At 67.1% G+C, this 55705-nt stretch carries 54 protein-coding genes (1 of these 54 cut by a window edge); 38 read left to right on the top strand and 16 right to left on the bottom strand.

The genetic code is table 11. The features are described 5' to 3' along the window. The 3 genes from DES47_RS22140 to DES47_RS29630 all read right to left on the bottom strand — a co-directional run. On the bottom strand, nt 1–719 hold the 5' portion of the coding sequence (locus DES47_RS22140) for a hypothetical protein (RefSeq protein WP_133702948.1). It extends 406 nt beyond the left edge of the window; the window shows 719 of its 1125 coding nt (coding positions 1–719); the start codon lies at nt 717–719; its stop codon lies beyond the left edge, outside the window. Beyond that, a complete protein-coding gene (locus tag DES47_RS22135; protein ID WP_133702947.1) occupies nt 682–1602 on the bottom strand; it encodes a hypothetical protein in 921 nt (306 codons plus the stop codon). The genes DES47_RS22140 and DES47_RS22135 overlap by 38 nt, the downstream gene beginning before the upstream one ends. Before the next feature lie 240 nt (nt 1603–1842). Further along, a complete protein-coding gene (locus DES47_RS29630; RefSeq protein WP_279537345.1) occupies nt 1843–1965 on the bottom strand; it encodes a hypothetical protein in 123 nt (40 codons plus the stop codon). A 402-nt stretch (nt 1966–2367) separates the two neighbouring features. On the opposite strand from DES47_RS29630, the gene DES47_RS22130 reads away from it, so the two are divergent. Then, nucleotides 2368–3261 carry an EamA family transporter gene (locus DES47_RS22130; RefSeq protein ID WP_208115090.1) on the top strand — a complete coding sequence of 298 codons (894 nt, stop codon included), beginning with the start codon at nt 2368–2370 and terminating at the stop codon, nt 3259–3261. On the opposite strand, the gene DES47_RS22125 is transcribed toward DES47_RS22130, so the two are convergent. Next, on the bottom strand, nt 3239–3847 hold the full coding sequence (locus DES47_RS22125) for a flavin reductase family protein (protein ID WP_133702945.1): 609 nt from the start codon (nt 3845–3847) through the stop codon (nt 3239–3241). The two genes, DES47_RS22130 and DES47_RS22125, sit on opposite strands and share 23 nt — an antisense overlap. A gap of 61 nt (nt 3848–3908) precedes the next feature. Between DES47_RS22125 and DES47_RS22120 the strand changes: the two genes are divergently transcribed. Then, nucleotides 3909–4556 carry a hypothetical protein gene (locus tag DES47_RS22120; protein WP_133702944.1) on the top strand — a complete coding sequence of 216 codons (648 nt, stop codon included), beginning with the start codon at nt 3909–3911 and terminating at the stop codon, nt 4554–4556. Nucleotide 4557: 1 nt separating this feature from the next. Here the strand turns inward: DES47_RS22120 and DES47_RS22115 are convergent, their stop codons facing one another. Further along, nucleotides 4558–5472: a LysR family transcriptional regulator gene (locus DES47_RS22115; RefSeq protein WP_133702943.1), complete on the bottom strand. Its 915-nt coding sequence runs from the start codon at nt 5470–5472 to the stop codon at nt 4558–4560. Nucleotides 5473–5556: 84 nt separating this feature from the next. On the opposite strand from DES47_RS22115, the gene DES47_RS22110 reads away from it, so the two are divergent. The 5 genes from DES47_RS22110 to DES47_RS22090 all read left to right on the top strand — a co-directional run bounded on the left by DES47_RS22110 (nt 5557) and on the right by DES47_RS22090 (nt 10326). Continuing rightward, on the top strand, nt 5557–6528 hold the full coding sequence (locus DES47_RS22110; protein ID WP_133702942.1) for a 3-hydroxyacyl-CoA dehydrogenase family protein: 972 nt from the start codon (nt 5557–5559) through the stop codon (nt 6526–6528). After that, complete coding sequence (locus DES47_RS22105; RefSeq protein ID WP_133702941.1) at nt 6525–7334, top strand: beta-keto acid cleavage family enzyme; 810 nt, start codon at nt 6525–6527, stop codon at nt 7332–7334. Before DES47_RS22110 ends, DES47_RS22105 begins: the two co-directional genes overlap by 4 nt. Before the next feature lie 27 nt (nt 7335–7361). Beyond that, a complete protein-coding gene (locus DES47_RS22100) occupies nt 7362–8345 on the top strand; it encodes a Bug family tripartite tricarboxylate transporter substrate binding protein (RefSeq protein ID WP_133702940.1) in 984 nt (327 codons plus the stop codon). Between the two features lie 86 nt (nt 8346–8431). Next, nucleotides 8432–9673 carry a glycoside hydrolase family 18 protein gene (locus tag DES47_RS22095; protein ID WP_166652122.1) on the top strand — a complete coding sequence of 414 codons (1242 nt, stop codon included), beginning with the start codon at nt 8432–8434 and terminating at the stop codon, nt 9671–9673. A 65-nt stretch (nt 9674–9738) separates the two neighbouring features. Beyond that, nucleotides 9739–10326 carry an NAD(P)H-dependent oxidoreductase gene (locus DES47_RS22090; protein WP_133702938.1) on the top strand — a complete coding sequence of 196 codons (588 nt, stop codon included), beginning with the start codon at nt 9739–9741 and terminating at the stop codon, nt 10324–10326. Nucleotides 10327–10388: 62 nt separating this feature from the next. Here DES47_RS22090 and pdxR read toward each other — a convergent pair whose 3' ends face one another. Next, entirely contained in the window at nt 10389–11882 is a 1494-nt protein-coding gene (gene pdxR, locus DES47_RS22085) for a MocR-like pyridoxine biosynthesis transcription factor PdxR (protein ID WP_208115084.1), read from the bottom strand. A gap of 97 nt (nt 11883–11979) precedes the next feature. Here pdxR and DES47_RS22080 point away from each other — a divergent pair, with 97 nt between their 5' ends. The 11 genes from DES47_RS22080 to DES47_RS22030 all read left to right on the top strand — a co-directional run bounded on the left by DES47_RS22080 (nt 11980) and on the right by DES47_RS22030 (nt 24645). Further along, nucleotides 11980–12453 (top strand): ester cyclase, encoded by a 474-nt coding sequence (locus DES47_RS22080; protein ID WP_133702936.1) that lies wholly within the window; start codon nt 11980–11982, stop codon nt 12451–12453. Nucleotides 12454–12718: 265 nt separating this feature from the next. Continuing rightward, nucleotides 12719–14086, top strand: coding sequence for a TldD/PmbA family protein (locus DES47_RS22075; protein WP_166652121.1), 1368 nt, complete (start codon nt 12719–12721; stop codon nt 14084–14086). Beyond that, entirely contained in the window at nt 14086–15387 is a 1302-nt protein-coding gene (locus DES47_RS22070) for a metallopeptidase TldD-related protein (RefSeq protein WP_166652120.1), read from the top strand. The genes DES47_RS22075 and DES47_RS22070 overlap by 1 nt, the downstream gene beginning before the upstream one ends. Before the next feature lie 169 nt (nt 15388–15556). Next, a complete protein-coding gene (locus tag DES47_RS22065) occupies nt 15557–16681 on the top strand; it encodes a TRAP transporter substrate-binding protein (RefSeq protein WP_133702933.1) in 1125 nt (374 codons plus the stop codon). Nucleotides 16682–16804: 123 nt separating this feature from the next. Next, on the top strand, nt 16805–17422 hold the full coding sequence (locus DES47_RS22060) for a TRAP transporter small permease subunit (protein ID WP_133702932.1): 618 nt from the start codon (nt 16805–16807) through the stop codon (nt 17420–17422). Continuing rightward, entirely contained in the window at nt 17419–19341 is a 1923-nt protein-coding gene (locus DES47_RS22055) for a TRAP transporter large permease (protein ID WP_133702931.1), read from the top strand. The genes DES47_RS22060 and DES47_RS22055 overlap by 4 nt, the downstream gene beginning before the upstream one ends. A 134-nt stretch (nt 19342–19475) precedes the next feature. Beyond that, nucleotides 19476–21095 carry an ABC transporter substrate-binding protein gene (locus DES47_RS22050; RefSeq protein WP_133702930.1) on the top strand — a complete coding sequence of 540 codons (1620 nt, stop codon included), beginning with the start codon at nt 19476–19478 and terminating at the stop codon, nt 21093–21095. A 22-nt stretch (nt 21096–21117) separates the two neighbouring features. Continuing rightward, the gene (locus DES47_RS22045) at nt 21118–22137 is read left to right on the top strand and encodes an ABC transporter permease (RefSeq protein WP_425057481.1); all 1020 of its coding nucleotides are present in this window, start codon (nt 21118–21120) and stop codon (nt 22135–22137) included. After that, entirely contained in the window at nt 22134–23045 is a 912-nt protein-coding gene (gene nikC / locus DES47_RS22040; protein ID WP_133702928.1) for a nickel transporter permease, read from the top strand. Before DES47_RS22045 ends, nikC begins: the two co-directional genes overlap by 4 nt. Next, a complete protein-coding gene (locus DES47_RS22035; RefSeq protein WP_133702927.1) occupies nt 23042–23881 on the top strand; it encodes an ABC transporter ATP-binding protein in 840 nt (279 codons plus the stop codon). Before nikC ends, DES47_RS22035 begins: the two co-directional genes overlap by 4 nt. Nucleotides 23882–23889: 8 nt before the next feature. Then, nucleotides 23890–24645, top strand: coding sequence for an ABC transporter ATP-binding protein (locus tag DES47_RS22030; RefSeq protein ID WP_166652119.1), 756 nt, complete (start codon nt 23890–23892; stop codon nt 24643–24645). Nucleotides 24646–24705: 60 nt separating this feature from the next. On the opposite strand, the gene DES47_RS22025 is transcribed toward DES47_RS22030, so the two are convergent. The 6 genes from DES47_RS22025 to apaG all read right to left on the bottom strand — a co-directional run bounded on the left by DES47_RS22025 (nt 24706) and on the right by apaG (nt 30041). Next, nucleotides 24706–24942, bottom strand: a complete 237-nt coding sequence (locus tag DES47_RS22025) for a hypothetical protein (RefSeq protein WP_133702926.1) — start codon at nt 24940–24942, stop codon at nt 24706–24708. Between the two features lie 10 nt (nt 24943–24952). Further along, nucleotides 24953–25687, bottom strand: a complete 735-nt coding sequence (locus DES47_RS22020; RefSeq protein ID WP_133702925.1) for a haloacid dehalogenase type II — start codon at nt 25685–25687, stop codon at nt 24953–24955. Nucleotides 25688–25754: 67 nt separating this feature from the next. Beyond that, the gene (locus DES47_RS22015) at nt 25755–26162 is read right to left on the bottom strand and encodes a hypothetical protein (protein WP_133702924.1); all 408 of its coding nucleotides are present in this window, start codon (nt 26160–26162) and stop codon (nt 25755–25757) included. A 159-nt stretch (nt 26163–26321) separates the two neighbouring features. Next, a complete protein-coding gene (mltA, locus tag DES47_RS22010; protein ID WP_341800638.1) occupies nt 26322–27374 on the bottom strand; it encodes a murein transglycosylase A in 1053 nt (350 codons plus the stop codon). Nucleotides 27375–27649: 275 nt separating this feature from the next. After that, a complete protein-coding gene (locus tag DES47_RS22005; RefSeq protein ID WP_133702922.1) occupies nt 27650–29650 on the bottom strand; it encodes a site-specific recombinase in 2001 nt (666 codons plus the stop codon). A 16-nt stretch (nt 29651–29666) separates the two neighbouring features. After that, on the bottom strand, nt 29667–30041 hold the full coding sequence (gene apaG, locus DES47_RS22000) for a Co2+/Mg2+ efflux protein ApaG (protein WP_133702921.1): 375 nt from the start codon (nt 30039–30041) through the stop codon (nt 29667–29669). Nucleotides 30042–30102: 61 nt separating this feature from the next. Between apaG and DES47_RS21995 the strand changes: the two genes are divergently transcribed. Beyond that, entirely contained in the window at nt 30103–30732 is a 630-nt protein-coding gene (locus tag DES47_RS21995) for a DNA-3-methyladenine glycosylase I (RefSeq protein WP_133702920.1), read from the top strand. A gap of 20 nt (nt 30733–30752) precedes the next feature. Here DES47_RS21995 and DES47_RS21990 read toward each other — a convergent pair whose 3' ends face one another. Further along, on the bottom strand, nt 30753–31208 hold the full coding sequence (locus DES47_RS21990; RefSeq protein ID WP_133702919.1) for a fasciclin domain-containing protein: 456 nt from the start codon (nt 31206–31208) through the stop codon (nt 30753–30755). A gap of 53 nt (nt 31209–31261) precedes the next feature. Next, entirely contained in the window at nt 31262–32170 is a 909-nt protein-coding gene (locus tag DES47_RS21985) for a fasciclin domain-containing protein (protein ID WP_133702918.1), read from the bottom strand. 163 nt (nt 32171–32333) lie between these two features. Here DES47_RS21985 and DES47_RS21980 point away from each other — a divergent pair, with 163 nt between their 5' ends. Beyond that, entirely contained in the window at nt 32334–32942 is a 609-nt protein-coding gene (locus DES47_RS21980; protein ID WP_133702917.1) for a TetR/AcrR family transcriptional regulator, read from the top strand. A 47-nt stretch (nt 32943–32989) separates the two neighbouring features. Then, on the top strand, nt 32990–33673 hold the full coding sequence (gene rpe / locus DES47_RS21975; protein WP_133702916.1) for a ribulose-phosphate 3-epimerase: 684 nt from the start codon (nt 32990–32992) through the stop codon (nt 33671–33673). Nucleotides 33674–33676: 3 nt separating this feature from the next. Here the strand turns inward: rpe and DES47_RS21970 are convergent, their stop codons facing one another. Together DES47_RS21970 and DES47_RS21965 are read right to left on the bottom strand one after the other, a co-directional pair. Beyond that, on the bottom strand, nt 33677–36793 hold the full coding sequence (locus DES47_RS21970) for an efflux RND transporter permease subunit (RefSeq protein WP_279537344.1): 3117 nt from the start codon (nt 36791–36793) through the stop codon (nt 33677–33679). After that, the gene (locus DES47_RS21965) at nt 36790–38064 is read right to left on the bottom strand and encodes an efflux RND transporter periplasmic adaptor subunit (RefSeq protein WP_133702915.1); all 1275 of its coding nucleotides are present in this window, start codon (nt 38062–38064) and stop codon (nt 36790–36792) included. Before DES47_RS21965 ends, DES47_RS21970 begins: the two co-directional genes overlap by 4 nt. Before the next feature lie 149 nt (nt 38065–38213). Here DES47_RS21965 and gph point away from each other — a divergent pair, with 149 nt between their 5' ends. The 17 genes from gph (at nt 38214) to DES47_RS21880 (ending at nt 55610) form a co-directional block, all read left to right on the top strand. After that, nucleotides 38214–38882 carry a phosphoglycolate phosphatase gene (gene gph / locus DES47_RS21960; RefSeq protein WP_133703058.1) on the top strand — a complete coding sequence of 223 codons (669 nt, stop codon included), beginning with the start codon at nt 38214–38216 and terminating at the stop codon, nt 38880–38882. Between the two features lies 1 nt (nt 38883). Then, nucleotides 38884–39960 (top strand): dipeptidase, encoded by a 1077-nt coding sequence (locus DES47_RS21955; protein WP_133702914.1) that lies wholly within the window; start codon nt 38884–38886, stop codon nt 39958–39960. A gap of 306 nt (nt 39961–40266) precedes the next feature. After that, the gene (gene trpE, locus DES47_RS21950) at nt 40267–41769 is read left to right on the top strand and encodes an anthranilate synthase component I (RefSeq protein ID WP_133702913.1); all 1503 of its coding nucleotides are present in this window, start codon (nt 40267–40269) and stop codon (nt 41767–41769) included. Further along, on the top strand, nt 41770–42354 hold the full coding sequence (locus DES47_RS21945) for an aminodeoxychorismate/anthranilate synthase component II (protein WP_133702912.1): 585 nt from the start codon (nt 41770–41772) through the stop codon (nt 42352–42354). It begins immediately after the preceding gene. Continuing rightward, complete coding sequence (ltaE, locus tag DES47_RS21940; protein WP_133702911.1) at nt 42351–43370, top strand: low-specificity L-threonine aldolase; 1020 nt, start codon at nt 42351–42353, stop codon at nt 43368–43370. The genes DES47_RS21945 and ltaE overlap by 4 nt, the downstream gene beginning before the upstream one ends. A gap of 12 nt (nt 43371–43382) precedes the next feature. Continuing rightward, nucleotides 43383–44420, top strand: a complete 1038-nt coding sequence (trpD, locus tag DES47_RS21935; protein ID WP_133702910.1) for an anthranilate phosphoribosyltransferase — start codon at nt 43383–43385, stop codon at nt 44418–44420. After that, nucleotides 44417–45205 (top strand): indole-3-glycerol phosphate synthase TrpC, encoded by a 789-nt coding sequence (gene trpC, locus DES47_RS21930; protein WP_133702909.1) that lies wholly within the window; start codon nt 44417–44419, stop codon nt 45203–45205. The genes trpD and trpC overlap by 4 nt, the downstream gene beginning before the upstream one ends. After that, on the top strand, nt 45205–45948 hold the full coding sequence (locus DES47_RS21925; RefSeq protein WP_133702908.1) for a uracil-DNA glycosylase: 744 nt from the start codon (nt 45205–45207) through the stop codon (nt 45946–45948). The genes trpC and DES47_RS21925 overlap by 1 nt, the downstream gene beginning before the upstream one ends. Nucleotides 45949–46044: 96 nt before the next feature. Continuing rightward, nucleotides 46045–46962 (top strand): glucosamine kinase nucleotide-binding domain-containing protein, encoded by a 918-nt coding sequence (locus DES47_RS21920; RefSeq protein ID WP_133702907.1) that lies wholly within the window; start codon nt 46045–46047, stop codon nt 46960–46962. Nucleotides 46963–46973: 11 nt separating this feature from the next. Next, a complete protein-coding gene (locus tag DES47_RS21915; protein WP_133702906.1) occupies nt 46974–47711 on the top strand; it encodes a GntR family transcriptional regulator in 738 nt (245 codons plus the stop codon). Next, nucleotides 47708–48832, top strand: a complete 1125-nt coding sequence (gene nagA / locus DES47_RS21910) for an N-acetylglucosamine-6-phosphate deacetylase (protein WP_133702905.1) — start codon at nt 47708–47710, stop codon at nt 48830–48832. Before DES47_RS21915 ends, nagA begins: the two co-directional genes overlap by 4 nt. Nucleotides 48833–48848: 16 nt before the next feature. After that, a complete protein-coding gene (locus DES47_RS21905; protein WP_133703057.1) occupies nt 48849–49859 on the top strand; it encodes an SIS domain-containing protein in 1011 nt (336 codons plus the stop codon). Between the two features lie 104 nt (nt 49860–49963). Then, entirely contained in the window at nt 49964–51478 is a 1515-nt protein-coding gene (gene nagZ, locus DES47_RS21900; RefSeq protein ID WP_243748423.1) for a beta-N-acetylhexosaminidase, read from the top strand. A gap of 37 nt (nt 51479–51515) precedes the next feature. Continuing rightward, a complete protein-coding gene (locus DES47_RS21895; RefSeq protein ID WP_133702904.1) occupies nt 51516–52829 on the top strand; it encodes an MFS transporter in 1314 nt (437 codons plus the stop codon). Nucleotides 52830–52835: 6 nt separating this feature from the next. Beyond that, nucleotides 52836–53762 carry a glycoside hydrolase family 16 protein gene (locus tag DES47_RS21890; RefSeq protein WP_133702903.1) on the top strand — a complete coding sequence of 309 codons (927 nt, stop codon included), beginning with the start codon at nt 52836–52838 and terminating at the stop codon, nt 53760–53762. Nucleotides 53763–53773: 11 nt separating this feature from the next. Further along, complete coding sequence (locus DES47_RS21885; protein ID WP_133702902.1) at nt 53774–54841, top strand: acyltransferase family protein; 1068 nt, start codon at nt 53774–53776, stop codon at nt 54839–54841. Nucleotides 54842–54899: 58 nt separating this feature from the next. Beyond that, nucleotides 54900–55610 (top strand): DUF6445 family protein, encoded by a 711-nt coding sequence (locus DES47_RS21880; RefSeq protein ID WP_208115083.1) that lies wholly within the window; start codon nt 54900–54902, stop codon nt 55608–55610. Nucleotides 55611–55705: the final 95 nt, after the last annotated feature.

Here is a 55705-nt window from a genome sequence, read left to right as displayed (position 1 = left end):
AGGCCGACCATCAGGGTCAGGAAGACGATGTCCATCACCGTGCCGGCCATGCCGACCATGGCCTTGGCACGGCGCGGCAGCAGATGGATGTCGGACACGTCGCAGTACAGCACTGGCGTGGTCATGAAAATGCCGAAGCCTATCGCCCCGACCGAGCCGGTGTAGCGCCAACAGGCGGCGGCATGGCCGAGTTCATGCAGCAGGCCGCGGCCCACGGCCACCGCCACCAGCAGCAGCAGTTCCTGCGGCGCGTAGGTCAGCAGATCGCGGTAGCCGAGCAACTCGGTGCTGTGCATCGCGTAGCGGGCCAGCAGGGCCAGGCACAGCAGCATCAGCGGCAGCAGCACCCAGGGCGCGTAGAGGGGCGCCAGCATGGCCGCCAGCGGGCGCACCTGGCGCGCGGCCAGCAACTGGCGCTGCCAGCGCATCGCGCCGGTGCTGGCGTGGGCGGCTGGAGCCTCGGCCGCCTCATCGACGGGGGCGAAGATGCCCAGCGGGATCAGATGGCCCTGAACGAAGCTCAGGGCGCTCGCCTGCTCGGGCTGTTCGAGGTCGGGGCCCTCGCCGCTCATCAGCTGGCGCAGCAGGGCGATGGTGGGGGTGTCGAAGCGGAAGTAGCGCCGGGCCCGGGTCTTGACGATCCAGGCGTCGGCCGAGGGCTCGATGCGCTCGACCCGGCACTCAAAACACCGACCGGACAGCCAGATTCGTGCTTGCATGAATATGCTCCAGCAGTGAGGCGGCATCGGCCGGGCGGCCCTGCGAGGCCAGGCGACGCGACTCGAGCATCTGCTCGTACAGCGAGCGGTTGACGCGCGAGACCTGCAGGCTGGCCATATCGGCGACGTAGAAGTCGTTGGCGACCTTGAACGGCAGGTGCGGGCGCTCGCCCGACTGGCTGCTGTATTTGTGCACGTCGATCAGGCGCTCCCACAGCCAGGGCTTGTCGGCCACATAGCGCTCCAGCAGGGTGAAGCATTCGCTTTGTGAGTCGATCTCGTGATGGCGGATGACGGTGGCGCGCTGCGCCTCGTCGTAGTCGGCGACGAGCAGATGCGGCTGCAGGCCGGCGCGCTCGGCGAAGGTGAACAGGGCCGAGCGGGCATCGATATGGCCGGTGAGGAAGGGGAAGCGCTGGTCCGGCTCGCCGCCCATGCCCCAGGGCACGTCGACCAGCACGAACATCAGGGCGCCCTCGGCACGGGCCTGGCGCACACCGCGCAGCATCGCAATGCCGCCCGAGATCAGCACAATCTCGATGCCGGCGGCGCGGGCCATCGCGGCCATGCGGTCGTTGTAGCTGGGGTGGATCTCGCCGACCAGGCAATAGACCCTGTGGCAGCCGGTGGCCTTGGCCATCGCCGCCAGATTGATGTACCACAGGCCGTAGTGGAAGGACATGAACAGGCGGTCCTGCGGCTGCGTCGGCAGGCCCGCGTCGGCACGCCAGCGCACGCTGTCGGTGGTGCGTGCCTGCAGCACCTGCTTGGTGACGTTCTGGATGCGGCGCCAGCGGCGTAATGTCGAGTAGGCGTGCTGCCTGTCGGTGACGCCGAGGCGAACGATATTGGACAGGACGCTGACGTTGGTGACCTTGTGCATGGAAGCTCCAGACGGATTCGATGAAGCGGCAGCCGGAGGGGCGAGAAGGCCGCGGCCGCGGCCTTCTCGCAGACCGGTCTTACTTGGCGGTCTTACTTGGTGATGGTCGCGCAGGCCGCGTACTCTTCACGCACGGCGAGCTCGTCGATGCTGATGGCTTCGACGACGACGGGGGCGGTGTTCAGTTTGGTGTTCATGGTGTGTCCTTGATGTTGAATGCTGAAGATGGGGGGAATGCGCTTACTTGACGATCGTGCAGCAGGCGGCGTATTCCTCGCGCACGGCCAGTTCGTCGATGCTCAGGGCCTCGACGATGGTCGGGGCAGCGTGCAGTTCCAGGGTGGTGATTTGCGTGGTGTTCATGGTGTTTCCTTGAAAGTTGATGAATGAATAAACAGTGAAGAGAGAGAACCGTTCTCGCGGTCAGCTCGATGGCTCTTTGGCTACCTGGCGCCTTGTTTCTTCGCCAGGTCCGTCACACGTTTGGTTTGCGCTTCGGACAACTCCAATGTCGTCGCCGCCTGTTTCATGTTTGATTCGTCGCTCCAGCGTCGAGGCTTCATTTGTTTCAGGTCTGTTGTCTTCGCTGCTGTGGCTTGCCGCGGCATAAGGGCGCACAGCGAACCCTCGAGCGCTACGGTTTTTGCTTGATGCGTAGACTGTGTCGATTCCCCCACCGAGAACTGCCATGAAGCCCCTGTCCTGCCGCAGCCCGCGCCCGCAGAAGTCATCAACAACATGGTGTGGAAAATGAGCGGCGCCTCTCTGCCGTTGCGCCACCTGCTGGTGGCCCTGCTGGTGGTGGCCATCTGGGGCAGCAATTTCGTCGTCATCAAGTTCGCGCTGGGCGAGCTGCCGCCCTTGCTGTTTGCTGCGCTGCGCTTTGCGTTTGCGGTGCTGCCCGCGATGTTTTTCCTGCCGCGCCCGGCGGTCGCCTGGCGCAACCTCGCGGCCTACGGCGTGCTGATCGGTGTGGGCCAGTTCGGCGTGCTGTACCTCGCCATGCGCACGCAGATTTCGCCGGGGCTGGCCTCGCTGGTGATACAGACCCAGGTGTTCTTCACCATTCTCCTGGCGATGCGGGTGACGCGCGAGCGCGTGCAGGGCTACCAGTGGCTGGGTCTGCTGCTGGCCGCCTCGGGCATAGGCGTGATCGCCTCGCACACCGATGGCAGCACCACGGTGGCGGGCCTGGCCATGGTGTTGTTCGCCGCGCTGTGCTGGGCCACGGCGAATATGGTGGGCAAGCACGCCGGCCGCGTGAATATGCTGGCCTATATGGTCTGGACCAGCGCCTGTGCCGTGCCGCCGCTGCTGCTGCTGTCGCTGGTGTTCGAGGGGCCAGCGGCCATCGTCTCCGGCGTGCAGCATCTGAGCTGGCAGGGCTGGGTGGCGGTGCTGTGGCAGAGCTGGGGCAACACCCTGTTCGGCTACGGCATCTGGGTTTGGTTACTGGCCCGCCATGCGGCCGCCACCATCGTGCCCATGGCCCTACTGGTGCCGGTGTTCGGCATGAGCGCGGCGGCCTGGCTGCTGGGCGAGACGATGCCGGCCTGGAAGCTGATCGCCGCCGGCCTGGTGCTCAGCGGCCTGGCGCTGAACCTGTTGTGGCCGCTGCGGCCCTGGCGCAATACCGTCAGCGCGGCCGGAACATCTTGAAGCGGTTCTCCGGCTTGATCTCGAAGTAGTCGGCCGGGCCGCCGCCGCGCAGAATTGGTTGTGCAGCGGCGGTGTCGTAGATGCCGTCCACCAGCAGATGGCTGGCGATGTGTACGCCGATCACCTCGCCCAGCACCAGCCAGCTGTCCACCGCCGTGCCATCGGCACCCTTGAGCTGCAGCAGCTGGCTTAGCTTGCATTCGAAGGCCACCGGGCTCTCGGCGACGCGGGGCACGTTGACCAGCCGTGAGGGCTCGGCCGTCAGCCCGGCCAGCTCGAATTCGTTGACCTCGGGCGGAACGGCCGCGCAGGTCTGGTTCATCTGCTCGGCCAGGGGGCGGGTGGCGAGGTTCCAGACGAACTCGCCCGTCTGCTCGATATTGCGCACCGTGTCCTTGTAGCCGATGCTGGAAAAGCCGATCAGCGGCGGCGTGTAGTTGAAGGCGTTGAAGAAGCTGTAGGGCGCCAGATTGAGCTGGCCGCTGGCGCTGCGGCTGGCGATCCAGCCTATGGGCCGGGGGCCGACGATGGCGTTGAACGGGTCGTGCGGAAGGCCGTGGCCCTGGCGGGGTTCGTAAAAATGCATGGTGGTCTTTGGACGGCTGTTCGGAGGTTTCGCTGCTGCCGGGCGGCGTATGCTGGGCCGCATGAAAGCGTTGTTCGCCATCTTCGCACTGATGTGTTCGGCGGTTGGGCCGGTGGCCGCACAGCCGCCGCGCCAGAACCTCTGGGTCGAGCTGCGCTGGGTGGACAGCACGCTCAGCGGCGCGGTGATGGCTGGTGTGCGCGATGGCGCGGTGGTGGTGGGCACGGCCGGATCGGTGTCGCCGCGCGGCCATGTCAGCGTAAGCACGCAGACCCGGGACGATGCATCGCAGCAGGTGCAGCGCCTGCTGGTGCTCAACGGCCAGCAGGCCAGCCTGCGCCTCACGGAGAGCACGCCGGTGCAGTGGGTGGACTACGGCGTGCAGTTCGATGCCGCCCAGCCGGCGTCGAGCCCAGGCAAGGGCTGGGCGGTGCCGCGCCAGGGTTTGATCGAGCAGACGGGCGGATTCACCGTCACCCCGCAATGGCCCGGCGGCAAGCAGCCAGTGCGGGTCGAGTTCCGCGCGCTCGATGGCGGATCGTCACAGCAGCAGGTGCTAAGCACGGTGCTGATGCCGCTGGACAGCTGGACCGTCGTGGCACGCACCGGTCAGGGCCTGCGGCAACAGCAGCGCGGCGTGACCAGCAGCCGCGATGCCGAGGGGGTCAGCACGCGCGAGCTGCAATTGCGCGTGTCGGTCGCCCCCTGAATCAGCTTGCGGCTATCAGCGCCAGCGTCTCCTCCCGCAGCATCACGACCAAGGCCTCGGCCGCCGGCGAGAGCCGCCGCCCGCGCAAGGTCACCAGGCCCAGCGGTCGCGGCATCACCGGGGCTATCAGCGAGCGGCTCAGCACCTTGGGGCCCCGTGCCACCAGGGCGGCCAGTTCCGGCAGTGCCGCCACGCCCAGGCCGGCGGCGACCATCGCGTTGATGGTCGCCAGGTGCTCGACCTCGTAACGCGGCGCAAAGCGCAGGCCGTTGTGCAAAAAGGCCTCCTCGGTGTACTGGCGCACGCTGGTGGGCGCCGGCATCGAGATATGGGGCAGGTCCTGCGTCTCGTCCCAGCGCAGCGGCCGCCGGCTCTTTGCCAACGGGTGGCTGGCCGGGAGCAGCAGCACGAAGCGGTCCTCGCCCAGCGGTGCGTACTCCAGGTCGGCATAGGCCGGATTGGCGGCGGTCAGCGCAAAGTCGGCCTGGCCGGCGCGCACGCTGTCGAAGGCCGGGTTGGACAGGCTGTCCAGCAACTCCAGCCGCACGCCCGGATGGGCGGCGCCGAAGCGGGCAAAGGCGGCCGGCACGGCGGTGGCGGCCAGCGAGGGCAGGGCGGCCACGCGCACGCGGCCCTCGCGCAGCTCGCTGATGTCGCGCACCGCCTGCACCGCCGCATTGGCCTGCTGGCGCAGCAACCGCACGCGCTCGACGAACACCGCACCGGCCTCGGTCAGCCGCACCGCCCGGGTGCTGCGCTCGAACAGCGCGCTGCCCAGGCTGAGCTCCAGCCGCGTGATCACGCCTGAGACGGCCGGCTGCGACAGATGCAGCCGCTCGGCGGCACGGCGGTAGTTCAGCGTCTCGGCCAGGGTCAGAAAGACGTCCAGCTCGCGCAAAGAGCAATTGATCAGCATGGGTGATCAATTTATCCGAAATGGCGAATGGACGTATCAATACCGCCGACCTAGAGTGCGCCCAGGCCATGAAGGGAGCGAGACATGCAGGACGGAACACTGGGTTTGACGGGTACGCGGGCGGTCGTCGTCGGCGGCGGCACGATGGGCGCCGATGTGGCCGTGGTGCTGCTGCGCGGCGGCCTGCGGGTCACCGTGATCGAGCGCCATGCCGAGCGCCGTGAGGGCCTGATCAGCCATGTGGCCGAGCGCCTGGCGCCGCTGGGCCTGGGCCACTGCATCGCCGATCTGGACGCGGTCGCCGCGCTGGAAGAAGCGGTCTGGCCCGAAGTCGGCCTGGTGATCGAATGCATTCCCGAGCAGCTGCCGCTCAAACAGACTCTGTTCGCTGAGTTGGTGAAGCTCTCCCAGCCCGGCTGCCTGCTGACCAGCAACAGCTCCAGCTTTCCGATCAGCGCCATCGCCGCGGGCCTTGAGACGCAGCCGCGCATGTTCGGCCTGCATTTCTTCATGCCGGCCCATCTGGTGCCGCTGGTCGAGGTGGTGCTCGGGCCGCAGAGCGATGCGGCCGGGGCCGAGCTGCTGTGCGAAGTGATGCGCGGTTGCGGCATGGTGCCGGTGCTGGTGCGCAAGGACAAGCCGGGCTTTCTGGCGAATCGCCTGCAGCATGCGCTGGCCCGTGAGGCCTTTGCGCTGATCGACGAGGGCGTGGCCACGGCCGAGGATGTGGACGCCGCGGTGCGCTTCGGCTTCGGCTTCCGCTTCCTGGCCGCTGGCCCGGTGCTGCAGCGCGACCACGCCGGCCTGGATGTGCATTGCGCCGCCGCGGCGACGATGTACCCCAGCCTGTCCAACACCGACCGGCCCGCCGCCGCGCTGCGAGAGCGGGTCGAGCAGGGGCGGCTGGGCATGAAGACCGGCGGCGGCTTCTTCGACTGGCCGCCCGAGAAGCGCCTGGCCGAACGCAAGCGTTACGACGATCTGCTGCGCCAGGGCCTGGCCCTGCTGGCCGACGAGCTGCCGCCCTACCGAGCCCAAGCCGGGGACAAGCCATGAACGAGCTGATCATCACCGTCGCGCCCAATGGCGCCTACAAGCAGCAGCCCGACCATGCCGCGCTGCCGCTGACCGCCGAGGCGCTGGCGCGCACCGCCAAGCTGTGCTGCGATGCCGGCGCGGCGATGCTGCATCTGCATATCCGCGATGCCCAGGGCCGGCACAGCCTCGATGTCGAGGGTTACCGCGAAGCACTGCGTGTGGTGCGCGCGGCCGTCGGCGACGCGATGGTGCTGCAGATCACCAGCGAGGCGGCCAAGGTCTACGAGGCGCCGGCGCAGATCGCCATGGTGCGCGAGCTGCGGCCCGAGGCCGTGTCGGTGGGCCTGCGCGAGCTGGACCAGCCCGAAATCGGCGAACAGGGCCTGGCCGACTTCTTCGGCTGGCTGGCGGCCGAGCGGGTGATGACGCAGGTGATCCTATACGACACGCAAGACCTGGCCCGCTGGCAGGCGCTGCAGCGCGCCGGCGTGGTGCCCGAGGCGCCCTGGTTCCTGCTCTTCGTGCTGGGGCGATACAGCGCCGGCCAGGTGTCGTCGCCGCACGACCTGCTGCCCTTTGTGATGGCCCACACCGGGCCCGAGCCCTGGGCCGTCTGCGCCTTCGGTGCGGCAGAGCATGCCTGCATGACCACGGCCACCGCGCTGGGTGGCCATGTGCGCGTCGGCTTCGAGAACAACCTGTTCCTGAAGAACGGCGCACCCGCGCCCGACAACGCGGCGCTGGTGCTGCAGGCCGCACAGGCGGCGGACTGCCTGGCGCGGCCGCTGGCCACGGCGCAACTGCTGCGCGAACGTTTTCGCTGAAGCCCTACAACAACGACCGGAGACAAGATGAACAACAAACGCACCACCGTTCTGACGCTCGCCCTGATCGGGCTGGCCGCGCTGACTGGCACGGCACGTGCCGATGAGCCTTACCCCTCCAAGCCGATCCGTTTCGTCGTGCCCTATCCGCCCGGCGGCCCGACCGACCTGATGGCGCGGCTGCTGCAGCCCGAGATGCAGCAGCGCCTGGGCGTGACCATCGTGATCGAGAACAAGGGCGGCGCGGGCGGCAATGTGGGTTCGGCCGATGTGGCCAAGCAGGCGCCGGCCGATGGCTACACCATCCTGCTGGCCGCCAGCGGCCCGATGGCGGTGAACCAGACCCTGTTCAAGACCATGGCCTACAGCCCGCTGACCGATCTGGTGCCGGTGATACAGCTGTCGTCCTTCCCGCTGGTGCTGGAGGTGCATCCGTCGACCGGCATCAAGAACATCAAGGAATTCATCGCCCAGACCAAGGCGCGGCCCGATGCCTTCACCTATGCCTCGGCCGGCAATGGCACGCCCCAGCACCTGGCCGGCGAGATCTACAACAAGGCGGCCGGCACCAGGCTGGGCCATGTGCCTTACCGCGGCGCCGGGCCGGCACTGAACGACCTGCTCGGTGGCCAGGTGAAGGTGATGTTCGATGTGCTGGGCAGCTCGATCCAGTACATCAACACAGGCAAGCTGACCCCGCTGGCCGTCACCTCGGCCCAGCGCAGCCCCTCGCTGCCGAATGTGCCGACGCTGGCCGAATCGGGCTACCCCGGCTTCGAGGTCACCGCCTGGCACGGCATCGCGATGCGCAGCGGCACGCCGCCGGAGATGGTCAAGAAGCTCAACACCACCCTGCTGACGATCTTCAAGGACCCGGCCTTCCGCAAGAAGTGGGAGCAGCTGGGCACGCCCATCGTCGCCGGCACGCCCGAGCAGTTCGGCCAGCTGATACGCACGGAGTCGGTGCGTCTGGGCCGCGTTGTGCGCGAGTCGGGGGCCAGTGTCGATTGATTGACGCTGGCCTTGATCAAGTCTTTAGAATTGGTATTTGATTGGCATTCGTGTTGCGGTAATCTCCGGGCCACTGGAGAGCCATCTTGATACGAAGCACCCTTGTTGCCCTGTGCCTGGCGGCCCTGCTGCCGGCCCACGCCGATACCGCCACCGACCGTCTGTTCAGCGCCAAACCGCAGGACTTCGAGCGCACCGGCGCCAAGGTGGTGGGTGTCTATGTGGCGAACTGGGCTTCTATCAGCCATGTGGAGGCGATCAAGCCGGGCAGCGTCACGCACATCCTCTATGCCTTTGTGCGCGCCTGCGGCCCCGGCCAGCTGCCGGCCGACGCGCCCAAATGCCAGGGCAAGCAGGACTTCCAGCTGGCTACCGGCGAGGTGGATCGCCGCTTTGACCAGGCCTTCGCGCGGCTGAAGGCCCGCGCGCCCCACGTCAAGGTTCTAGCCTCGGTCGGTGGCTGGGGCGGCTCCGACCCCTTTTTCCATCTGGCCAATGACCCGGCGCGCCGCGCCGTGTTCGCCGCCTCGGCGATGCAGTTCCTGCGTGACCACCCGGCCTTCGACGGCATCGACATCGACTGGGAGCACCCGGGCGGCAATGGCGCGGCCAATGGCGTGCAGCTCGGTTCACCGGCCGATGGCCAGGGCTTTGCCGATCTGATGGTGGACCTGCGCGCCGCGCTGGACCGGCTCACCGCCGAGAACGGCCGGCTCTACCAGCTGACGGTGGCCGTCAATCCGATCTCGCTGATCACCGACCGCATCAACTACCGGCAGGCCGCGCCGGCGCTGGACCTGGTGTTCATGATGAGCTACGACTTCTACGGCAACTGGACGCCGGTCGCTGGCAACCACAGCACCTTGAAAAGCTCAAGCCCGACGGCCGACGACAGCCTGGAGCGCGGCGTGCGCAATCTGAAGGCGGCCGGCGTGCCCGCCGCCAAACTGGTGGCCGGCGTGGCCATGTATGGCCGCGGCTTTGCCGGCGTGGCCCAACCGATCACCGGGGCTGCCAAGAGCGGCGGCTATCCGGGCGCCGATGGCTCCACCGGCTACCGCGACATCGCCGCCCGCTACCTGGGCCCCAGGGGCCAGGGCCTGCGCGGCTACAAGCCGGTGTTCGATCCCGTCACCCAGGCCTGGAACCTGTACCACCCGCAGCTGAAATTGTTCATGGGCTATGACGACCCGCGTGCGGTGCTGGCCAAGGGCCGCTTTGTGCGCGAGCAGGGCCTGGCCGGCGTGTTCGCCTGGGAGCTGAGCCAGGACAACGGCGACATCCTGAACGCGATGAATCTGGGCGTGGGCAATCTGGCCTTGCCCTGAATCAAGGTCGGCTTGGCGGCGGCGCGCCAAGATCAACGCTGACACCCTCAGCATGAAAGCGCCGCATGAGCAAACGCATCCTGATCCTCCAGGGCCACCCCGACGCGCTGGCCCCGCACCTTTGCCATGCGCTGGCCCAGGCCTACAGGGACGGCGCCGAACAGGAGGGCCACAGCGTGCGCATGGTCGACGTCGCGGCGCTGGACTTCCCGCTGCTGCGCACCCAGGCCGAATGGGAGCATGGCGAGTTGCCGGCCTCGCTGCTGCAGGCGCAGCAGGACATCGCCTGGTGCGAGCACATGGTGTTCTTCTTCCCGCTTTGGCTGGGCGACATGCCGGCGCTGCTGAAGGGCTTTCTGGAGCAGGTGGCGCGGCCCGGCTTTGCGTTCAAGAAGGAGGGCGGCAACCCCTTCGGCGAGAAGGGCCTCACCGGCCGCTCGGCCCGGGTGGTCGTGACCATGGGCATGCCGGCCCTGCTCTACCGGTTCTTCTTCCGTGCCCACAGCGTCAGGTCGCTGGAGCGCAACATCCTGGGCTTTGTTGGCATCGCACCGATTCACGAGACCCTGATCGGCCTGGTCGGCAACCTCGACGAAGTCGGCGCCCTCAAGCACCTGGCCAAGCTGCGCAAGCTGGGGTCGCAGGCGTCGTGATATGGCCGAGCGGACACTCAACTGTGACACTCACACGGCAGCTGAAACAGGCCGGCTGGCAGTCACTGCGACTGGCGACCCAGCGCAACTGCCAGCTGCCGAACCGCGGATTCGATCTGTGACTCATCGAAGGCCGCAAACCCGAGCACCAACCCCGGTGCGAGCCGGGCATCGGTCGCGTAGCGCGACAGCGCAACTGCCTCGATGCCGGCCGCCATCAACTGCCGTTGAGCAGCGCGATCGTTCCCTCGGGTTCGCAAGCGAACCGCTACATCGAGCCCGGCATCGATAGCGGGCGGTTCGACAAGACCTCGGGCATGACGTCCAATGGCGTGGCGCAAGGCCTGCGCCCTTGCCGCGTACTGCGCGCGGGACCGGCGCAGATGGCGTTCGAAATGGCCGTCGAGGATGAAGCGGGCGGTCATGGCTTGCTCCAGTGCCGGTAGACCGCGACCCAGCAGTGATCGAGCGCGAGTGAACGGCTCAACGAGCGCCTGAGGCAGCACAAGATAGGCCAGACGCAACGCGGGGAACATCAGCTTGCTGAACGTTCCCAGCAGCAGCACACGGTCGTCGCAGTCCATGGACTTGAGCGCAGGGATGGGCCGGGTGCCGTACCGATACTCGCTGTCGTAGTCGTCTTCGATCAGGAACGAGCCAGCACGCGTTGCCCAATTCAGCAGGGCGCTGCGACGCGCCACCGACATGGGCATGCCCAGCGGTGATTGCCGAGATGGTGTGATGCAGGCCAGCCGGGCCTGTGGTGCCAGGCGGATGCCTTCGGCAACTGCCAAGCCCTGATCGTCCACCGGCACGTTCGCAACCCGCAGGCCGTGCGCGGCCATGATGGCGCGGGCGCCCACGTAGCCGGGGTCTTCCAACCAGACGGTCTGGTTGGGGCTGCACAGCAGCCGTACGCTCAGGTCCATGGCCTCTTGCGCGCTGGAGACGACGAGGATCTGCCGCGGATCGGTGGACACGCCGCGCGCAGCAGCCAGGTGACCCGCGATAGCTTCGCGAAGCAGGGGCAGCCCAGTGATCGCTGTGCTGGTCAGATCGCCTGGCGAGAGAGCGCGAGCGCCGTGCGCCGCGAGTTTTCTCCACACATCCAAGGGGAACATGCGCGTGTCCGGCAGGTGAGCCCGGAATGGCACCGCTGCGGTCGCGTTCTCCTGCTGCGGGAACGGCGTGCGCGTCCAGACCTCGCGCACGCCCAGCGCCTCGCTCAGGGGTGTGCCGCGCACCGTCGCTGGGCGCAGCGAGGCGGTCCGTCGCGCAACTTGCGGGCGTTCGGGAAGAACATGGGCAACAAAGGAGCCACGGCCGACGGCGCACTCAAGGTAGCCCTGAGCCGCGAGTTCGTCGTAGATCGCCGTCACGGTGCCCCGCGCCACGCCAATCTGGCTCGCCAGCGCGCGACTCGACGGCAACTTCAACCCGGCGGGCAGGCGCGACTGCAGGATGCCGGCCCGCAGCCCGGCAAACAACCATTGGTGCAGCGATTCGCCGTCGCCGCGCAGCGGCAGTGCCAGTGCATCGGTGGCACCAATGTTCACTGAGATTGGCATAGTGCGAATTCAATAAATTGGCTCTAGTCATTGGACCACCAAATTTCGAGAATCTGTGCTCTGTTCACCACCGAGGATCGGTTTCATGTCGAACCAAGCATTGCAGGCCGTACTGATCGAACACGTTCGTGCTGAGACAGCGCATCAGCTGGAGGCCACATTGGCCACATTGCATCCGGAGTGCCTGTTCGAAGACTACGGGGCTCATCAAGTCTTTCGAGGCCGCGCCGGCGCAGCCCAGCACTACACACAATGGTGGGATGCGTTCGACTTGCTGTTCTCCCGGGGCGAGCACGGTTCCGGTCGCTGGACCACCGACGGCCACTACATCGCCGAGGGCGAGTTCAGCGGCAGACACGTCGGCCCTCTGGGTTCCTTGGCGCCCACCGGCAGGCCGATCACGTTCCGCTTCTGTGTATTCGTGAGCTTCCGCGATGGCCTGCTGGCCTCTGAGCGCTTCTATTACGACCTGGCCGACGTGGCAGCCCAACTTGGGGTGGACGCTGGCGGCTTGCGCGCCGCTTTCGCGTCCGCGCAAGCCGCGGGAGCGCGCGATTGAAGATGGCGCTGATCGGCTCCAGCGGGCTGCCCGGGTGGCCACCCTGCCGCATCTGGTGTCGCGACTTGAAGTCGCGCCAGGGATCATGGGCCTTCGCGCTGGGTGTGCTTGCCGCGTGTGAGCCTCGGCGCGCCGACCTCTGATTGGCCATGCCTTCGGGTGCCGTCGACTTTTTGTCCCCGCAGCGCTTGTGGCCTATCAGCTTGACGCCCTTATCATGGCGCGGCGCGTAGCCACAAGCCGCGTTTCAACAGGGGACGCAACCATGCCGACGAGCTTTTTGCAGGCGCCCACCGGGGCCGCCTATTCCGAACTGCGCCAACACGAGCTGCGCAAGACGCGCATGCTGATGATGGACGGCAGCCTGACCCTGAACTCGCGCACCGCCGAAGGCGGCATCAGCGCACGGGTCTATCAGGACGGCTACTGGGGCTTTGCCTCGGCGCCTGAGGCCGCACAGGCCGCCCGCGTCAGCGACAAGGCGCTGGCCAATGCCCGCGCGATGGCCCGCTTCGGTGCCAAGTCCAGCCTGCCCCTGCCCGGTGGCAGCTACCGCGGCGAGCATGTGTTTGCCGGCCGCAGGGCACTCACACCGGCCGAGTGCCAGCAGCGCCTGGCCGAGCTGCATGCCTGGTGCAAGATCCGCTTCCCGGCGCTGAAGTCCACCCGCTTCCTGCTCGCCGATGAGCATCACAGCAAGCAGCTGGCCACCAGCCTGGGCGGCCAATCGCTGGCCAGCATCCAGCGTGCGCTGTGCTACATCACCTTCATCACCGAAGACGCCCAGGGCTCGCCGGTCGAGCTGTCGCTGCCGCTGTCATGCAAGGGCAGCCTGGCCGATCTGGATCTGTCCATCGCCAAGCTGGCGCCCGAGTTGGAGGGTCTGCACGAGCACCTGATGGCCAAGCGCCATGCCGTGGCCGCACGCGGCGGCCTGCACACGGTGGTGATGGCCCCCGAGCTGGCCGGCATGCTGGCCCACGAGGCCATGGGCCACCCCTGCGAGGCCGACCTGGTGCTGGGCGGCGCGGTGACCCGCGACCTGCTGGGCCAGCGCGTGGCCAGCGAGCTGGTCAGCATGGTCGACCTGGCGCACAGCTACCGGGGCGAGGAGCTGATGATCCCGGTCTATGCCGATGACGAGGGCGTGCCCGGACAGGACGCGGTGCTGATTGACAAGGGTGTGCTCAGCACCTTCATGAACAGCCGCGAGACGGCTGCGCTGCTGGGTCACGCACCCACCGGCAGCGCCCGCGCCTACAACCCGAATGACGAGCCGCTGGTGCGCATGCGCAACACGGCCATCCTGCCCGGCACGTCCAAGCTGGACGAAATGATTGCCGGCGTCGATGACGGCTATCTGCTGATGAAGACCTCCAATGGCCAGGCCGACTCGACCACCGAGTTCATGTTCGGCATCAGCCTGGCCTATGAAATACGCGGCGGCAAGCTGGGCCGGGCGATCCGCGACACCACCCTGTCTGGCTCGGCCATCAAGGTGCTGCAAAGCGTCGACGCGGTCTCCGACGATATGCACTGGACCTGCTCCGGCTACTGCGGCAAGAAGCAGCCCATGGTGGTGTCCATGGGCGGACCGGCCCTGCGTGCCCGCGCACATCTGGGAGGCGAATGATGGAAAAGACCAATCGACTGAGCAATCGACTGCAGGATGCCGCCGAACAGGCGCTGGCGCTGATGCGCGCCCAGGGCTTCGACCAGGCCCAGGTCAGTGCCTCGGCGGTGGTGCAGGACGAGCTCAACATCGCCCACAACCATGCCAGCCTGATGCGCAGCACCGAGTCGCAGAAGCTCTCGCTGCTGGGCCTGATCGATGGCCGCAAGGCCAGCACCGAGCTGACCGAGTTCGGCGTGGAGGGCCTGCGCGAGCGCATTGCCAGCCTGTTCGCGGACGCCAGCGGTGCGCCGCAGGATGCGGCCAATGCGGTTTCTTCAGGTCAGCGGGCGAACATCGTCCAGGGCCCGCAGCAGGGCGATGTGGGCCAACTGGCCGACACGGTGGCCGAACTGCTGGCATTCCGCGAGCGCGAAACGCCGCTGATGATGCTGGACGAAGGGGCGGCCGCCCACCTGCTGGCGCAAAGCCACACGGTGACCAGCGAGGGCAGCGAGCTGAGCTGCAGCCTGGGCTGGTACAGCCTGAGCGCCTTCGGCACCGCCCGCGAGGGCAAGCAGTCCAGCTCGTTCAACTATGCCGGCGGCAACACCGATGATCTGCGTGCGCTGCCGGCGGCCGAGCATTTCGGCATCGGTGAGATGCTGCGCGACACCTCGCAGCAGATCCACACCCGGCCTATCGATGGTAACTTCGTCGGCGAGGTGCTGCTGACGCCACCGGCCGTCGCCGATCTGCTGGCCTGGCTGCAGGGCCAGCTCAGCGATATGCAGCTGATCAACGGCAGCTCGCTGTACCGCGACCAGGTTGGCGCGCAGATCGCCTCGCCGCACTTAAGCCTGCGCAGCCGCTTCGACGCCCCCGGCGTGGCCGCCATCTCGGGCGACGCCTTTGCCACACCGCCGCTGGAGGTGCTGCGCGAGGGCCGGCTCTTGACCCTGACGCCCAGCCTCTACGCCAGCCGCAAGACTGGCCTGCCCCATGTGCCGGTGGCCGGCTCGGGCTGGGAGATCGCGGCGGGCCAGACCTCGCGCGCCGAGCTGCTCGGCGCGATGCCGCGCGGGGCGGTGGTGGGCCGGCTGTCGATGGGCAATCCGGCGCCGAACGGCGATTTCTCCGGCGTGATCAAGAACAGCTTCGGGGTGCAGGACGGGCTGATCGGCCCGGCCCTGTCCGAGGTGATGATCACCGGCAATATCGCGACGATGCTGCGCGAGGTGCGCGCCGTCAGCCGCGAGCGCATAGACACCGGGGCCCTGCTGCTGCCCTGGCTGCGCATCGCCGGCCTGCACTTCTCTTGAGGCTTGCGCGGTTTGTCACTTGTGCGCCTTGCATCAATATGCGGGCTAGCCCTTATTGCTGAGGCCCGGGGGCTGGAACACATTGGTCCGGCCGGGTGCCTGATGAAGGCGCAGCCATAGCGCCTCACTCTCTCGGCCATCCCTCGCCCATCAACAGCAGGAGACAAGCATGAGTCAGAGTTCCATCAAGCCGCCGGCCACCCGCCGCAAGTTCCTCAAGCGCTCGGCCACCGCAGCGGGTGCCGTCGGCGCCCTGGCCACCCCGATGATCTCGACCGCGCAGACCGTCAGCCTGCGCTTCCAGAGCACCTGGCCGGCCAAGGACATCTTCCACGAGTACGCCCAGGATTTCTCCAGGAAGGTCAATGACATGGCCGGCGGGCGGCTGAAGATCGAGGTGCTGCCCTCGGGCTCGGTGGTGCCGGCCTTCCAGCTGCTGGATGCGGTGAACAAGGGCACCCTGGACGGTGGGCATGGCGTCGTCGCCTATCACTACGGCAAGAACTCGGCGCTGGCGCTGTGGGGCTCGGGCCCGTCCTTCGGCATGGACCCGAACATGCTGCTGGCCTGGCACAACTACGGTGGCGGCAAGGCGCTGCTGGACGAGATCTACAAGTCGCTGAGCATGGACGTGGTGTCCTATCTCTACGGCCCCATGCCCACGCAGCCTCTGGGCTGGTTCAAGAAGCCGGTGTCCAAGGTGGCCGACATGAAGGGCCTGAAGTTCCGCACCGTGGGCCTGGCGGTGGATATCTTCACCGAGCTGGGCACGGCGGTGAATCCGCTGCCCGGCGGCGAGATCGTTCCGGCGCTGGACCGCGGCCTGATCGATGCGGCCGAGTTCAACAATGCCTCCAGCGACCGGCTGCTGGGCTTCCCCGACGTGGCCAAGAACTGCATGCTGCAGAGTTTCCACCAGAGCGGCGAGCAGTTCGAGATCCTGTTCAACAAGAGCAAGTACGACGCGCTGCCGGCCGAGCTGCGCGCCATCATCGACTATGCCGTGCAGGCCGCCAGCGCCGACATGAGCTGGAAGGCGATACAGCGCAACTCGCAGGACTACATCGAGCTCAAGACCAAGGACAAGGTCAACTTCTACAAGACGCCGGACGCCATCCTGCGCGCGCAGCTCGAGGCCTGGGACAAGGTGATCGCCAAGAAGGGCGGCGAGAACCCGCTGTTCAAGAAGGTGCTTGACTCCCAGCGCGAGTTCGCCCGCCGCGCCGGCCAGTGGCAGAACGACTACACGGTCGACTTCAAGATGGCCTGGAACCACTACTTCGGGAAGAAGTGACCGACCCACCCCCGAAGCGCTGACGCGCTTCCCCCTCGAGGGCGCGCCCAGCGGCCCGGCAAAGCCGGTTCCGCGGGCGCTGCTTGGTCCGAGAGGGTCTGCGCACCAAAAAGGATGTCGCTGATGCAAGCTGTACTGCTGGCGGTGGACAGGCTGTCCACCTGGCTGGGTCAACTGTTCGCCTGGCTGGTCGTTCTGCTGACCGGCCTGATCACCTGGGAGGTGTTCTCCCGCTACGCGCTGAACGAGCCCCATGCCTGGGTGCTTGACGTGCAGATCATGCTGTACGGCACCATGTTCATGATGGCCGGCGCCTACACGCTGGCCAAGAACAACCATGTGCGCGGCGACGTGCTGTACAGCTTCTTCATGCCGCGCACCCAGGCCTGGGTGGACCTGATCCTCTATGGCCTGTTCTTCCTGCCCGGCATCGTGGCCCTCACCTGGGCCGGCTGGAACTATGCGTCCGAGGCGCTGGCCATACGCGAACAGACCTTCTCGGCCTATGCGCTGCCGCTGTATCCGTTCAAGTTCGTGATCCCGATCGCCGGCGGCATGCTGCTGCTGCAGGGGCTGGTCGAGATCGTGCGCTGCCTGAGCTGCATCAGGACAGGCGAGTGGCCCTCTCGTGGCGAGGATGTGGTCGAGGTCGATGTGGAGAAGCTCAAGGCCATGGTTCACGTCAAGGACGAGGACATTGCCGCCCTGGACCAGTATGTCGCGCCCGGGGGCAAGCCATGAAGATACGCAAGGAACTCTGGTTCGGCTTCAGCCTGATGGCGGTGATCTTGCTGGGCGTGGTCTACATGCTGGTCTCGGCGCCCGAGATCACCCGCGGGCATCTGGGCCTGCTGATGCTGTCGCTGGTGGTGGTGGCCATCATGCTGGGCTTTCCCACCGCCTTCACGCTGATGGGCATGGGCATGATCTTCACCTGGCTGGCCTATGACAGGGACACCGGCAAGACGCTGACCCTGATGGTGCAATCGGCCTTCAAGGTGATGAGCAACGATGTGCTGATCTCCATCCCCCTGTTCGTCTTCATGGGCTATCTGGTCGAGCGGGCCAATCTGATCGAGAAGCTGTTCCGCTCGCTGCACCTGGCCCTGGCCCGCGTGCCGGGCTCGCTGGCCGTGGCCACGCTGTTCACCTGCGCCGTGTTCGCCACCGCCACCGGCATTGTCGGCGCCGTTGTCACCCTGATGGGCCTGCTGGCCCTGCCGCAGATGCTGAAATCGGGCTATGACGTCAAGCTCTCGGCCGGCGTCATCACCGCCGGCGGTTGCCTGGGCATCCTGATTCCGCCCTCGGTGATGCTGATCGTCTATGGCGCGACGGCCGGCGTGTCGGTGGTGCAGCTGTACGCCGGTGCCTTCTTCCCCGGCATCATGCTGGCCGGGCTCTACATCCTCTACGTCATCATCATCGCCAAGCTCAAGCCCCATCTGGCGCCGCCGCTGTCGGCCGAGGGACGCTTCGTGCCGCTGCCGCCGTTGACGCAGCAGGTGTCGGACACGATCTCCAACCGCGCGCTTCCCGCATTGCTGGGCGCACTGAAGGGCCGACGCAATCTCCAGGTGCCCACGGCCTATGTGCTGCGCCAACTGCTGGTGACCCTGCTGCCGCTGCTGCTGTTCGCCGTGGTGGCCGGCCTCAGCTATCGTGCGGCCACCGCAGCGCCCGAGGCGGTGGCGGTGTTCCAGCCCGAGGCTGAAGAGAAGGTCGACGAGGGCAGCACCGGCCTGAAGGAGCCCGGCGGACTGCAAGAGCCCCCCGGCAGCTCGGCGGCCGACAGTGGCGGCGGCGCGCTGGCTCTGCCGCCCGGCGCAGAGGACGAGGCGGCCAGTGCGCCGGCGGCACTGGCCAGCGCCCCGGCCGAAGTCCCGGTAGCGCCGCCGGAGCGCCATCCCGCCTCGGCCGGCTTCTGGATCGGCCTGGCCGTGGGTGCTGCGGCGCTGATCGGCTTCTACGCGATGCTGAGCTTCCAGCGGCTTGAGATCTTCAAGATGCTCTTGGCCTCCTTCTTCCCGCTGATGGTGCTGATACTGGCCGTGCTGGGCTCCATCGTGTTCGGCCTGGCCACGCCCACCGAGGCGGCGGCCGTCGGCGCGGCCGGGGGCCTGCTGCTGGCGGCGGCCTACCGGCAGCTCAACTTCAGTGTCGTCAAGGAGTCGGTGTTCCTGACCGCCAAGACCAGCGCGATGGTCTGCTGGCTGTTCGTCGGCAGCGCCATCTTCTCGGCCGCCTTTGCCCTGCTCGGGGGCCAGGAGCTGGTCGAGCAATGGGTGCTGGGCATGAACCTCACCAAGACCCAGTTTCTGGTGCTCTCGCAGGTAATCATCTTTGTGCTCGGCTGGCCGCTGGAGTGGACCGAGATCATCGTCATCTTCATGCCCATCTTCATTCCACTGCTTGACAACTTCGGCGTCGATCCGCTGTTCTTCGGTCTGCTGGTGGCGCTGAATCTGCAGACCGCCTTCCTCTCGCCGCCGGTGGCGATGGCGGCCTTCTACCTGAAGGGCGTCAGCCCGCCCCATGTGACGCTGAACCAGATCTTCCTGGGCATGCTGCCCTTCATGGGCATACAGGTGATTGCCATCGTGCTGCTCTACAACTGGCCGCAGATCGGCCTGTGGCTGCCGCAGGTGCTTTACAAGTAGCGGGCACCCATACCCGGCGTCTATGGCCTGCCCGTGATTTGGAATCATGGGCATGGCCTGACCCCGGGCTTTCTCGCACGGGACGGCGCCGCCGTGGTGCCACAATCGGCGGCACCGCCAACGAGGAGCCGCCCATGACGTTCGCCAAGACCTCTGCCATCACCCGCCGCGCCGCCGGCACCGTGCTTGCCGCCAGCCTGTTCGCCGCCTACGGCCTGAATCCGGCGCTGGCCGCCACGCCCAAGGACACCCTGGTGGTGGCCTTCGCCTTCGACGACATCATCTCGGTCGATCCGGCCGAGGTGTTCGAGATTTCCGGCGGCGAGATCATGGGCAATACCTATGACCGCCTGGTGCGCTTCGATGTCAGCGACCCGTCCAAGCTGATCGGCGACCTGGCCAAGAGCTGGACGGTCTCGGCCGATGGCAAGACCTTCAGCTTCGAGCTCAAGGACGGACTCAAGTTCGCATCGGGCAATCCGATCACGGCCGAGGACGTGGTGTTCTCGCTGCAGCGCTCGGTGATGCTGGACAAGACCCCGGCCTTCATCCTGACCCAGTTCGGCTGGAGCAAGGCGGCCGTGGCGGACAAGGTCAAGCAGACCGGCAAGCTGACACTGACGCTGGAGACCGACAAGACCTATGCCCCCAGCTTCGTGCTGAACTGCCTGACGGCCAATATCGCCGCCGTCGTGGACAAGAAGCTGGTGATGAGCAAGGAGGTCAACGGCGACATGGGCTACGCCTGGCTGAAGACCAACTACGCCGGCTCGGGCCCGATGAAGCTGCGCGAGTGGCGTGCCAACGAGATCGTGGCGCTGGAGCGCAATGACAACTACTGGGGGCCGAAGCCCGCGCTGGCCCGGGTGATCTACCGCCATGTGAAAGAATCGGCCACGCAGCGCCTGCTGCTGGAAAAGGGCGATGCCGACATCGCGCGCAACCTGACCCCGCAGGACCTGGATGCGCTGGCCGCGAACAAGGGCGTCTTGACCACCTCCACGCCCAAGGGCACGGTCTATTACATCAGCCTGAACCAGAAGAACGCGAACCTGGCCAAGCCCGAGGTGCGCGAGGCCTTCAAGTGGCTGGTCGACTATGACGCGATCGGCGCCACGCTGATCAAGAACATCGGCGTCGTGCACCAGAACTTCCTGCCGGTGGGCCTGCTGGGTGCCAGCACCGTCAAGCCCTACAAGCTGGACGTTGACAAGGCCAAGGCGTTGCTGGCCAAGGCCGGCCTGCCCAACGGCTTCAAGGTGACCATAGACACGCGCAGCATCCAGCCGGTGCAGGGCATCGTCGAGGCGATACAGCAGACTGCCAAGCGCGCCGGCATCGAGATGGAGATCATTCCCGGCGACGGCAAGCAGACCTTGACCAAGTACCGCGCCCGCACCCACGATATGTATGTCGGCCAGTGGGGCGCCGATTACTGGGACCCGCACACCAATGCCGATACCTTCGCCCGCAACCCCGACAACAGCGACGACGCCAAGAGCAAGCCGTTGACCTGGCGCAATGCCTGGGCCATCCCCGAGATGACCAAGAAGGCCGACGCCGCGGTGCTGGAGCGCGATGCCAACAAGCGCAAGGCCCTGTACACCGAGATCCAGGACGAGTTCCGCAAGACCAGCCCCTTCATCATGCTGTACCAGCAGACCGAGGTGGCGGCCTACCGCAGCAATGTGGATGGCCTGAAGATCGGCCCGACCTCGGACTCGACTTATATGTTCAAGGTCACCAAGCGCTGATACATCGGTGACTCAAGCGCAACTGAGCGCCCGGCTGAATGCGCTGGGCCGCTTCCTGCTGGTCATCGTCCTGACCTATCTGGGTCTGCTGGCGGTGACCTTCTTCATCGGCCGGGTGATACCGGTCGACCCGGTGCTGGCCATCGTCGGCGACCGCGCGCCCGAGCATGTGATTGCCCGCGTGCGCGAGGAGCTGGGGCTGAACAAGCCGCTGTGGGAGCAGTTCTACATCTACGTCAGCAAGGTGCTGCAGGGCGACTTCGGCACCTCGGTGCTGACCTCCAACCCGGTGATGCAGGACATCCGTCGCGCCTTCCCGGCGACCTTGGAGCTGGCTACCGTGGGCATCGTCATCGGCGCAGGCATCGGCGTGCCGCTGGGTGTGTGGGCAGCGGTGCGGCGCGGTGGCCTGGTCGATCAGGGCGTGCGCATCATGGGCCTGGTCGGCTACTCGGTGCCCATCTTCTGGCTGGGCCTGATGGCCCTGGTCGTGTTCTATGCCAAGCTGGGCTGGGTCAGCGGGCCGGGTCGCATCGATGTGGCCTATGAGTTCACGTTGACGCCGGTGACCGGTCTGATGCTGCTGGACACGGCCCTGGCCGGTGAGTGGGAAGCGTTTCGAAACGCCTTCTCGCACCTGATACTGCCCGGGGCGCTGCTGGGCTACTTCTCGCTGGCCTACATCAGCCGCATGACGCGCTCCTTCATGCTCAACGAACTGGCGCAGGAGTATGTGGTGGCGGCGCGGGCCAAGGGCCTGAGCGAGAGCCGCATCATCTGGCGCCATGCGCTGCGCAACGCGATGGTGCCGCTGGTCACGGTAATCGCGCTGTCCTACGCCGGCCTGCTGGAGGGCTCGGTGCTGACCGAAACCGTGTTCGCCTGGCCGGGCCTCGGGCTCTACATCACCAACTCGCTGCAGAACGCCGACATGAATGCGGTGCTGGGCGGCACCATCATCGTCGGCTCGATCTTCATCGGGCTGAATCTGCTGTCCGATGTCTTGTACCGGCTGCTCGACCCGAGGACGCGCATCAAATGAAGGCGACCGCAGACTTGCATCAGTGGCTGATGTCGGACCGGCCGGCCTCGCGGCGCCAGGCCGCGCTGGGGCGTTTCTATGGCGGCTGGCGGGTGTTCGCGCGCAACCGCCTGGCCATGCTCGGGCTGTTCATCGTGTTGGCCCTGGTGCTGATGGCGATCTTCGCGAATCAGCTCGCGCCCTATGCACCCAGCGTCGGCGACCTGATGACCACACGGCTGCTACCGCCGTCGAGCGCGCACTGGTTCGGCACCGATGACCAGGGTCGCGACATCCTTTCGCGCCTCATCCATGGCTCGCGCATCACGCTGTTCGTGGTCGTGCTGGTGGCGGTGCTGGCAGCTCCCATCGGCCTGATCGTCGGCACGGTGGCCGGCTATGCGGGCGGCCTGCTCGATGCCACGCTGATGCGCATCACCGACATCTTCCTGGCCTTTCCGCGGCTGATACTGGCGCTGGCCTTTGTCGCCGCCTTGGGCCCGGGCATAGAGAACGCGGTGCTGGCCATCGCCATCACCTCCTGGCCGCCCTACGCGCGCATCGCGCGGGCCGAGACCCTGACGATTCGGCAGACCGACTACATCGCCGCCGTGCAGCTGATCGGGGCCTCGCCCTGGCGCATCGTGCTGCGCCACATCATGCCGCTGTGCGTGTCCTCGGTGATCGTGCGCGTGACGCTGGACATGGCCGGCATCATCCTCACCGCCGCCGGCCTGGGCTTTCTGGGCCTGGGTGCGCAGCCGCCCAGCCCCGAGTGGGGCGCGATGATCGCCGCCGGCCGCGCCTATGTGCTGGACCAATGGTGGGTGGCCGCCGGGCCGGGCCTGGCGATCTTCGTTGTCAGCCTGGCCTTCAATCTGCTGGGCGACGGCCTGCGCGATGCGCTTGATCCGAAGGGCACGAAATGAGCGAGCCCTTGCTGGTCGTCGATGACCTGCGCGTCAGCTTCCCGAATCGCGACGGTGGCCTGTTTGAAGCGGTGCGCGGCGTGTCCTTCACCCTGGGCCGCGAGCGGCTGGGCATCGTCGGCGAATCGGGTTCCGGCAAGTCGCAGACCGGCCGGGCCATCCTGGGCCTGTCGGCCGCCGAGGCGCAGATCAGCGCCAAGCGGCTGGCCTTCAAGGGCACGGACCTGCTGGGCTGCTCGGCGCAGGAGCGGCGTGAGCTGCGCGGCGGGCGCATTGCGATGGTGTTGCAGGATCCGAAGTACTCGCTGAATCCGGTGATGAGCATCGGCGACCAGATCGTCGAGACCCTGCAGGCCCATGCCCGGGTGTCCGGCGCGGAAGCCCGCGCCAAGGCCCTGGCGGCCCTGGCCGCGGTCAGCATCGAGGACCCGGCGCGCGTGTTCAAGCTCTACCCGCATGAGGTCTCCGGCGGCATGGGCCAGCGGGCGATGATCGCGATGATGCTGATCGCTGATCCGGAGCTGCTGATCGCCGACGAGCCGACCTCGGCCCTGGACGTCACCGTGCAACTGCAGGTGCTGGCCATCCTCGACAAGCTCGTCGCCGAGCGCGGCATGGGCCTGATCTTTGTCTCGCACGACCTGCGCCTGGTGTCCAGTTTCTGCGACCGCATCCTGGTGATGTATGCCGGCCGCGTGGTCGAGGAGGTGCTGGCCAGGGACCTGCACCAGGCGAAACATCCCTATACCCGAGGCCTGCTGAACTGCCTGCCGGTGCTGGGCGCGGCCCGCCATCCGCTGCCGACGCTGGACCGCCAGCAGGAGTGGAAGCTTTGATCGCCGCCGTGAATGCCTCCGTGGGTCTGGAAGTCAACAACCTGCGCGTGCAGTTTGGCGCCTTCGTCGCCGTCGAGGACACCTCCTTCGCCGTACAGCCGGGCGAGAGTTTCGGCATCGTCGGTGAATCGGGATCGGGCAAATCGACGGTGCTGCGCGCGATCTGCGGACTCAATGCCCGGACGTCCGGCGAGGTCAGGCTGATCGGCGAGGGTGCGCTGCCGGCCCCCGGCGACAAGGCCTTCCGCCGTCGCGTGCAAATGGTGTTCCAGGACCCCTATGGCTCGCTGCACCCGCGCCAGACGGTCGATCGGATACTTGCCGAGCCGCTGGCCATTCATGGCATCGCGGATGCCGAGGCTCGCATCGAGCGCGCGCTGGACGAGGTGGGCTTGAGCGATGGCTTCAGATTCCGCTTCCCGCACCAGCTGTCCGGCGGCCAGCGCCAGCGCATCGCCATCGCCCGTGCCTTGATCCTGGAGCCGCAAATCCTGCTGCTCGACGAACCGACCTCGGCGCTGGATGCCTCGGTGCAGGCCGAGGTGCTGAACCTGCTGGAGCAGCTGCGCCGCGAGAGGGGCCTGAGTTTCATCATGGTCAGCCATGACCTGGCAGTCGTCACTCATCTGTGCGAGCGCCTGATGGTGATGCAGCGCGGCCGCACGGTGGAACTGCTGTCGGCCGAGGACCTGGCCGCCAGCCGCGTGCGGGACGACTACACCAAGGCCTTGATGCTGGCCTCGAAGGGATTTACACGAAGGTAGCCTCCCGGATTGCATCCGGGCTACCTGCGTCCCGTGGCCCGGATGCAATCCGGGGGCAAATCAACCAGGCAACATCTCGATCAACTCCTTCGTGAACTCCAGCGCCTCCTCGGGCGTGGCGAAGAAGTACTCCTCGCCCAGATCCTGCCCGCGGCCGTTGGGCCCGATATGGCTGATGGACCAGCCCTCGGCGCCGCCGCCGATGGCGCAGATCACAAAGCTGCCCGGGGCGTAGCCGGCGTCGGAGCCGGGGCTGATGAAGATGTTGCGGCCGGCGTGCTGGTGCTGGAGTTTCAAGGGGGGGGTGTCAGGCACTGAGGGGTACACAGCCTAGCATCCCGGCCAGCGCCGCCAGATCGGCTGCCTGCCGATCGACGGTCACCGTCGGCACCGATTCGCCCAGGCCGGGCCCGCGCTCGTCGGGCCGGGCGATGAAAGCCGTGCGCAGGCCGGCCTGTGCCGCCGCGGCCAGATCGGACGAATGGGCGGCCACCATCATCACCTGTTCGGGCCGCAGATCGAAGGCCGACACGGCGCTGAGATAGACCACTGGCTTGGGCTTGTAGTCACGGGCCAGTTCGGCGCCGAGGATGGCATCCCACAGCAGTCCGTTGCGCCGGGCCAGATCGACCATCAGCGAGATATTGCCGTTGGAGCAGGGCGCCAGCAGATAGCGCTGGCGCAGCAGGGCCAGGGCCGCGGGCACGTCGGGCCAGGCATCGAGCCGGTGCCAGGCCAGGTTCAGGGCGACGCGGGTGGTCTCATCGACCCGCTCACCCAGGCCCATGCGAGCCAGCACCACATCAAGGTTGCGCCGGTGCAGGCCGTCGAGCTTGCCGAAGGCGATGCGGCCGCTGCGCACCTCTTCCATGGCCGGCTGGTATTCGTCGCGCCAGGCGTCGGCAAAGGCCGCCCAGTCGATGGTGATGCCCAGCGGGGTCAGGGCTTGCCTTGCCTCGCGCGCGATCGAGCTGCGCCAGTCGACCAGCGTGCCGAACACATCGAATATCAGGGCCTTGATCGGTTCACGGTCGGAATGCATGGGAGACGAGCCTTTGTGCTGCGCGGTGCCGCTGCCCAAGCATAGCGGCACCGCGCACAAGGACTCATCAGCTGTCCGAGAAGTTGATCGCGAACTGATGCTGCTGGGCCACCTGGCTCTGGCCCTGGCATTTCAGATCGGCCACGGCCGTGCGCACGCGGGCACGGTAGCGCGCCGGCCCTGCGGTAGCCTGCACGTCGCTGATCTGCTGGCCGACCAAGGTGAAGCGCACCTGCATCACACCCTCTTCGCGCAGGCGGTGCACGGTGCTTTCAAGCGCCTCCTGCAGCACCTCAGCAGCTTGCGGACAGGTGGCCCTCAGGCTCGCGCTGCCTTGCAGGGTCACGGTGGGCAGGGTCTTGATCGCGGTGTCGGCCTGGGCGGTGCCACTGACGGCGGCAAGCAACAGGGCGATGGGCATGGCTGCGCGCTTGAGCGTGCGTGTCAGCGACAGCGATGAGGTGGTGGTGTGCATGAGGGATCTCCGTTCGGGTGGGTTGAGGCAGCGAACTTTAGGAACACCGCTGGCGATGCCCCAGCCACATGCGACAGAGTGCGGACTAGCGCGATAAACGGCCAAGGCCGCAGGCTGGACTGCATATGTCAAGCAGTGAACGAGCGCTCGGGCCGCGACTCAGCTGCCGCCTTCGCGCGGCCACAGCGCCCACATGCGCAGGCCCTGCTTCATGCGGCCTGCCTGCTGCTCCGCCGTGCTGCCCCAGCCCCAGAAGAAGTCGGCGCGCACCGCGCCGGTGATGGCGCTGCCGGTGTCCTGGGCCATCACCAGGCGGCGCAGCGGGGTGTTGCTGAGTGGCTCGGTGCTGTCCAGCCAGACCGGGGTGCCGTAGGGCACGCTGGCGGTGTCCACGGCGATTGAGCGGCCCGGCGTCAATGGCACGGCCTGGCCGCCGCGCGGGCCGGAGCTGGGGTCGTGCAGCGGTTCTTCGCGGAAGAAGACCACTCGCGGATTGCTCCACAGCAACTCGTTGATCCGCCCTGGATTGCGCCGTGCCCAGTCCTTGATCGCCGGCCAGTTGGCCCCCTCGGGTCGCAGCTCGCCCTGCTCGATCAGCCAACGGCCGACCGATCTGTAGGGCTGGTCGTTGTGGCCGGCAAAGGCCAGGCGCACCAGGCGTTGCGAGCCGTCGGGCTCGGTCAGCTGCAGCCGGCCCGAGCCCTGGATCTGCAGCACCAGCGCGTCCAGCGGGTCTTCGATGAAGGCGATCTCGCGGCCCAGCAGGGCCTGGCGGGCCTGAGTCTCGCGCTCCAGCTGCTGGCGCGTCCAGTAGGGCCGGCGCGTGGTCAGATCGGCCGGCGGGCGGTGCAGGGCGGTGCGAAAGCCGGCCTGGGGCCTGCGGCTGGCGGTGATCAGCGGCTCGTAATAGCCGGTGATCAGGCCCTCGCGCTGGCCGTCCATCGATTCGATCCGGTAGGGCTGCAGCCGGGCCATCAGCCAGGCGCGGGCCTGGGCATCGTCCGGCGCGGTGAGTGACCGGGCCTGGGCGCAGACCGAGGCCCAACCCGCGGCAGGGCGCTCGCAACCGCGCAGCAGGGCGGGCCACAGCTCGCCGGCGCGGTCAAGCTCCCAGCCGGGAAGCGCGTTCCAGTCCACCGCCACCCAGCGCGAGCGCTCGCGCAGCAGGTCTGGTTCCCGCCGGCTGTAGTCGGGCGGATAGGGCTTGAACACTTCCTCTGGTGGCGGTACCGAAACACCAGGTGGCGGCGCTGGCGCTGGCGTTGGCGCAGGTGTCGTGCTGCAAGCCACCAGGAGGCATAGAATCGCCGCCGCCGTGCCGTTCCGAAACTGACCGATCGAGAAGACTGCCATGTGGGTGATTTTGCTGGAAGCGCTGGGTGCGCTGCTGCTGTTCGTGCTGATCATCTGGTGGACGATGTTCTCGGGCCGCAAGAAGGGCGAGCGGCCCGGGAGCCATGACGAGTCTTAGGTCGGTCCGCTGCTGATCAGGATTTCGGCGGCAGCACGAAGCTTCTTGGCGCGGTGCGCAGCCGCCGCCAGATCGCGCCGCGCAGCCGGGCCCGGTCGGCCAGCTTGACGCCGCGGGAGCGCAGCGCGACCTTCAGGGCCAGCCAGAAGCTGACGCCCAGGTTCAGCAGGCCTATGAACGGAATGCTGGCCAGGCACCACCAGAAGGCGCTGTGCCGGAACACATCGATGCCGAGTGCGCCCACCGCCGCGGCCAGCTGACCGGTGGACAGGGTCACGTGCCTGACCTCGATGCCAAGGCCGAAGAAGGCCAGCAGCACCGGCACCAGGCCCAGCAGGAAGCCCAGCGAGATATTGGCCGCCAGGCCCGAGATATTGTTGCGCCACCACAGGGCCCAACGCTGGGCACGGGCCTCGCCCAGACGGGCAACCAGGCTGGGGTTCCAGGCAATCGCGCTGTCCAGCCGGTGGAACACGAACCAGTTCTCGGCCCAGCCTGCGATCAGGCTGCTGGCGAACAGCAGCACGCCGGTGAAGGCCGAGAAGAACAGCGTCGGCCCCAGCAGATGCAGGGTCTCCAGCACATGCTCGGCGTCATGCTTGCCGACCAGGGGCGCGCCCAACAGCAGCCAACCCAGACCCTGGCCGGCCAGCACGACCGGTATCACCATCGCGAGATTGCCGACGATGCCGGCGAACTGCGAGCGCAGCAGATGGGCCACCTCATCGACAAAGTCCTCCAGCTCGGCCTCCTGGTCGATGCTCTTGAGCTTGTGCGCCATCGCCGGCGCCGTCATCGCCGGCTGCTTGGTCGCCACCGTCCAGTGCAGCACATGGATCAGCACGAAACAGGCGGCATAGTTGACGCCGGCCCAGAAGCCCGCCCAGAAGGCAGACAGCGTGAGCGCCATCAGGGCGAACTTGACGAATGTGGTGATGGCAATCGCGCCACCGCCGCCGGCCGCGCGCAGGAGCATGTCCCGGTACTCGGCGGCATTGCGGGTGATGTAGTGCTCGCCGGTGGCGGCGCTGCGTTCGGCCACCTTGCGCGCCAGCATCGAGTAGTGCTGGGCGAACAGGCTGCTCAGGCTGCGCTGCTCATGGACCACGCGCACCAGATCGGCGGCCAGGCGGGCCAGCTCCTGCTGCGGGGTGTCGGAGACCAGGCAGTCGAGCAGGGCCTCGATGCGCTGGCAGCGTCGCACCAGCTGATCGATCTCGAACACGATGTCGACCGAGATGCCATGGGCTTCCAGATGCTCGGAGCTGCTCTGTGCCGCCCGCTGGCAGGCCTCCAGCAGCGCGCGCAGGTACTGCAGGTCTTGCTTGAGTGCCGCCTCATCGCGCTCCTGCAGCGCCTGGGTGACGCGCTCGGTGGCCCGGGCCAGCTGTACAAAGGGCTGGTCCGCTATCAGCTCGGGGCTCATGCGCTGGCGCAATGGGGCCGACAGGCCTGTGGAGCGCACGGCGCTGGCCAGCACGGTGATGCTTTCCAGCATGGGCTGGCGCCAGCGGGAGTCGGCGTCGCCATCCGCATCGGCCGGTGTCAGCACCTGACCCAGTCGGCGCAGCAGGTCTTCGTCCATGGCCAGCAGCCACTGCTCGTCCTCGGGCTGCGGGAACAGCAGATGGAACAGTTCGCCCAGGTCGTTGGTGTCCACCGTGCCGGGCAGCAGGTTCTGGCGAAGGCGGTGCATCAGCTCGCCCCACAGCACCATGCGCGGCGCAAAGCCGACATAGGCAAACAGGCCCAGTGCGTCGATCTCGCGCCAGAAGGCCGTCATGATGTCGCGCACGGCCCGGGCGCTGTCGGGGTTGCGCTCCAGCATCTGCAGCAGGTGGCGCAGGCGCAGCAGCGGCAGCGGCTGGCTGGTCTCGTGTTCGGCACCGCGTGGTGCCGGGTGGCGCAGCCATTCCAGCAGGCGCACCAGCCACAGATGGCGCTGTGCGCGTGTCAGTTTGGCATTGGCTGCATTGAGCAGCGCGGTCAGATCCCAGTTGCCGTGTTGCTTCGTCATCTATTTGAGATGGGTGTCAGTGCAGCACGCTGGTGTCGGCCAGCAGGAACTCATGCACCGGGGTATCGAAGACCTCGCCGAGCTCGGTCACGCACAGAAACGAGCCCTGCATCGTGCCCTGGGGCGTGCGCAGCTGTGCCCAGCTGGTGTATTCGAACTCCTGCCCGGGTTGCAGCACCGGCTGGTGCCCCACCACGGCCAGGCCGCGCACCTCGTCCACATGGCCGCGGGCGTCGGTGATGGTCCAGCGCCGGGCGATCAGCTGGGCAGTGATGTCGCCGCTGTTCTTGATGTTGATGGTGTAGGCAAAGGCATGCAGCCCCTTGCCGGCGTCGGTCTGCTCGGGCAGAGGCTGCACCGTGACGGTGCAGGTGAACTGAGGGTTGGCCATGAGGGGCATTCTAGGCACGTGTCGGGGCGGCTGGCTGCAGATTGAATTACCCTTCGCAACCATGAGTGACACAGCCCTTCCCTATATGCCCGCCGACGGGCGCCCGCGTTGCCGCTGGTGTGCCGCCGCGGCCGACTATCCGCCCTATCTGCATTACCACGACACGGAGTGGGGCTTTCCGGTTGCCGATGAGCGCCGCCTGTTCGAGAAGCTGTGCCTGGAGGGCTTCCAGTCCGGCCTGAGCTGGCGCACGATCCTGGCCAAGCGCGAGGCTTTCCGTGCCGCCTTTGCCAATTTCGAGCATGCCAGCGTTGCCGGGTTCGATGACGGCGACGTGACGCGGCTGCTGCAGGACGCCGGCATCGTGCGCCATCGCGGCAAGATCGAGGCCAGCATCAACAATGCCAGGCGGGCGATCGAACTGGTGGCCGAGACCGGCTCGCTGGCCGCCTATCTGTGGCGCTATGAACCGGCGCCGGGCAGTTACGACGAGCCCGTGGTGCGCGCCACCTCTCCCGAGTCGGTGGCCATGTCCAAGGACCTGAAGAAGCGCGGCTGGAAGTTCGTCGGCCCGACCACCATGTATGCCTTGATGCAGGCGATGGGTCTGGTCAATGACCACTCGCTCGCTTGCGTGACCCGCGAGCAGGTGAGCGCGGCGCGGCGCGCCTTTCGCTCACCTGCGGCCTGAGGGGCCAGGCCGGACGAGGCCTACTTGGGCATGATCACGCTGTCGATGACGTGAATCACGCCATTGTCGGCCGCGATGTCGGTGGCCGTGACCTTGGCCTGGTCGACCATCACGCCGCCGCTGGTGCTGACCGTCAGCTCGCTGCCCTGCACCGTCTTGACCTTGCCGGCCTTGACGTCCTTGGCCATCACCTTGCCCGGCACGACGTGATAGGTCAGCACGGCTGTCAGCTTGGCCTTGTCGGCCAGCAGCGCGTCGAGATCGGCCTTGGGCACCTTGGCGAACGCCGCGTCGGTGGGCGCGAATACGGTGAACGGGCCCTTGCCCTTGAGTGTGTCAATCAGGCCTGCGGCCTGCAGGGCGGTGGCCAGGGTCTTGAAATTGCCCGCGGCGACCGCCGTGTCGACGATGTCCTTGGCTTGAGCGGACAGGGCGGCAAGGGTCAGTGCACCGACTACAAACAACTGCTTCTTCATGGTATTGCCTTCGTTCAGGGTGGAGGAAAGTGGAGATGTATTGGCCGGGGGCCTCAGCGCTGGGGCGGCAACAGCGCCTGTGTCAGCGGATGCAGCACGCCATTGCTGGCATGCAGCTCCCGGCCCGGCAACAGGGGTTGAGCATCGGCGTCGCCGCGGCCGATCAGGCCCAGCGGGCTCAGGCGTAGCGACGTGCCTTGCGCCGTGGGCAGTGCGCCGCCCCAGGGCAGATCGGCAAAGGCCACTCGACCGCTGACCAGGTGGTAGCGCAGCACATCGAGCAGCAGCCCGGTGTCGGCAAGCAGGCTGCGGCGCCGCAAACCCAGCCGCACCGCCAGGCCGGCAAAGGCATCGTTGCTCGGAGCGAACAGGGTGAACGGCCCCTGGCTGCGCAACACGCAGGTCAGCCCGCTGCGGTCCAGGGCCTCGGCCAGATCGCAAAAATCGCTGCGCTGTGCCAGCAGCTCCAGCAGGCTTTGCTGAGGAGCCAGCAGCACTTCGTCGATCAGGTGCACGCGCAGCGCGCCGAGCCGCAGGTCGCCGCGCAGCACGCGAGCGCGTCGCTGCTGGGCATCCACCAGCATCGGCCCCTGCATCGTCGCCTCGATCCTCAGCGGCACCCGGCCCAGGCTGGACAGGGCCTGGGCCTGCAGCAGCTGTGCTGCACCGACCGCGCTGGGCAGCAGGTGATCGAGGAGCAGACGGCGAAGGGACTCGGCATCGGTCAGCCAGTCGGCGTGGCTGCGGCCCTGGCTCGCCAGCCAGCCGTGCAGCGCCGCTTCGCTGGGCGCCAGCAGGGTCAGCCCGGCGCCGTGGCTGAGCAGACTGCCCATGCCGGCGTTCTGCAGGGCGTTGGGCAACCAGGCCAGTGACGGCTCCGTGCCATCGTTCGCACCCATGGACGGCATGGCCGGGGCGGCGCGCGAGGATTCGGTGGGTTGCGGCGTGAGCCAGTTCAGCATGATCTTGCCCCAGACATAGGAGACGGCAGGGGAACCACCGTCGTTGGGGCGGAATTTGAACTATTGAGTTCACAAAGTCAACCGTATGGTCTTTATGTGAACTTGTTGGTAACAACTGGACTTGCCAGTCTGTTTCTGGCCTGGGGCCGCCTAGAATGCCGGCATGGCAAGAGTTTCATTCCGTGCGCAGGTGCTGCAGGCTCGCGAGGACGCGATCGTTGATGCGGTCAATCGCCTGCTGGCCGAAAAGGGCTTCGACCTGATGACGGTCGACGAGGTGGTGGCCGACGTGGGCATTGCCAAGGCCAGCCTCTACAAGCATTTCACCTCCAAGGAAGAATTGGCCGCGGCGGCGATGGTGCGGGTGCTCGAGCGCGCACTGGCCTTCGTGGCCGAGCTGCAAGCGAAGCCGGGCCTGAAGCCGCTGGAGGGGCTGAAGGCCGTGGCCCGCTGGACGATGCAGGTGCAACTGGCCGGCGAAATGCCGTCACTGCCGGCACAGAACTCCAGCCTGCGTGCCGCCCTGGTGGGTCACAAGGTCTATATGGACCGCCTGCTGACGCTCAGCGACCATCTGGGTGAGTGGATCGCCGCCGCGCAGGCCGCCGGCACCCTGCGCACCAGCCTGCCGCCCGAGGTCGTGCTCTACACCCTCTACGCCCGTGCCTGCGACCCGGTGCTGGGCCTGCTGAAGATGAGCGGCCAGTACGGGCACGAGCAGATCATCGAGATGCTGCTGAGCACTTGCTTCGACGGCCTGGCCGCCGGCTGAACGGCTTGCCTCCTAGAATCGGGGCATCCATCGCCGCAGCAGCCACCATGAGCACCACCTTCCGCATTGCCCCCAGCCTCCTGTCTGCCGACTTCGCCCGCCTCGGCGATGAGGTGCGCAACGTCATCGCGGCCGGCGCCGACTGGATCCATTTCGACGTGATGGACAACCATTACGTGCCCAACCTGACCTTCGGCCCGATGATCTGCGAAGCGCTCCGCAAGCATTCGGTCACCGCCGCCGGCGTGGCCGTGCCCATCGATGTGCACCTGATGGTGCAGCCGGTCGATGCGCTGGCCGTCGCTTTCTGCAAGGCTGGCGCCGACCTGGTGAGCTTCCACCCCGACGCCTCGGCCCATGTGGACCGCACCTTGCAGCTGATCAAGGCCGAGGGCAAGCAGGCGGGTCTGGTGTTCAACCCCGCCGAGTCGCTGGATGTGCTGGAGTGGGTGATAGACAAGGTCGATCTGGTGCTGATCATGAGCGTCAACCCCGGCTTCGGCGGCCAGAGCTTCATCCCCTCGGCGCTGAAGAAGCTGGAGCAGGCCCGCCGCATCATCGACAAGAGCGGCCGCGATATCCGCCTGGAGATTGACGGCGGCGTCAAGGTCGACAACATCCGCCAGATTGCCGATGCGGGCGCCGACACCTTCGTCGCCGGCTCGGCGATCTTCGGCAAGCCGGACTACAAGGCGGTCATCGACGCAATGCGGGCCGAGCTGGCGCGCTGAGGCTCAAGCCGCACTCTTGCCCAGACTCTCCGCCACCTCGGTCGTGATCGGCCCGCGGCCGCTGTAGCGGTCCAGCGCCAGGTAGATCACCGGGGTGATGTACAGCGTCACCATCTGCGAGACGATCAAGCCGCCGACGACGGCCAGGCCCAGCGGCTGGCGCAGCTCGGCGCCGGCGCCCAGGCCCAGGGCGATCGGCAGGGCGCCCATCAGCGCGGCCAGGGTGGTCATCATGATGGGCCGAAAGCGCAGCACGCAGGCTTCGCGTATCGCCTGGTGGGGCGTCATGCCCTGGTTGCGCTGCGCATCCAGCGCGAAGTCGATCATCATGATCGCGTTCTTCTTGACGATGCCTATCAGCATCAGTATGCCAATCGTGGCAATCAGGGTCAGGTCTTGCCCAAAGAGCTGCAGGGTGATCAGCGCGCCCATTGCCGCCGAGGGCAGGCCGGCGAGGATGGTCAGCGGGTGGATGTAGCTCTCGTAGAGCACGCCCAGCAGCACATAGATCACCAGCACCGCCAGCACCAGCAGCAGGGCCTGGCCGCCCTGCGAGTCCTTGAACACCGCAGCATCGCCGCCATAGCTGGTGATGATGCTGGCCGGCAGCTTGATGTCCTTGACCAGCTGGTCGAGTTTGGCCGTGGCGTTGCCCAAAGGTATGCCGGGGGCGAGATTGAAGCTCAACGTCACCGCCTGCAGCTGGCCCTGGTGGTTGACGGCCGTCGGCCCCAGCGTGCGCTGCACGCTGGCAAAAGCGGTCAGCGGCACCAGGGCGCCGTTCTTGCCGCGCAGCGAGATCTTGCCGAAGGCGTCCTCGCTGGCGCTGTCGGCCTCGCTGGCCTGCATGATCACCTGGTAGGAGTTGCTCTCGCCGTAGATGGTGGAGACCTGGCGCTCGCCGAAGGCACTGTACAGCGCGCTGCGGATGTCGCCGATCTGCACGCCCAGCAGATTGGCCCGCTCGCGGTCGATGTTGAGGCTGGCCTGCAGGCCCCGCATCTGCGAGTCGCTGGTGATGTCGCGGTAGATGGGTTCGCCGCGCATCTTCTCCTGCAGCCGATTGGCCCAGTCGTTGAGTTCACCGGTGCTGACGCTTTGCAGCGTGAACTGGTAGCGGCTCTTGCTTTGGCGTCCGCCGAGCTGAAGGTTCTGCACGGGGCTGAGGAACACCTGCATGCCGGCTTGGCCACGCAGTTTCTTGCGCAGGCCCTCCAGCACCTCCTTCATCGGCGGGCGCTCGTTGCGAGGCTTCAGGTTGATGAACATGCGGCCGGCATTCAGGTTGCCGCCGCCACCGCCGCCGCCCACTGTCGAGGCCACGCTGGCCACCGCGGGGTCGGCCTGCACCAGCGCCGCCACGCGATCCTGCAACTCCAGCATGCGCGTGAACGAAATATCCTCGGCGGCCTCGGTGCTGGCGCGGATCTGGCCGATGTCCTCCTCGGGGAAGAAGCCCTTGGGAATGACGGTGAACAGGTAGGCGGTGATGGCAAAGCTGGCTAGCGCAGCGCCCATCACCCAGCGGCGGTGCAGCAGGGCATAGTCCAGCGAGCGGGTGTAGGCAGCGAGCACCGCATTGAAGCCGCGCTCGAACCAGCGCCCCAGCGCCGACTCTTCCCTGGCCTCGTGCTTGTGCAGAAAGCGGCTGCACAGCATGGGCACCAGGGTCAGCGACACCGCGGCGGAGACCAGGATGGCCAGCGACACGACGACCGCGAACTCATGGAACAGCAGGCCGATCACGCCTGGCATGAAGAAGATCGGTATCAGCACCGCCACCAGCGAGATCGAGATGCTGACGATGGTGAAGGCCATTTCGCGCGCACCGCGCACGGCGGCGGCGAAGGGCTCCATGCCGGCTTCGACGTGACGCATGATGTTTTCCAGCATCACGATGGCGTCGTCCACCACCAGGCCCACGGCCAGCGTGATGCCCAGCAGCGAGATATTGTCCAGGCTGTAGCCCAGCGCATAGAGCAGGGTCAGCGCGCCGATCAGCGAGATCGGCAGCGACAGCGTCGGGATCACGGTGGCCGCCATATGGCGCAGGAAGATGAAGATCACCATCACCACCAGGCCCACCGTCAGCGCCAGGGTCAGATAGACGTCGTGCAGGGCCTCGCGCACCGACAGCGAGCGGTCGTTCAAGGTGCTCATCTGCACCGAGGCCGGCAGCTGGCTCTGGAAGCGCGGCAGCATGGCCTTGACCGAGTCCACCACCTTGACCGTGTTGGCATTGGGCTGGCGCTGCACGGCCAGCACGATGGAGCGCTCACCCTGGAAGCTGCTGGAGGTCTTGACGGTCTCGTAGCTGTCCTGCACATCGGCCACATCGCGCAGGTACAGCGGCGCGCCATCGCGCGAGGCAATCACCAGTGCGCCGAACTCGCGCGCATTGCGCAGCTGCTTGTTGGCCTGGATGGTCAGCGTCTGCCGTGCGCCGTCCAGCACACCCAGCGGCGTGTTGGCATTGGCACTGCGGATCGCGTTCTGCAGCTCGTCAAGGGTCAGGTTGCGCTGCTGCAGCGCTTCGTTGCGTACCTTGATGCGCACCGCGAAACGCTTCTGGCCGAAGATCGAGACCTGGGCCACACCATCGATGGTGGACAGGCTGGGGCTGATCAGGTTCTCGGCGAAGTCGTTCAGCTCCGACAGATTGATCGACGGCGAGGTCAAAGCCACCAGCAGCACCGGGGCATCGGCCGGATTGACCTTGCGGTAGTTCGGCGGCGAGGTCATTTCGGCCGGCAGGCTGCGCTGGGCACGGAACAGCGCGGCCTGCACGTCCACCGCGGCGGCCTCGATATCGCGCGAGGACTCGAATTCCAGGGTCAGCGAGGTATTTCCCAACGTGCTGGTGGACGAGATGGTGGCCAGGCCCGAGATGGTCGAGAACTGCTTCTCCAGCGGCAGGGCCACCGAGCTGGCCATGGTTTCCGGGCTGGCGCCGGGCAGGCTGGCGCTGACGTTGATGACCGGCGTGTTGTAGCTGGGCAGGGCGGCGACCGGGATCTTGCCCCAGGCCGCCAGGCCGGCGATCACCAGCGCAATGTTCAGCAGCACGGTCATCACCGGCCGGCGGATGAACAGCTCCGTCAGGCTGGAGCCGGCTTTCACTTCGAGGCTCCTGAAGCGGGGGTGCTGGCTGCGTCCGCGCCCTTGGTCCCGCGCCTGCCGCCGCCTGCGTCCAAGGTGGCCGGCACATCACGCACTGTCGCGCCCGGGCGCAGGTTCTGCTTGCCCTCAAGCACCACCTTGTCGCCGGCGGCAATGCCTTCGACCACGGCCATTTCGCCGAAGGGATAGCGTATCTGCACCGGCACCAGCCTGGCCGTCTTGTCCTCGCCGACGACGTAGATGGAGCGCTCGGTGCCGCGCAGGATGATGGCGGCCTGCGGCACCACCACCGCATCCGGGATGGTGCGCAGTATCAGCCGCAGCCGCACATACTGGCCCGGCCACAGCTGGCCGGCACTGTTGTCGAACTCGGCCTTGACCCGGATGCTGCCGCTGCTGGCATCGACGCTGTTGTCGACGAAGCTGACCTTGCCCTTGATCGGCGTGTCTGTGCCGCGGCCGGCACTGCCGGTCAGCACAATCTGCGCTTCCAGCGGTGCCTTGTCCTTGCCGCTTTTGCCCAGATTGACTGCTTGGAGCAGCGCACCCAGCTGCGTCTCGGGCAGCGTGAATGTCACGCCGATCGGATTGATCTGCGCAATGCTGACCAGCACCGTGCCGCTGGGTTGCACCAGGCTGCCGACGAACACATTGACCGCGCCGGCGCGGCCGTCCAGCGGTGAGCGGATCTCGTTGTAGCCCAGGCTGACCTGAGTGGACTGCAGCGCAGCCTCGTCCGACTGCAGCAGCGCGCGCTGGGCCTCCAGCTGCGACTGCACCGTGTCGACCGCGCTCTGGGCGATGAAGCTCTGCGCGCGCAGATCCAGCGCGCGCTTGTACTGGCGGTCCAGATCAGCCAGCGTGGCGCGGTCGCGGGCGATCTGCGCCCGGGCCTTGTCCAGATTGGCGCGGTCGCCGCGGTCGTCGAAGCGGAACAGCGGCTGGCCCTTATTCAGCATCTGACCGTCCTTGACCAGCACCTCGCGCACGATGCTGGACACCTGGGGCCGGATGTCCACCGTGTTCAGCGACACCACGGTGCCGCTGGCCTCGACGCGCACCGGCACGTCCTGGCGCAGGGCCGCCACCACGCCTACGGTCTGCACGCCGCCGCGGCCGGCCGCACCAGACGCGCCGGACGCGCCGGACGCTGCCGGGCCGGCTGCCGCCGCCCCCTCGGCAGGCTTTGCGGCCGGGTTCTTCCACCAATAGACGCCACCGGCAGCGACGGCCAGGATGACCAGCCCGGCGGCCACTTTTGTTCTGCTCATGCTCAAGCCCCAAGCGATCTGTACTTAACAAACCAGCTTAACCCAGCGACCCTGCGGTGGGTATTGCTCGCGGGTAAACCAGTGGTGCGCAGACCGCACCGGCAGGTTCGGGCATAGTGCCGCCAGCAGCAGGAGACCTCGCTTTGACTTTGGCAGCCCCCACCGACATCCAAGCCCCGCTGGCCCTGATCATCGATCTGGACGGCACCCTGATAGACACCCAAGCCGACTTCGTCGTCGCCTTGAACCTGATGCTGGACGATCTGCGCCTGCCCCATATCGACGGCGCTTTCGTTGCGCAGACGGTGGGCAAGGGCAGCGAGCATCTGGTCGCCCAGACCTTGAAGCAGGTTGACGCTGGCACGAACCGCTTCGAGCTGGCGATGCAGCGCTACCAGCGCCACTATTCTGAAATCAACGGCCGCCATGCCGAGGTCTATCCGGGCGCGCTCGAGGGGCTGCAGCGCTTCGCCGAGCTGGGCCTGCCCATGGCCTGCCTGACCAACAAGCCCACCGATTTCGCCCTGCCGCTGCTCGCGGACAAGGGCCTGTCCCGCTTCTTCAGCCACGTGTTCGGTGGCGATGCCTTCCCGCGCAAGAAGCCCGACCCGCTGCCGCTGATCAAGACCTGCCAGGCGCTTGGCACGGCGCCGGCGCACACCTGGATGGTCGGTGACTCCAGCAACGACGCCCAGGCCGCACGCGCCGCCGGCTGCCCCGTTGTGCTGGTCAGCTACGGCTACAACCATGGCCGGCCGATTCGCGAGGTGGATGCCGATGCCTTCATCGACCGTCTCGACGAGCTGCATTGGAGCTGAAATGCCGACACTGCCCTATCCCGTCATCAACGCCCTCGGGGTGCTGACCAATCCGAACATCGCGCTGGAGGCCGCCAAGGCCGGCACGCAGGACCAGATCGGCGCCTCCGCGACGCAGCGCGTCGATGCCCGGGCGCTGGCGGAGGCACGCGACTCCGGTCTTTCGGCGGTGAACATGACCTTGGGCCACGTCGCCGGGCCCAACGATCCCTACGAGCTGACGCTGCACGACATCCAGGTCTGGGACGAATTCATCGCCACCCATCCTGCCGACCTGCTGAAGGTCATCAGCGCGGCCGACATCCTGGCCGCCCATGCCGGTGGCCGCGCAGGCGTGATCTACGGCTTCCAGAACAGCGAGATGCTGGGCGACGATCTGGAGCGTGTGGCCGAGTTCGCGTCGTTGGGTGTGCGCGTGATGCAGCTGACCTATAACGGCCGCAATCGCATCGCCGACGGCTGCATGGTGGCCGATGACGCTGGTCTCAGCGCCTTCGGCATCGAGGCCGTGGCGCAGATGAATGCCCAGCAGGTGCTGGTGGACCTGAGCCACAGCAGTGAGAAGACCTGCCTGGATGCGCTGCGCCACTCGACCCAGCCCATCGCCATCACCCACACCGGCTGCCGGGCGCTGGCCAACCTGCCGCGCAACAAGACCGATGCCGAGCTGCGCCTGCTGGCGCAGCGCGGGGGCGTGGTCGGCATCTACGCGATGCCCTTTCTGCGCGAGCAAGGCCAGCCGATGGCGGAGGATCTGCTGCTGCACATCGAGCATGCGATCCAGGTCTGCGGCGAAGACCATGTCGGCTTCGGCAGCGACGGCCATGTCACCGCGGTGGACGATATGGTGAGCTATCTGCGCTTTCTGGCCGAGGACGTGGCGCAGCGCAAGCAGTCCGGCATCGGCGCTTCAGGGGAAAGCGCCGCCGTGGTGCTGTTCGCCCCGGACCTGATCGGTCCGACACAGTTCCAGGCGCTGGCGGACATGCTGCAGCGGCGTGGCCACAGCGCCGCCCGTGTCGAGAAGATCCTTGGCGGCAATTTTCTGCGGATGATGCGCGAGGTGTGGGGGGCGTAGCTTGTCTGCCACAAAGCCCTGCTACACTTTTCCCATGTTCACGTCGCGCAAGCACATCACGATAGGGTCTTATGACCGGGGAGCCTGGCCCTGGCGTCGCCCGCTCACAACGCTCTGATGCCAGCGCTGCGCTGAACCCTGCCGGTCACCTCTTGACCGCAGGCGTCGCAAGCCCCGCCGGCATCGCACCGGTGGCTTGCAGGGTCTGCCCCCGCTCCGATCTTCGGGCCACCTCCGACTTGAAAAGATGCCGCGCGATGCCCCGGGCCTTAAGCCTGGGTACCGCGGCCACGGAAGGTTCAGACAGTGATCACCGAACTCGAATTCCAAAGCCTGGCCACCGAAGGCTATAACCGCATCCCGCTGATCGCGGAGGCCTTTGCCGATCTTGAAACCCCGCTCTCGCTGTACCTGAAGCTGGCCGCCTATTCAGGCCAATCCGGCCAGTCGGGCAGCCACCGCAACAGTTTTCTGCTGGAGTCGGTGGTCGGCGGCGAGCGCTTCGGGCGCTACTCCTTCATCGGCCTGCCTTCGCGCACCCTGCTGCGCGCCACCGGCCGCCAGATCGAAGTCGTCACCGACGGCCTGGTCGTCGAGAGCCATGAGGGCAATCCGCTGGACTTCATTGCCGAGTACCAGAAGCGCTTCAAGGTGGCGCTGCGCCCGGGCCTGCCGCGCTTTTGCGGCGGTCTGGCCGGCTACTTCGGCTACGACGCGGTGCGCCATATCGAGCCCAAGCTGGCCGCGACGCACAAGCCCGGCGGCCTGAACACCCCTGACATCCTGCTGCTGCAATGCGAGGAGCTGGCGGTGATCGACAATCTGTCGGGGCGCCTCTACCTGATCGTCTATGCGGACCCGGGCGCGCCCGAGGCCTATTTCCGCGGCAAGAAGCGTCTCACCGAGCTGCGTGACAAACTGGGCTACAGCGTCTCTGCGCCGCAGGTCAAGCGCGTGCAGCAGCATCCGGTGCAGCGCGAGTTCGCCAAGGACGACTACATCGCCGCCGTGCTGAAGGCCAAGGACTACATCGCCGCCGGCGACATGATGCAGGTGCAGGTCGGCCAGCGCCTCTCCAAGCGCTACACCGAGTCGCCGCTGAGCCTGTACCGGGCGCTGCGTTCGCTGAACCCCTCGCCTTATATGTACTTCTACGACCTGGGCGACTTCCAGATCGTCGGCGCCTCGCCCGAGATCCTGGTGCGTCAGGAGCACACGCCGGACGGCCAGAAGGTCACGATCAGGCCCCTGGCCGGCACACGCCCGCGCGGCAACACCATCGAGCAAGACCTGGCCCTTGAAGTCGAGCTGAAGGCCGACCCGAAGGAGCGAGCCGAGCACCTGATGCTGATCGACCTGGCGCGCAACGACATCGGCCGCATCGCCAAGACCGGCAGCGTCAAGGTGACCGATGCCTTCGTCGTCGAGCGCTACTCCCATGTGATGCACATCGTCAGCAATGTCGAGGGCATCCTGCAGGACGGCACAACCAGCCTGGACGTGCTCAAGGCCACCTTCCCGGCAGGCACCTTGACCGGCGCGCCCAAGGTCCGCGCGATGGAAATCATCGACGAGCTGGAGCCGGTCAAGCGCGGCATCTACGGCGGCGCCTGCGGCTACCTGAGCTTTGCTGGCGACATGGACCTGGCCATCGCCATCCGCACCGGCATCATCCAGGATCAGACGCTGTATGTGCAGGCCGCGGCCGGTGTGGTGGCCGACTCCGTTCCCGAGATGGAATGGAGGGAAACGGAAGCGAAAGCCAGGGCACTGATCCGTGCCGCCGAGCTGGTTGAGGAGGGCTTTTAAATGCTGCTGATGATCGACAACTACGACAGCTTCACCTTCAACCTGGTGCAGTACTTCGGCGAGCTGGGTGAGGAGGTCAAGGTCTTCCGCAATGACCAGATCACGCTGGAGGAAATTGCCGCCTTGAAGCCCGACTCGCTGGTGCTGTCGCCCGGCCCCTGCTCGCCGGCCGAGGCCGGTGTTTGCGTGGCGGCCATCCAGCATTTCATCGGCAAGCTGCCGATTCTGGGTGTCTGCCTGGGCCACCAAAGCATTGGTGCGGCGCTGGGCGGCAACATCGTGCGGGCGAAGCAGCAGATGCATGGCAAGGCGAGCACGATCACGACCGACCAGAAGGGCGTGTTCCACGGCCTGCCCAAGGACTTCAGCGTGATCCGCTACCACTCTCTGGTGATCGAGGAGGCCACGATGCCGGCGTCGCTGGAGATCAGCGCTCGCTCCGAGGACGGTGAGATCATGGGTGTGCGCCACACCGCGCTGGCCGGCACGGCCACACCGCTGGAGGGCGTGCAGTTCCATCCCGAATCGATACTCAGCGAGCATGGCCATGCGATGCTGCGCAACTTCCTGCAGAGAGTTCTATGAAGATCATCGATCTACGAAGCGACACCGTCACGCAACCGACACCTGCGATGCGCGAGGCGATGATGGCCGCGCCTCTGGGCGACGATGTGTTCGGCGATGACCCGACGGTCAATGCCTTGCAGGACAAGCTGGCCGCCACCCTGGGCTTCGAGGCCGCGCTGTTCATGCCCACTGGCACGCAGAGCAATCTGTGCGCGCTGATGAGCCACTGCCAGCGCGGCGACGAATACATCGTCGGCCAGATGGCTCACACCTATCGCTGGGAGGGCGGCGGTGCCGCTGTGCTGGGCAGCATCCAGCCGCAGCCGCTGAACCATCAGCCTGATGGCTCGCTGGCCTTGGCCGACATCGAGTCCGCCATCAAGCCCGATGACGCGCACTTTGCCCGCACCCGGCTGCTGGCCTTGGAGAACACCATTGGCGGCAAGGTGTTGCCGCTGAGCTATCTGGCCGCGGCCAGCCACCTGGCGCGCGGCCGCGGCCTGAATGTGCATCTGGACGGCGCGCGGCTGTTCAATGCAGCGGTGGCCATGGGTGGCGACCCCTACGCCCAGGCGCGCACCATCTGCAGCCATTTCGACAGCGTCTCGGTCTGCTTCTCCAAGGGCCTGGGCGCGCCGGTTGGCTCGGTCTTGTGCGGCTCCAAGGCCTTCATCAAGGCGGCCCATCGCTGGCGCAAGATGGCCGGCGGCGGCATGCGCCAGGCCGGCGTCTTGGCCGGCGCTGCGCTGTATGCGCTGGACCACCATGTGCGGCGGCTGGCCGATGACCATGCCCTGGCGCAAACCTTGGCTGAGGGCTTGCAGGGCCTGCCGGGTCTGACGGTGGAACAGCCGCAGACCAATATCGTCTTCGTCGATGTCGCGCCTGAGCGGGCCCAGGGCCTGCTCGACCATCTGAAGTCGCGCGGCGTGCTGGCCACCGGCCTGTACCGGCTGCGCTTTGTCACGCACCTCGATGTCGATGCCGAGGGCGTGCAGCGCGCCGTGGCCGCGATCCGTGAATATTTGAGCTGACCAGGAACCGCCATGCCCATCTCCCACACCGAAGCACTGACCCGCGTCATCGACCACCGCGAGATCTTCCACGACGAGATGCTGTCGCTGATGCGCGCCATCATGAATGGCGAGATGACGCCGGTGATGTCGGCCGCCTTTCTGACCGGCCTGCGCGTGAAGAAGGAAACCATTGGCGAGATCACCGCCGCCGCCCAGGTGATGCGCGAGCTGTCGAACAAGGTGCCGGTGCCGCCTTCACCGCATCTGGTCGACGTGGTCGGCACTGGGGGTGACGGCGCCCATACCTTCAATATTTCGACCTGCTCCATGTTCGTGGCCGCCGCTGCCGGGGCCAAGGTGGCCAAGCATGGCAACCGCAGCGTCTCCAGCAAGACCGGCAGCGCCGATGTGCTGGAAGCGCTGGGTGTCAACATCATGCTCAAGCCCGCGCAGGTGGCTGAGTGCATTGAGCGTACCGGCATCGGCTTCATGTTTGCGCCGAATCACCATCCGGCGATGAAGAACATTGCCCCGGTGCGCCGCGAATTGGGCGTGCGCACGATCTTCAACATCCTGGGCCCGCTGACCAATCCGGCCGGCGCCAACAACATTCTGATGGGTGTGTTCCACCCCGATCTGGTCGGTATCCAGGTGCGCGTGATGCAGCGCCTGGGCGCCGAGCACGCGGTCGTGGTCTATGGCAAGGACGGCATGGACGAGGTGTCGCTGGGCGCCGCGACCATGGTCGGCGAATTGAAGGACGGTCATGTGCGCGAGTACGAGATCCACCCCGAGGACTTCGGTCTGCGCATGGTCTCCAACCGCAGCCTGAAGGTGGACGGACCCGAGCAGTCGCGCGTGATGCTGATTGACGCGCTGAACAATGCCGAGGGTCCGGCGCGCGAGATCGTCACCCTGAACGCGGGCGCGACGCTGTACGCGGCCAATCTCGCCGATTCGATCGCCGAGGGCATCAGCATTGCCCGCGAGGCGATCGCCAGCGGCGCGGCACGAGAGAAGCTCGATCAGTTCGTGCGCGCCACGCAGGAGTTGGGGAGCGCGGCGTGAGCGATATCCTGAACAAGATCATCGAGGTCAAACGCGAGGAGATCTCGGCGGCGCGCCGCAAGCGCGATCTCGCCTCCTTGCGCCGTGATGCCGAGGCCTTGGGCGGCCAGCGCGATTTCGTCGCCAGCCTGCGCCAGCGCATCAAGGCCGGCCAGGCCGGCGTGATCGCCGAGGTGAAGAAGGCCAGCCCCAGCAAAGGCGTGCTGCGCGCCGACTTCCGTCCGGCCGAGATCGCCAGGAGCTATGCCCAGCATGGCGCCGCCTGCTTGAGCGTGCTGACCGATGCGCAGTTCTTCCAGGGCTCGCAGGCCTTTCTGGAGCAGGCCCGCGCCGCCTGCACGCTGCCGGTGCTGCGCAAGGACTTCATGGTCGATGCCTACCAGGTCTATGAGGCGCGGGCGATGGGCGCCGACTGCATCCTGCTGATCGCCGCCTGTCTGGACGATGGCCAGATGGCCGAGCTGGAGGCCCAGGCCCTGGAGCTGGGCATGGCGGTGCTGGTCGAGGTGCATGACGGTCCCGAGCTGGACCGCGCGCTGCGCCTGAAGACGCCCCTGGTGGGCATCAACAACCGCAATCTGCGCACCTTCGAGGTGACCTTGGATACGACCCTGGGCCTGCTCAAGCATGTGCCGGCCGACCGCCTGCTGGTCACCGAGTCCGGCATCCTGGGCCGTGCCGATGTCGAGCGCATGCGCGCCGCCGCGGTGAATGCCTTCCTGGTCGGCGAGGCCTTTATGCGTGCGCCCGAGCCCGGTGCTGCACTGGCCGAGCTGTTCGCCTGATGGGCGTGCAGCAGGCCGACCTGGGGTTGGACGCGCCGAACCGCCTGAGCGCGCCGCTGTCCTCGCTGTTGGGCGGGCTGGATGCCGGCTGGCAGCCGGTGGTCGACGCCTGGCGCGACAGTGCGGCCGGGCAGGGGCTGCTGAGTCATGTCGCTGCGCGACAGGCCCAGGATGCGGTGATCTATCCCACCGACCCTTTGCGTGCGCTGCGCCTGACGCCGCAGGCCGAGACACGCGTCGTCATCCTCGGCCAGGATCCTTATCACGGCCCCGGCCAGGCCGAGGGCCTGGCCTTCTCGGTGCCCGCCGGCCTGAAGCTGCCGCCCAGCCTGCGCAATATCTTCAAGGAGCTGCAGCGCGACCTGGGCCAGCCCCTGCCGGCCAGCGGTCATCTGCTGGCCTGGGCCCAGCGCGGCGTGCTGCTGCTGAACACCTGCCTGACGGTGGAGGATGGCCAGGCCGCCAGCCACGCCAAGCGAGGCTGGGAGGCCCTGACCGACGGGCTGATCGCGGCTGCCGCTGAGCACGCCACGCCCAAGGTCTTCATGCTGTGGGGCGCCCATGCGCAGAGCAAACTAGGGTTGATCGCGGCCAGCGGCCGGGCGCACCTTGTGCTGCAATGCAATCACCCGTCGCCACTGTCGGCCACGCGAGGGCCGGTCCCCTTTGTCGGCTGCGGCCACTTCTCGCAGGCCGCGGCGTTCGTGACGGCGCAGGGCGGCACGCTAGCCTGGTCCTTGTAAGCGCTTGCAAGGCCGGTCCTCCGGGAGGTGGATATCAGCCTATCCAGTGAGATACCAATTGACCATTTGGTTTTTTTGGTACTACACTGGTATTAGATGAGCACCCGAATCCAAACCTCAGCCACGTTCTCGCCGAACGCCGTCAGTTACCTGATCGGCATCGATGGCGGTGGCACCGGCACCCGCGCCCGGCTGGCCACGCGCGACGGCAAGGTGCTGGGCTTCGGCGCTGCCGGGCCCTCCGGCCTGGCCCAGGGCATCGAGCAGGCCTGGACCCATATCGGGCAGGCGATTGTCGCAGCCTTCGCCGATGGCGGCCTGGAGCCGGCGCCGTTGCAGGTCTGTGCGCTGGGCCTGGGTCTGGCGGGCGCCCATCTGGGCAGCCGTGCCAAGGCCTTTCTGGACGCCGCGCCGGCCTATGGCCTGGTCGCCGTCGATACCGATGCCTACACCGCCCTGCTGGGCGCCCATGATGGCCGACCCGGCGCCCTGCTGGCCGCGGGCACCGGCAGCATCGGCGAGGCCTGGCATTTTGATGGCCGCCATCTGTTCGTCAGCGGCTTCGGCTTTGGTGTGGGCGACGAGGGCAGCGGCGCCTGGCTGGGCGTGGAGGCGATGCGTGTCGCCCAACATGCCCAGGACGGCCGCCAGCCCGCCGGCGCGCTGGCCCGGGCCGTCTGGGCGCTGACCGGCCCCGGCCGCGAAGACCTGCTCGCCTGGTGTGCGAATGCCGGCCAGCATGAGTTTGCCCGGCTCGCGCCCCTGGTGTTCGAGGCCGAGGCCAGCGATCCGGTGGCCACGCAACTGCTGGCACGGGCCGTGCATGAGCTCGAATCGGTGGTGCATGCGATGGACCCGGACGGGGTCCTGCCGCTGGCAATCAGCGGCAGCATTGGTCTTCGATTGGCCTCACGCTTCTCAGGCATCATCCAGGCGCGCTGCGTCCAACCGGTCGGCGATTCCGCCGATGGGGCGCTGCGCCTGATCGAGCAAGCGCTCAGCCGAACCCTGTGACGAAAAGCGTGATGAAACAGCCCTTTACCTTCAAGCCCGACGAACGCGCCGCCTCGCCGCTTTATATGCAGCTGGCCCAGAAGCTGGCGCAGGCGATACGCGACAACATCTACAGCGCCGACGAGGCCCTGCCCTCCGAGCGCGTGCTGTCCGAGTCGCTGGGCCTGTCGCGCGTGACCGCGCGCAAGGCCATAGACCGCCTGGTCGAGCAGGGCCTGATCGTGCGCCGCCGTGGTTCGGGCAATTACATCGCCCCGAAGCTGGAGCAGCCGCTTTCGCGCCTGACCAGCTTCTCGGAAGAGCTGGACCAGCGCGGCTTCAAGCCCAGCTCGCGTTGGCTGACCCGCGGCTTCAGCATTGCCGCGCCCGATGAGCAACTGAGCCTGGGCCTGACCACCGGCGAGCGCGTGGCGCGGCTGGAGCGTCTGCGCCTGGCCGACAAGGTGGTGATGGCCTACGAGGTCTCGGTGCTGCCCGAAAGCGTGCTGGCCGACCCCGAGGCGGTGGACGCCTCGCTATATGCCTACCTGTCGCGCAACGGCCGGGCGCCGGTGCGCGCGCTGCAGCACATCCGCGCCATCAATGCCGAGGCCAAGCTGGCCGATCTGCTGGGTGTGCCGCTGGGTCAGGCGGTGCTGTTCATCACCCGCGTGGGCTATCTGGAATCGGGTCAGGCCGTCGAGCTGACCCATTCCTACTGCCGCAGCGACTACTACGACTTTGTGGCGGAAATGAGGCGCGAGGGATGAGTGTTCTGGGACGAGTTGAGGGGCATATCCTGACCCCTCTGGGCTTTGTGCACGGCTATCTGGAGCATGAAGCCGGCCGCGTGCTGCGCATCGAGGGCGATTCGGTCAGCGAATCCCGTGTGCGCCTGGAGGCACTGGCCATCGTCCTGCCCGGCTTCATCGACCTGCATGTGCACGGCGGTGGCGGCCACGACATCATGGAGGGCGGCGAGTCGGCGCAAAGCGTGGCCCGCTCGCACGTCAAGCACGGCACGACGGCGATGCTGGCCACCACGATGACCGCGCCTATGAGCGAGATCGAGGCCGCGATGCGCGGGGTCGGCGCCGTCTGCCGCACCCGAGCCCCCGGTGCGGCACGTCTGCTGGGCGTGCACCTCGAAGGCCCCTACATCAACTCCGGCAAGCTGGGCGCCCAGCCCAATTTCGCCAAGCCCGCCCATCTCGACGAGCTGATGGCCCTGCATGCGCTTGCGCCGATCCGGCTGATCACCCTGGCGCCCGAACTGCCAGGCAATCTGGAGCTGATCGCCCCGCTGCGCGCGGCCGGCTTTCAGGTGCAGATCGGCCACACGCTGGGCACCTACGAAGACGGCGTGGCCGCACTGGCCGAGGGCGCCGGCGGCTTCACCCATCTGTTCAATGCGATGACGGGCATGCACCACCGCGAGCCCGGCATGGTCGGCGCCGCGCTGGCGCACGCCAAGTACTCCGAAATCATCCCCGATCTGCTGCATGCCCATCCGGGCGCGATCCGCGTGGCCCTGCGCGCCATTCCCTGCCTGTTCTGCGTCACCGATTCGACCGCCGCCGCCGGCATGCCCGATGGCGAATACAGCCTGGGCCGCCACCGCGTCACCAAGTGCATGGGCGGTGTGCGCCTGGCCGACGGCACGCTGGCCGGCAGCACGCTGACGATGGACCAGGCGCTGCGCAACCTCGTCGGCCTGGGCCTCGAGATTGAAGACGCTTCGCGCCGCGTATCGACCTACGCGGCCGAGTATTTGGGCCTGGACGACCGCGGCCATCTGGCCCCGGGCACGCAGGCCGATTTTGTGGTGATGGACCGTGACTTGCAGCTGCAACGCGTGGTCGTTGAAGGAGAAGAGATTGACCTCGCTTGAAACCGGCGCCTCGCGCATGCTGCAAGAAGCGCTGTTCGCGCCGCAGGCCGTGGCCCGCATGCTGGCCAATGACGCGGATGCCTATGCCGCCCTGGGCCGTTCGCTGCGCGAGCAGCCGCCCGCCGCGCTGCTGACCGTGGCCCGCGGCAGCTCGGACCACGCCGCTCACTACATGGCCTATCTGATCATGGCGCGGCTGGGCCGGCTGGTCACCTCGCTGCCGATGTCGGTCGTCACCTTGTACCAATCGCAGCTGGTCTGCGAGGGCATTGTCTCGCTGGCCTTCTCGCAATCGGGCCAGAGCCCCGACCTGGTGGCGCCGACGAAGTTCTTCCGTGCCGGCGGCGCCCGCACCGTGGCCTTCGTCAATGACCCGGCCTCGCCGCTGGCCCAGGCCTCGCAATTCGTCTTTCCGCTGCATGCGGGGGCCGAGACCAGCGTGGCCGCGACCAAGAGCTATATCGCTCAGCTGGTGGCCGGCGCGCGCGTCGTTGCCGCCTGGTCAGGCGACGATGATTTGCTGGCCGCGCTGCAGCAGCTGCCCGAGGCGCTGGAACGCGCTGCGCACCAGGACTGGTGCGTCGCCGTCGATGTGTTGAAGGACGCCGACCGCCTGTTCGTCATCGGCCGCGGCACCAGCCTGCCGATCGCCCAGGAGGCGGCGCTGAAGTTCAAGGAGACCTGCGGCATCCAGGCCGAGGCCTTCTCCGGCGCCGAGGTCAAGCATGGCCCGATGGCGCTGGTAGAGGAGGGCTATCCGATGCTGGTGTTCGCGCCGCGCGGCCCGACCCAGGCCAGCCTGATCGCGCTGGCCGAGGACATGCGCGGCCGTGGCGCCCGTGTGCTGCTGGCCGCGCCCGAGGGCACGCCCGGCGCCGAGCTTCCTTTGGCCACCACCGGCAACGAGGACCTCGATCCGATCGCCGCGGTGCAGAGCTTTTATCCGATGGTCGAGGCGCTGGCCCGAGCCCGGGGTCTGAACCCCGACCAGCCGCGCCATCTGGCCAAGGTCACGAAGACGCATTGATTGATCGACGACGGCGGCCGGCTTCGGTCGCCGCCGGGTTTGTTTTTTTGCCGGCCCGCCGCAAGCGCGCGACCGGCCCGTCCCCACCTGCCCCGGGTTTGCACATGAACGCCAGCACCACGACCTCACAGCTTCTCAGCCCCGCGGCATTGGCCGGCCCCCTGGTGATGGTGGACATGGAGGGCACCAGCCTCAGCGCCGCCCAGGCGGAGTTCCTGCGTCGCCACCAGATCCGTGGCGTATGCCTGTTCCGCAAGAACCTGGGCACCGAGGCCGAGGTGCGCAAGCTGACCCAAGACCTGCGCGAGGTGCTGGGCCCGCAGGCGCTGATCGGCCTCGATCAGGAGGGCGGCTCGGTGGCCCGCGCCACCTTCCTGCCGCAGGCACCGTCGGCGATGGCGCTGGGCGCGGCCGATGACGAGGCGCTGGCCGAGGCCGTTGGCGCGGCCGTGGCGCGCGGGCTGCGCAGCATAGGCATCAACTGGAATTTCGCGCCGGTGCTGGACGTCAACAACAACCCGGCCAATCCGGTCATTGCCGAGCGCAGCTTCTCGCAGGACCCGGCCGCCGTGGCCCGCCTGGCCGGCGCCTGGATGCGAGGCTCGCTGCGTGAAGGCGTGGGTTGCTGCGTCAAGCACTTCCCCGGCCATGGCGACACCCACGTCGATTCGCATCTGGCCCTGCCCACCGTCGACAAATCGCGCGCCGAGCTCGATGCGCTGGAGCTGCTGCCCTTCAAGGCGCTACAAAGTCAGGCGCCGGCGGTGATGACGGCCCATATCGTCTATCCGCAGATCGACCCCGAGCATCCGGCCACGCTGTCGAAGAAGGTGCTGGGCGGCATCCTGCGCGACGAGTGGGGCTATGACGGCGTGGTCATCACCGACGCGCTGATGATGAAGGCCATCTTCGAGCGCTATGGCTACGACCGCGCCGCGGTGATGGCCCTGCAGGCCGGTGTCGATATGGTGCTGGCCCAGGGCTCGCTGGAGGAGCAGACCGCCTCGGTGCAGGCGCTGACCGCCGCCTTTGCCAACGGCACGCTGAGCGCCGAGCAGGGCCTGCGCGCCCGCGCCCGGCTCGATGCACTGGCCGCCGCCTACCCAGTGCGCCATGACGACTATGCTGCCGAGTCGCGCGACCGCGATGACCAGCTGATGCGCCGCGCCTGGGCCAGCGGCCTGACGGCTCTGGGCGAGGCCAAGGCGCCCGCCCTGGCCCAGCGCCTGCGCGTCTACACGCAGGCCAGCGTGCCCGGCGACGGCGTATCCGAGGCCGGCCCTTCGGGCGAGCAGGTGGCCTCGTTGTTCGAGGGCTTTGCCGATGTCGAACTGCTGGCGCTGGACGATATCGATCAGCTGGACTGGGCTCAGGTGCCGCAGGACGGCCGCTTCACCATCCTCGCCTCCAACCACCGCGCGCGCTACCCCGCCGCCGCGGCCGCCTGGCGGCCCGATCTGCATCTGGTGCTGTGGAACCCCTTCCAGGCGCTGGACGTGACGGCACGCGCCGTCGTCACTTGGGGCTATGCCGATGGCGCGCTGGCCGCGCTGAAGGCCTGGCTGCACGGCGAAGCCGCCGCGACGGCCACCTCGCCGGTGGCATTGGCCGCCGCCTGATCCTTCCTCACCTCATTCATCACCCGGGATCTTCGCCATGCAAAGCCCTGCCAGCCCCAAGCGCTCCCCCATTAGCTGGATCTCGAGCCTGTACTTTGTGCAGGGCATGCAGTTCTTCGTCGTCATGCTGATCGCCGGCCTGATGTTCAAGAACATGGGCGTGCCCAATGACCAGATCGCACGCTGGACTGGGCTCTTGGGCCTGGCCTGGGCGATCAAGCCGCTGTGGAGTCCGTTCCTGGAGATGGCGCGCAGCAAGAAGCTGATCGTCGTGGCGATGCAGTTCACCGGGGCTGTTGGACTGGGGCTGATGGCGGTGGCCTTGCAGCTCCCAATCTGGTTCGGCGCCAGCATTGCCGTGCTCTTTTTGCTGGCCTATGCCTCGGCCACCCACGACATCGCCTGCGACGGCCTGTACATGGCCTCGCTGGACGCCAAGCAGCAGGCCGCCTATGCCGGCTGGAACGGCGCCTTCTTCAATGCCTCGAAGTTCCTGACCCTGGGCGGGCTGCTGGTGCTGGCCGGCTATCTGGAGAAACAGATCGGTGTGTTCAACGCCTGGTCGACGATCTTCGTGCTGCTGGCCGTGCTGCTGGCGCTGCTGGCCAGCTACAACGCCTGGGCCCTGCCGGGCACCCTGAACACCGACCATGCCGATCTGACCGCCGCCAGCGTGACCAAGACCCTGGTCGAGGTGGTGACCGACTTTCTGAAGAAGCCCGGCATCTGGATGGCCATCCTGTTCATCGTGCTGTTCCGCTTCGCGGAGGGCCAGGTGCAGACCATAGGCCCGCTGTTCCTGATCGAGGCCCGTGACAAGGGCGGCCTGGGCCTGACCACCGAGCAGGTCGGCGGCATCTACGGCACGGTGGGCACCGGCGCCTTCCTGGTCGGCAGCATCCTGGGCGGCTACTTCACCTCCTGGCTGAGCCTGAAGCGGGCCATGCCCATCCTGATCCTGATGATGGCCGTGCCCAACGTCGTCTTCTACTACCTGAGCATCGGTCTGCCGACCGATATGTTCCATATCGGCCTGGCCGTCGGCGTCGAGATGTTCGGCTACGGTTTCGGCTTCGTCGGCATGATTCTGTACATCATGCAGGCGGTGGCGCCGGGCAAGTTCCAGACCGCCCACTATGCGCTCGGCTCGGGCGTGATGCAGCTGGGCTTCATCCTCTCCAAGACCATCAGTGGCGACATCCAGCTGGCCATGGGCTACCAGCAGTTCTTCCTCTGGACCATTGTCTGCGGAGCGCCGGCGCTGATACTGATGTTCTTCGTCAAGATCCCGGGCGGCAAGCATGGCGAGGCGGCCGCCGCGGCCGACGGCAACGCCGTCCAGCAGGCCTGAGTGTCCATGTCCGGCCGCCACCTGCTCCTGCCCGCGCTGCTGTGCCTGGGCCTGATGAACGCATCGGCCCAGGCCGCCGAGCTCTTTTTCGATGACTTCAGCTACGTCGACACGGCGGCGCTGACCGCACAGGGCTGGACCCTGCGCAGCAAGGCCGGCCATCCGGGAATCCCCGGGGCGGCCTGGGCAGAGTCAGCCATCTCCGTGGTGGACGATGGCCGGCCACAGGGCAACCGCCTGTTGCGCCTGCAGGCCAGCACCGATGGCACCGGTCCGGGCACGCGCCAGGCCCAGCTGTGCCACCAGCGCAAGTATCTGGAAGGCACGTATGCCGCGCGCATACGCTTCACCGACACGCCGGTATCGGGTGTCGACGGCGACCCCATCATCCAGACCTTCTATGCCGTCAGCCCGCTGCGGTTTGACTTCGACCCCCAGTTCAGCGAACTCGACTGGGAGTACCTGGCCAATGGCGGCTGGGCCAGCGAGAAGACGCGGCTGTATGGCATCAGCTGGCAGACGGTGAGGCTGGATCCCTGGCAATCGCACAACCAGGCGCATGAGGAGTTCGTGCAGCTCGGCGCGGCTGATGGGCAACAGGGCTGGCATGTGCTGATGATGCAGGTGGCCGAGGGCCGCACGCGCTGGTTCCTCGACGGGCGCCAGCTGGTCCAGCACGGCGGTCGCAACTACCCTGTTGTGCCGATGTCGATCAACTTCAACCTCTGGTTCTCGCCGGGCGGCCTGCTGCCGCAGAGCGCCGAGCCTCGCGTCTATCAGCAGGATGTGGATTGGGTGCTGCATGCCCGCAATGTTGTCTTGACGTCGGACCAGGTGCTGGCCCAGGTGAGCACGCTGCGCCGGGCCGGCACTGCGCGGCTGGACCAGGTGCCACCGGCCCAGCCCGCGCTGGACAGCCGCTGCGACTTCTGAGCGCTATCACGATGAGCAAAGCCGCAAGTCCGCGCCTGGCCTCGGTCGATGCGCTGCGCGGCCTGGCCGTGGCCGCGATGCTGCTGGTCAACAACCCGGGCGACTGGAGCCATGTCTATGCGCCGCTGGAGCATGCGTCCTGGCATGGCTGCACGCCGACCGATCTGATCTTCCCCTTCTTCCTGTTCATCGTTGGCGTCTCGCTGGCGCTGAGCCTGGGCCCGCGGGTCGAGGCCGGCTTGCCGCCTGCACCGCTGGCGCGCGGCGTGCTGGAGCGGGCGCTGCGCATCTTCGTGCTCGGCCTGGTGCTGCACCTGCTCGCCTGGTGGCTGATGAACAAGCCGGAGTTCCGTCTGCTCGGCGTGCTGCAGCGCATAGGCCTGTGCTTCGCGCTGACGGGCGGGGTGCTGCTGTACTGCCGCGCTCGCACGCAGTGGCTTTTGCTTTTGGCGCTGCTGGGCATGCATGGCGCGCTGCTGCTGGGCGGCGGCACGCTGGACAAGGCCGGCAGCCTGGCCGCGCGGGTGGATTCGGCTGTGCTCGGCCGCTTCGCCTACGAATGGAATGGCCAGTCGGCCTTCGACCCCGAGGGCATTGTCTCGACCCTGGGCGCGCTGTGCACCTGCCTGCTGGGCCTGCGTGCCGGCGAGATGCTGCGGCGCGGTCGGCTGATGCAGTTGAGCCTGCTGGGCATTGCCGGGCTGGTGCTGGGCTATGCGCTGACCCCCTGGCTGCCGTTCAACAAGCAGCTGTGGACCAGCAGCTTCGTGCTCTGGACCGGCGGCTGGGCCTGCCTGACCCTGGCCCTGGCCCATCACCTCATCGACAAGCGCGGCTGGCCGGCGCTGGGCCGCAGCTTCGGCGTCAACGCCATCGCCGCCTATGCAGGCGCCTGGATGTGCACCGTGCTGCTGGAGGGCCTGGGCCTGATGACTCCGCTGTACGCCTGGGCCTTTGGCGGCATCCAGCAGGGCTGGGGCCCTGAGCAGGCCTCGCTGGCTTTTGCGCTGGCCTTCGTCGCGGTTTGGGGGGGAACAGTCCGCCTGCTCGACCGACGCGGCGTGTACATCAAGGTCTGAGCCTTCGCGGCTAATATCGGCCGGCGCCTCTGCCTTTGCCTTCCATGGGTGCTGCTACATGACCGACCCCTATTCGATCCGAATGCCGCCCGACATCCAGTCGGTGATGGTCGGCGACCACCAACTGGTCTTCATCGACGACTTCCTGGAGCATCCCGAGGCCCTGCTCGACGCCGCCTGCCAGAGCACCTTCGAGCCGACGCCCGGCTTCGAGGAGCGAAAAGGCTATCCCGGTGTGCGTGCGACAGCGCCGGCGGAGTACTCATCTGAGCTCAACGGGCTGCTGGATCCGCTGATCAGGCTGAATTTCCAGGTGCCCGAGCACCTGGGGGTTCACAAGAGCGCCTGCTCCTTCTCGCTGACCACCGTGCCGCCCGACCATCTGGGGCCTCTGCAGCGCACACCGCACTTCGATTCCAGCACACCCCATCACATGGCCGTGCTGCTCTATCTGTGCGGCCCCGAGCATGGCGGCACCGGCTTCTATCGCCACAGGGCCACCGGCCTGCAGCAGATCACGCCTGAGACGCTGGACCGCTACTCGGATGCCTATTGCGGTGAGATCGAGCGCGTGCCGCCGCCGCCGCGCTACTTCGATGACTCGGACGAACACTTCAGCTTCCTGGGCATGATCCCGGCCCGCTTCAACCGGCTGGTGGTCTACTCCGGCAGCCTGTTGCACACCGCCTGCATCAACCCCGGGCTGAGCATCAGCAGCGATCCTCGCCAGGGGCGCCTGACGGTCAACACCTTCTACGACTTCTTCTAGGGAGGGTCTGCACAACCCCCGGGCAAATCAGCTACCGCGAAGCTTGAATGGCTGCGACGATTCAGGTCATGAAGCAAGCAAGTCTTGGACTGGGG

Source organism: Roseateles toxinivorans (assembly GCF_004362525.1).
GTDB classification, from domain to species: domain Bacteria; phylum Pseudomonadota; class Gammaproteobacteria; order Burkholderiales; family Burkholderiaceae_C; genus Paucibacter; species Paucibacter toxinivorans.
The sequence above is the reverse complement of the archived record's forward strand: the minus strand, read 5'-3'. Positions and strand labels throughout refer to the sequence as shown.

What these genes read in the sequence shown, in the direction of transcription:
- DES47_RS22135 (WP_133702947.1), bottom strand. Translation starts at nt 1,602, where the DNA reads ATGCACAAGGTCACCAACGTCAGCGTCCTGTCCAATATCGTTCGCCTC.
- DES47_RS29630 (WP_279537345.1), bottom strand. Translation starts at nt 1,965, where the DNA reads ATGAACACCACGCAAATCACCACCCTGGAACTGCACGCTGCCCCGACC.
- DES47_RS22125 (WP_133702945.1), bottom strand. Translation starts at nt 3,847, where the DNA reads ATGCATTTTTACGAACCCCGCCAGGGCCACGGCCTTCCGCACGACCCG.
- DES47_RS22120 (WP_133702944.1), top strand. Translation starts at nt 3,909, where the DNA reads ATGAAAGCGTTGTTCGCCATCTTCGCACTGATGTGTTCGGCGGTTGGG.
- DES47_RS22115 (WP_133702943.1), bottom strand. Translation starts at nt 5,472, where the DNA reads ATGCTGATCAATTGCTCTTTGCGCGAGCTGGACGTCTTTCTGACCCTG.
- DES47_RS22110 (WP_133702942.1), top strand. Translation starts at nt 5,557, where the DNA reads ATGCAGGACGGAACACTGGGTTTGACGGGTACGCGGGCGGTCGTCGTC.
- DES47_RS22105 (WP_133702941.1), top strand. Translation starts at nt 6,525, where the DNA reads ATGAACGAGCTGATCATCACCGTCGCGCCCAATGGCGCCTACAAGCAG.
- DES47_RS22100 (WP_133702940.1), top strand. Translation starts at nt 7,362, where the DNA reads ATGAACAACAAACGCACCACCGTTCTGACGCTCGCCCTGATCGGGCTG.
- DES47_RS22090 (WP_133702938.1), top strand. Translation starts at nt 9,739, where the DNA reads ATGAGCAAACGCATCCTGATCCTCCAGGGCCACCCCGACGCGCTGGCC.
- DES47_RS22080 (WP_133702936.1), top strand. Translation starts at nt 11,980, where the DNA reads ATGTCGAACCAAGCATTGCAGGCCGTACTGATCGAACACGTTCGTGCT.
- DES47_RS22075 (WP_166652121.1), top strand. Translation starts at nt 12,719, where the DNA reads ATGCCGACGAGCTTTTTGCAGGCGCCCACCGGGGCCGCCTATTCCGAA.
- DES47_RS22070 (WP_166652120.1), top strand. Translation starts at nt 14,086, where the DNA reads ATGGAAAAGACCAATCGACTGAGCAATCGACTGCAGGATGCCGCCGAA.
- DES47_RS22065 (WP_133702933.1), top strand. Translation starts at nt 15,557, where the DNA reads ATGAGTCAGAGTTCCATCAAGCCGCCGGCCACCCGCCGCAAGTTCCTC.
- DES47_RS22060 (WP_133702932.1), top strand. Translation starts at nt 16,805, where the DNA reads ATGCAAGCTGTACTGCTGGCGGTGGACAGGCTGTCCACCTGGCTGGGT.
- DES47_RS22055 (WP_133702931.1), top strand. Translation starts at nt 17,419, where the DNA reads ATGAAGATACGCAAGGAACTCTGGTTCGGCTTCAGCCTGATGGCGGTG.
- DES47_RS22050 (WP_133702930.1), top strand. Translation starts at nt 19,476, where the DNA reads ATGACGTTCGCCAAGACCTCTGCCATCACCCGCCGCGCCGCCGGCACC.
- nikC (WP_133702928.1), top strand. Translation starts at nt 22,134, where the DNA reads ATGAAGGCGACCGCAGACTTGCATCAGTGGCTGATGTCGGACCGGCCG.
- DES47_RS22035 (WP_133702927.1), top strand. Translation starts at nt 23,042, where the DNA reads ATGAGCGAGCCCTTGCTGGTCGTCGATGACCTGCGCGTCAGCTTCCCG.
- DES47_RS22020 (WP_133702925.1), bottom strand. Translation starts at nt 25,687, where the DNA reads ATGCATTCCGACCGTGAACCGATCAAGGCCCTGATATTCGATGTGTTC.
- DES47_RS22015 (WP_133702924.1), bottom strand. Translation starts at nt 26,162, where the DNA reads ATGCACACCACCACCTCATCGCTGTCGCTGACACGCACGCTCAAGCGC.
- DES47_RS22005 (WP_133702922.1), bottom strand. Translation starts at nt 29,650, where the DNA reads ATGACGAAGCAACACGGCAACTGGGATCTGACCGCGCTGCTCAATGCA.
- apaG (WP_133702921.1), bottom strand. Translation starts at nt 30,041, where the DNA reads ATGGCCAACCCTCAGTTCACCTGCACCGTCACGGTGCAGCCTCTGCCC.
- DES47_RS21995 (WP_133702920.1), top strand. Translation starts at nt 30,103, where the DNA reads ATGAGTGACACAGCCCTTCCCTATATGCCCGCCGACGGGCGCCCGCGT.
- DES47_RS21990 (WP_133702919.1), bottom strand. Translation starts at nt 31,208, where the DNA reads ATGAAGAAGCAGTTGTTTGTAGTCGGTGCACTGACCCTTGCCGCCCTG.
- DES47_RS21985 (WP_133702918.1), bottom strand. Translation starts at nt 32,170, where the DNA reads ATGCTGAACTGGCTCACGCCGCAACCCACCGAATCCTCGCGCGCCGCC.
- DES47_RS21980 (WP_133702917.1), top strand. Translation starts at nt 32,334, where the DNA reads ATGGCAAGAGTTTCATTCCGTGCGCAGGTGCTGCAGGCTCGCGAGGAC.
- rpe (WP_133702916.1), top strand. Translation starts at nt 32,990, where the DNA reads ATGAGCACCACCTTCCGCATTGCCCCCAGCCTCCTGTCTGCCGACTTC.
- DES47_RS21965 (WP_133702915.1), bottom strand. Translation starts at nt 38,064, where the DNA reads ATGAGCAGAACAAAAGTGGCCGCCGGGCTGGTCATCCTGGCCGTCGCT.
- DES47_RS21955 (WP_133702914.1), top strand. Translation starts at nt 38,884, where the DNA reads ATGCCGACACTGCCCTATCCCGTCATCAACGCCCTCGGGGTGCTGACC.
- DES47_RS21945 (WP_133702912.1), top strand. Translation starts at nt 41,770, where the DNA reads ATGCTGCTGATGATCGACAACTACGACAGCTTCACCTTCAACCTGGTG.
- ltaE (WP_133702911.1), top strand. Translation starts at nt 42,351, where the DNA reads ATGAAGATCATCGATCTACGAAGCGACACCGTCACGCAACCGACACCT.
- trpD (WP_133702910.1), top strand. Translation starts at nt 43,383, where the DNA reads ATGCCCATCTCCCACACCGAAGCACTGACCCGCGTCATCGACCACCGC.
- DES47_RS21925 (WP_133702908.1), top strand. Translation starts at nt 45,205, where the DNA reads ATGGGCGTGCAGCAGGCCGACCTGGGGTTGGACGCGCCGAACCGCCTG.
- DES47_RS21920 (WP_133702907.1), top strand. Translation starts at nt 46,045, where the DNA reads ATGAGCACCCGAATCCAAACCTCAGCCACGTTCTCGCCGAACGCCGTC.
- DES47_RS21915 (WP_133702906.1), top strand. Translation starts at nt 46,974, where the DNA reads ATGAAACAGCCCTTTACCTTCAAGCCCGACGAACGCGCCGCCTCGCCG.
- nagA (WP_133702905.1), top strand. Translation starts at nt 47,708, where the DNA reads ATGAGTGTTCTGGGACGAGTTGAGGGGCATATCCTGACCCCTCTGGGC.
- DES47_RS21905 (WP_133703057.1), top strand. Translation starts at nt 48,849, where the DNA reads ATGCTGCAAGAAGCGCTGTTCGCGCCGCAGGCCGTGGCCCGCATGCTG.
- nagZ (WP_243748423.1), top strand. Translation starts at nt 49,964, where the DNA reads ATGAACGCCAGCACCACGACCTCACAGCTTCTCAGCCCCGCGGCATTG.
- DES47_RS21895 (WP_133702904.1), top strand. Translation starts at nt 51,516, where the DNA reads ATGCAAAGCCCTGCCAGCCCCAAGCGCTCCCCCATTAGCTGGATCTCG.
- DES47_RS21890 (WP_133702903.1), top strand. Translation starts at nt 52,836, where the DNA reads ATGTCCGGCCGCCACCTGCTCCTGCCCGCGCTGCTGTGCCTGGGCCTG.
- DES47_RS21885 (WP_133702902.1), top strand. Translation starts at nt 53,774, where the DNA reads ATGAGCAAAGCCGCAAGTCCGCGCCTGGCCTCGGTCGATGCGCTGCGC.
- DES47_RS21880 (WP_208115083.1), top strand. Translation starts at nt 54,900, where the DNA reads ATGACCGACCCCTATTCGATCCGAATGCCGCCCGACATCCAGTCGGTG.